Origin of the sequence: Isoptericola sp. NPDC057653 (assembly GCF_042799955.1) — a bacterium.
Classification (GTDB): Bacteria; Actinomycetota; Actinomycetes; order Actinomycetales; family Cellulomonadaceae; genus Isoptericola.
This window is the reverse complement of the sequence record NZ_JBHVHP010000002.1, coordinates 1-57671: the sequence shown is the minus strand read 5'-3', so window position 1 is coordinate 57671 and position 57671 is coordinate 1. Positions and strand designations below refer to the sequence as shown.

The following is a 57671-nucleotide window of genomic DNA, read 5'->3' as shown; positions in this document are numbered from 1 at the left end:
GCGCGACGACGATGCCCCACAGCCCGGGCTGCAGCGCGAGGCTCACCACGGGCAGGAAGAGCAGGACGTCGAAGCTCGCGAGGGTGAGCCGCGCGCCGACCTCGAGCAGGCCGATCGCCAGCATCTGCACCAGCGGGAGCACGTACTGCCAGGCGTGCGGCCACCGGTCCCAGCGCCCGAGGCTGCCCACGAGCTGGACGGCGGCGACCAGCCCCGCGGCCACCGCGAGCGCCGCGGCGGAGCCCCCGACACCGCTGACCTGCAGGATCACGAGGACGACGGCGAACGACACCGTCACGGGCAGCAGCCGCAGGCCCACGGCGTCGGCCGCGAACCAGGTGGTCGTGACGCGGACGTACGACTCGCGGAGCCGGCCCGCCGCACCGTCCGTCATCTGGTGCGCGCCCCGGTGCCCGTGTCCTGGGTGGCGTAGTCCGGCAGTGCCGCCGTGTCGGGCGGCGCCGCCGTGCCGGGGGCCCCGGAGTCCTGCCCGTCCACGGCGGGCCGCGCGCGCACGCTCGTCCCGTGCCCCAGGGCCTCGCTGGCGCGCACCGTCTCGAGGGGTTCCACCTCCCGCGCGGGGCTGAACCGCGCCCAGTACCGGGCGGTGGCCCGGACCACGTCGGGCTGCATGTACTCGCGGTGCGCCTGGGAGACGTACGCGGCCAGCATCCGCAGCTTCGTCTCGACGAACCCGTCGACGTCGACGAACTGGTTCGGGGCGAAGGCGACGGTGGCGGACGGGCTCTGGAAGGACCAGAGGTTGGGCACCTGGCGCGCGGCGATCTGCACGGCGCTGTTCACCGCCCGGTGGTCCTGGTGCCGGTCGTGGACGCTGTGCGTGTACACGCGGTCGGGCGCGACCTCGGCGATGACGTCCTCGATGGCGGTGATCAGGCCGGCGGCCGGGTCGAGGTGCGTGTCCGGGAAGTCCAGGTGCACGAGGCGTGCCCCCACGACCTCGGCCGCGGCGAGGGCCTCGTCGTGCCGCGCCGCGACGAGGCCGCCGACCGCGCCGCCCGACAGCGTGAGGATGACGAGCTCGTCCCCCGACGCCGCGTGGGCGGCGAGGGTCGCTCCCACCCCGATCTCGACGTCGTCCGGGTGGGCGCCGACCGCCAGCACCCGCTGCCGCGCCGACGCGCGCTCCTTGCGGGCCCGCTGCGCGAGGTCGGTGGCCCGCTCCACGACCCGGGACGCCGTCACGGGCTTGACCAGGAACTCGTCGGCGGCCTCGCGCAGCGCCTGGACGGCGTGGTTCACCGTGCCGTAGGCGGTGACGATCATGATCGGCAGGGTGGGGTCGGTCGCCCGCACGTCGGGGATGATCTCGAGCCCCGAGCGCCCCGGCAGCTGGATGTCGCTCACGAGGACGTCGTACGGCGCGGCGCGCAGCATCCGCAGCGCCGCGTCGGCCTCGCCCGCGACGTCCACCTCCATGCCGCCGTAACGTTCCAGCGCGATGCGCAGGAACTCGGCCGCGTCGGGGTCGTCCTCCAGCACGAGGGCCCGGAATCGGTCGTCGGACAAGGCTCCCCCTCCCGGTCCTGGTCTGGTTCGTACCGTACGCGCGGTGCGTCCGGCGCGCGCGAGGACGGAGCGCGCTCCGACCGGTCGCGGGCCTGGTCAGCCGTCCAGGGGCACCCGGGCCGCGCGGGCGGCGGACGCGACGGACAGGCGCGCGCCGAGCTCGTCCGCCGGCAGCTCTCCCCGGGCGCCGGTCGCCGGGTCGGTGACGGCGAGCACGCCGGCGGCGGCCTCGCGCGCGCCCAGGACGGCGAGCAGCGCGTCGCGCCGCCCTCGCGCGAGCCGCACCCGGTTGCCGAGGGACCCGTCCGCCTCCACGCGCACCCGCGCCCCCCGCCGGCGCAGCGCGCGGGCGGCCTCCTCGGCGGGCGCCGGGTCGCCGACCGGCAGCAGGCACACCTGCACCGGGGCCAGCCAGACGGGCAGCCGGCCGGCGTGCTGCTCCAGCAGGAAGGCGACCATCCGTTCCATCGAGCCGACGGTGCCGCGGTGGATCATCACGACGCGCTCGCGCGACCCGTCCACCGCGGTGTATCCCAGGTCGAACCGCTCGGGCTGGTTGAGGTCGAGCTGGACGGTGGCGAGGGTCTCCTCGTGGCCGCGGGCGTCGCGCACCTGGACGTCCAGCTTGGGCCCGTAGAACGCCGCCTCCCCCGGGCCGTCCGCCCAGGGCAGGCCGGTGGGCGCGAGCGCGGCGCGCAGCATGTCCTCGGCCTCCGCCCAGCGGGCGGGCCCGCCCAGCCACCGGCCGGACCCGTCGCTCCGCGAGAGCCGCACGTGGTCGAGGGCGATGCCCAGGACGTCGAGGACGCCGAGGACGGCGTCGAGCGCCGCGCGGACCTCGTCGGCGACCTGGTCCGGGCGGCAGAAGACGTGGGTGTCGTCGAGGTTGATCTGCCGCACGCGCGAGAGCCCGCTGAGCACGCCCGAGCGCTCGGCGCGGAACATCGCCCCCAGCTCGTGGTACCGCACCGGCAGGTCGCGGTGGCTGCGCGGCTCCGCCGCGTAGAGCTGCGCATGGTGCGGGCAGTTGGCGGGCCGCAGCACGAGCGGGTCGTCGCTGCCGTCGTCGAGCGCCGGGAACATGTCGTCGGCGAACTTCGCCCAGTGGCCCGAGCGCTCGAACAGCGACCGCTTGCCCAGCACGGGGGTGCAGACGGGCTCGCAGCCGCCCGCGAGCGCCACGTCCTCGGCGAGCCGCTCCAGCTCGCGGCGGACGACGGCGCCGGCCGGCTGCCACAGCGGCAGTCCCGGCCCGACCAGCGGGCTGGTGGTGAAGATCCCCATCGCGCGGGCGAGGTCGCGGTGGTCGAGGACGGCGGGCTCGGCGTCCTGCGGGCCGGCGTCGCGGGCGAGGCTCTGGTGGTGGTTCATGGCGGTGCTCCTTCGGACGGGGTGCGACGGAGCCGCCCGGGCACGAGAAAGGCCCCGGAGCGAGCTCCGGGGCCTGGGTGCGTGCAGCGTGGTGCAGCGGTCAGTCGGCGCCGGAGGTGTCCGGCGTCGTCGTGACCTGAAGGCTGCGCATGCCCCGACGGTACGGCGCGGCGCGCGGCACGGTCAACGGGGAAACCCCGGCGGGCCCGGTCCGAGGCACGGGGGCGGGACGGGCGCGGGGCCCGCGGCGTCGCCGCAGGCCCCGCCCCTCCCACGTGCCTCGGTCAGGCGAGCCGGGGGCCGGTCAGCTCGCCGCGGCCGCCCACCGCTGGCTCGCCGCGCCGGTGTCGGTGCGCTGCACCACCCTCCCGTCCGGGTCGGCCGTGAGCGCGAGCCCGGAGTTCTTGTTCACGAGCCGGAGCCGCCCGTCCTCGACGCTGACCTGCCAGACCTGGTTGTCCGTGCCGCCGCAGCCGTACTGGCCCACGAGCGCGCCCTGGTCCTTCGAGCTGAAGAAGACGTCCGCGCACTGGCCGCTGCCCGCGTTCCGGACCGTGTAGTCCGACCCGCCGAGGCGGGTGAGGATCCACTTCTGGGTCGGCGCGCTCGACTCCGCCGCGACCGTCAGCTGCGTCGAGTCGTTGCCGGGTGCCGTCAGCCGCTGCCCGCTCGCGAGCGTGAGCGAGTACTGCCCGTCGGCGACGGGCGGCGGGACCACCACCTCGGTGCCCACCGACAGCGCGAAGACGTGCACCGCCGCGTTGGCCGGCAGCGTCACCGCCACGACCTCCTTGTCCGGGTCGATCGGGATCGTGTTCGTGTACAGGCGGTACTGCGTGGTCGGGTACGCCGCCCCGGTGGGGGTGTTCTTCCCGAGGGTGACGACGGCGATCTTCGCCCCGTAGGAGTTCGTCGCGAGGCAGCACCAGTTCGGCATGCCCAGCGTGCTCGCGTCGGTGCTGCCGTCCGCGTAGTGCACGGTGACCCCGCCGGTGGCCGACCCGCTGGTGCCCGTGCCCAGCACCCCGATGACGTTCCCGTCCCCGGAGACCGGGACGGTCTGGCCGGCGCTCCCGACGTTGTCGGGCGTGCCCGGCTCCGACGACGGGAACGTGAAGTCGAACCCGTTCGCGCTCACCGTCGCGCCGGGAGCGACCCCCTTCTCGGCGAGCCGCTCGGCGATGAAGCTGCTCCCGCCGCCGTCGACGTCCCCCTTCTCGGGCTCGGCGAGCGAGGAGATCGCGACGTTGTCGAACGCCGCCGCGAGGTCCGCGTAGGCGACCGTCGTCTGCGCCCGCGCCGAGACCTGGCGCGGCGTCGTGCGCACCCGGTAGTCCGCGGTGCCGCCGATCGTCACCTGGCCGGGCGCGGCGTCCTCCGGCGGGGTGACGCCGAACGTCGCGCTGAACGTCGCACCGTCCTTGAGCGCCTTCGCCGTCGTCGACGACGTCGCGTCCACGGTCCAGCCGTCCGGCGCGGTCAGGGTCGCCCCCGTGACGTCGATCGGCTTGCCCGTGTGGTTGGTGAGGGCCAGCGTCGCCGTGCCGACCGTGCCGGCGAGCGACAGCGACGGCGCGGTGACGGCGACGTCGACGGCGCGCTCGCCGGGGTGCTCCCCACCGACCGCGGACGACCCGGTCACCCGCACGTCGAACGCCGACGCCGTCGACACCGTCGCCGTCTGCACGGTCAGGACGCCGCTCGCCGGGTCGAACACGTAGCCCGGGCCGCGGTCCAGGTCCTCGACGGAGTCGGCGGCCGCGAGCTTCTCGCCGCCCACCCGCACCGTCGCCGGGGCGGTGTCGGTGTGCAGCGCGAACCGGTAGCTGCGCGCGGACGGCTTGCCCGCGTAGTCCCCGGTCAGGGCCCCCACGGTCAGGGCGATCGGGCCCTTGCCCGCCTGCGGCGCCCGCACCGCGAGCCGCTGGGAGGCGTGCGCCCCGTCGGCGTACTCCTGGGTGCGGCCGTCGTCCTCGTAGAGGGTGAACTCCGAGGAGCCCTGCGGGTAGACGTCGACGTCGAGGCGGCCAGCCTTCTTGCCCGCCTCCCAGTCGGCGGTGCCCTCGGGGAACATCGGGACGATCGCCCCGCCGCGCACGAACAGCGGCAGCCGGTCCAGCGGCGCGGGGTAGCCGTCGATCGTCGTCGGGCCCGTGTAGGTGCGCCCGGTCCAGTAGTCGGTCCACGTGCCCTTCGGCAGGTAGATGCCGTCGCGCACCGTGGTGTCCTCGTAGACGGGGGCCACGAGGAAGTCGTCGCCGGCGAGGAACTCGTACTTCACGTCGTCGCCCCAGGTCGTGGGGTCGTCGGGGTAGTCCACGTACAGCGGCCGCGTGGAGCCGAGGCCGGTCGCGTGGGCGTCCGCCTGGTACGTGTAGAGGTAGGGCAGCAGCCGCTCGTGCAGCTGCAGGTAGGAGCGGTTGATCGACGTGTACGGCTCGCCGTACCGGTACGGCTGCTTGTCGCTCGCCGCCCACCCGCTCATCGCGTACGTCATCGGCAGGAACATCTTCCACTGCAGGTCGCGCGTGTAGGTCTGCGCGCTGCCGCCGAAGATGCCGTCCACGTCACCCGTCGTCGCCGCCTGGCCCGACATCGTCGAGCCCGCGTACGTCGGGATCTGCCAGCGGATGTAGTCCCAGCTGCCCGACTGGTCGCCGCTCCACATCGCCCCGCAGCGCTGCGTGCCCGCCCAGCCCTCGATGGTGACGACGGTGGCACGGTCGGCGGAGTTGTCCTCGATGCCCGCGTTGGCCTTCTCGCACGCGGAGAGCGCGAACCGGTAGCCCGGCCCCACCCACGCGACGTCCGTCTTGCGGACGCGGACGCCGCTCGCCACCTCGGTCGGCTGCTCCGTGAGGTCCGCCTGGGTCCACAGCCCCAGCTCCGAGCCGTGCTGCGTGAGCATGTCGTGCGTCTCGGGCAGGTCCTCGTAGCCGCAGCCGTAGCCGTCGTTGACGAGCATCCAGCCCAGCGGCATGTCGTTGTCGGTGTACCCCTGCGCGATCGCCGTCGAGTCGCGCAGCGTCTCGCGCTCCCCGCGGTTGGCGTTGTGGAGGTAGCAGTCCGCGTCCCCGAGCTCCATCGCGTACATCGGCAGCATCGCGGGCCGGCCGGTCAACCGGGTGAGGTCGTCGAGGACCGCGCGCGTGTCGCCCACGAAGTAGTAGGCGTCGAACCGCTGCTCCGCGTGCCGCGTGGCGACCGGCTCGCCGAAGGCGTAGCTGCCCGCGGCGAACGTGTTGCGCAGCACCCCGTACCCGTTGCTGGACAGGTAGAACGGCGACGCGTTCGGGTTGCCGCCGTCGTCCCAGTCGTAGTCCCGGGAGATCTGGATCGTCTCGTCGCGGTGCGAGAACCGTCCGTTCTGCATGCCGCCGCCGAAGAACTGCTCGGTCGCGCCGCGCGACAGCGACTGCGTCGTGCCCGAAGAGTCCCACGACAGCGGCGCGGTCTCCGTCCAGAGCGGTGTTCCGTCGCCGTCCGCGAGCGCCAGCGTCAGCGGCGACCTCGTGACGGTGAGCGTGGCGTCGGCCGTCGCGATGCGGTACGCCGAGGAGGTCTCCGTCAGGGTGGCGCCGGCGTCTCCGTCGAGGTCCCCGACGACGATCCTGGCGGCGGGCGCGTCCGGGTCCGACGGGGTGTCGTTCGCCGGGTCGGTGAACTCCCCGTCCGGCGCGAGCCACACCCGCAGCGCCCCGGCCTCCAGGAAGCTCACCCGCAGCTTCGCCTCGCCCTGCGCGGACGTCTCCGCCGCGAACGTGAACGTGTCGCCGTCCCGCTCCATCCCGGTGACGTCGCCCAGCGTGGTCCCCGCCGCGGCGTCCTCGCCCGCGGCCGACGCCGCCGGGACCGCGAGCGCCAGACCCGGCACGAGCACGAGCGCCGCGAGCGCCGCCACCGTGCCGCGCCGTCGGCGGCGTCCCGTCCCTGTCTCTCTGCTGATCCGTGAACCTGTCTTCGTCGACATGTCGTTCTCCCGTGATCCAGGCACTCCGACGGACGCGCTGCGCCCACTCCCTCGGGGACGCAGTGATCGAAGTTGCTCGGATTCTTCAACAACGCGCGCAATCAAGCAAGGGCAGCGCGGTCCACGGCCTGCCCGGGCGCACCGGGACCGGGAGACGCCATGGCATCCTCGTCCCCATGAGCGAGAGCCTCGCGGTAGAGATCCTGGCCAAGCGGTTCGCCACCACCAGGCTCCGCGAGGGGTACGACCCGTCGGACGTGGACGACCTCCTCGACCAGGTCGTGCGCGCCGTCGAGGGCGGCACCGACGTCGCCGCCCTCGTCGACGGCGCACGGTTCGCCTCCACGACCTTCCGTGAGGGGTACGACATGACCGAGGTCGACGACTACCTCGACGAGATCAAGGAGCGCGTCGCGTCCGCCGGGGAGACGGCGGCGGCCGACGCCGCCCCGAGCGTCGGGGCCGGCGGGCCCGAGCCGCGTCGCGCGCCCTCCTCCGGCACCACGCTCCCCAGCCCGACGCTCCCGGCCGGCACCGGCGGCCTCCTCGACTGGTTCACGCGGCGGCGGCGCGGCTGACCGCTCCGCGCCGCGTCAGGCGCGCCCCCGCACGGGCGGTCAGGCGCGCGCCCCGGCGTGCTCGGGCTCACCGGTGCGGGTGGCGACGCCGTCGTAGCGTCCCTCGACGACGTCGGCGACGCGCACGGCCTCGCCGAGCGTCGCGGACAGGTACACGGCGCGCACGGTGGCGAGCGCGCGCAGCCCGTCGTCGAGGGTCACCCAGGGCGCGCGGCACTCCCGGATCGCGGCGACGACGTCGGCCCACTGGGCGCCGTGCGAGCTGCCGTACTGCGCCACGTGCGACTCCCGCGGATCGAGCGCGCCGCGCGCGGACCCCGCGGGCCCGCCGCCGGCACCCTGGTCGAGCTGGTTCGCCGACCAGGCGCCGCCCTCGGCGTCGCGGGCGTGGAAGTAGGTGAGCTCGTCGGCCTCGACGACCGCCGACCCGTCGGTGCCGTGCACCTGCAGCCGCACCCCGAGGTCGGGGTACACCGTCGTGGACGCGTGGAGCGTCGCGAGGGCGCCCGACGCGAACCGGACGATCGCGACGGCGACGTCCTCCACCTCGATCCGTTCGTGGCCGAGGCGCGCGGTGTAGGCGACGACCTCGACCGGCTCGCCCAGGTACCACAGGAGCAGGTCGAGGGTGTGCACGCCCTGGTTCATGAGCGCGCCGCCGCCGTCGAGCGCCCACGTCCCGCGCCACGCGCCGGAGTCGTAGTACTCCTGCGTGCGGTACCAGTCGACGTTCGCGACGGCGGAGGTCACGCGACCGAGGCGGCCCTCGTCGAGCGCGCGGCGGACGGCCAGCGCCGACGCGTCGTGGCGGTGCTGGGAGATCACGGCCACGACCTGGTCCGGGCGCGCGGCCGCGGCGTCCCGGAGCCTGCGCGCCGGCTCGATCGCGACGTCGAGCGGCTTCTCGACGACCACGTGCGCCCCGGCCTCCAGCGCCTCGCGCGCGAGGTCGGCGTGCTCCCCGCTCGGCGTGCAGACGCTCACGACGTCGACGCCTCCGGCCGCGAGCGCCTCCCCGAGGCGGGCGTGCACCGCCGGCGCCGGGCGGCCCGCCGCGACGAGCTGCTCCGACACCGCCCCGGCGCGGGCGGCGTGCGGGTCGACGAGGGCGACGACGTCGAGGTCGGGGTTCGCGGCGGCGACCTCCGCGTGCAGGCGCCCGATGACGCCGCACCCGACGATGGCGAGGCGCAGCGGTGCGCCGGTGCTGTTGCTCGTGGTCATGCCGGCGATCGTAAGCAACGATCCGGTGCGGTGAACAGGGTCTTGACTAAGTAACACTCATGGTTTTAATGTCACGACGGCCGGCTCGGACCCACCCCCGAGCCCTGACCCGAGGAGTTTCAATGAGGAAACTGTCGCTGCGGCTCGCCGTCGCAGTCGGAACGACCGGAGCGCTCGTCGCGCTGACGGCCTGCTCCAACGGCGGAGGGACCGCCGGGGGCCAGGACGCAGCGCTCGACCCCGAGGCGGACGTCACGATCTCCGTGGGCGACCAGCCCACGGCGGACAAGCCCGAGGAGCGGGCCGCCTTCCAGAAGCGGATCGACGAGTTCGAGGCCGAGAACCCGAACATCACCATCGAGCCCTCCACGGAGGTGTGGGACGCCCAGACCTTCCAGGCCAAGCTCGCCGGGGGCACGCTGCCCACCGTCATGGGCGTGTCCCTCACCTACAGCCACGAGCTCATCCAGGACGGGCAGCTGCCCGACATGACCCCGTACCTCGAAGAGCTCGACATGATCGACGACCTCAACCCGCTCGCGCTCGACAAGGTCAAGGACGACGAGGGGCACATCTACACGATCCCGACCGGCCTGTTCTCGGTGGGCCTGGCCTACAACCGCGACGTCTTCGAGCAGGCGGGCCTCGATCCCGACAAGCCGCCGGCCGACTGGGACGAGGTGCGCGAGGACGCCCGGGCCATCGCCGAGAAGGTGCCCGGGGTCGCCGGCTACGCCCAGATGACGACCAACAACACGGGCGGCTGGATGCTCACCACCATGACCTACAGCAAGGGCGGCGAGGTCCAGGACGTCGGCGGCACGAAGGCCACGATGGGCCAGGCCACCGCGGACTCGCTCCAGGCGCTGCACGACATGCGGTGGGAGGACGACTCGATGGGTCAGGAGTTCCTCTACGACCAGGAGTCGGTCCGCCAGGCGTTCGCCGCCGGGAAGATCGGCATGGTCCTCCAGGCGCCGGACGCCTACGACACCGTCGTGAAGACCTACGGCTTCGACCCCGAGGCCTTCGGCATCACGGCGCTGCCGCAGACCGGCGGCGACCACGGCACCCTCACCGGCGGTTCGCTCAAGCTGTTCAACGTCAAGGCCACGCCCAACCAGCTGCTGGCCGCCGCCAAGTGGGTCAAGTTCTACGACTTCGACAAGTACTACGACGAGGACGTCGCCGTCGAGGACGCGAAGACCAACGCGGCCGACGACAAGCCGGTCGGCCTTCCCGGCCTGCCGCCCGTGTCCCAGGAGGTCTACGACCGGTACCTCGGCTGGATCGAGCCGTACATCAACGTGCCGCTCGACAACTTCTCGGGATACACGGACTCGGGCCTCGAGCTCGTGCCCGAGCCGCCCACCGGCACCCAGCAGACGTACGCCGCCCTCGACCCGGTCGTGCAGAAGGTGCTCACCGACAAGAACGCCGACATCGACGCCACGATCGCCGAGGCGAACAAGGCCGTCGACGGCATCATCGCCCAGGCCGCGCGCTAGCCGAGCGTCGACCGGCCGGGCGCGTCGCACCACGCCCGGCCGGTCCACCCGAAGGGAGGCATCGCCTTGTCCAAGACCCTCGCGGCGCCGGCCGGCGCCGTGCCGCGCGTGCGGCCACGATCCGGCATCACCCGCTGGTACCGGGGCGGCGGGCTGCACGCCGTGCTGTTCGCCGTCCCCGTCGTCCTCGTCTTCGCCTACTTCAGCTGGGGCCCCGTCGTCCAGGGCCTGGTGCTGAGCCTGCAGAAGACCAACCTCATCGCCCCCGCCCAGTGGGTCGGGCTGAGCAACTTCACGTACGTGCTGTCCGACCCCGGGCTGGCGCAGGCCGCCCTCAACACGGCCTACTTCGCGCTGCTCGCCATGGTGATCGGCTTCCCGATCCCGATCTTCCTCGCCGTGATGATCAACGAGCTGCGCAAGCACGACGGCCTGTACAACGCGCTGGCGTACCTGCCCGCCATCGTGCCGCCCGTGGCCGCGATCCTGCTGTGGAAGTTCTTCTTCGACCCGTCGTCCGACGGCATGTTCAACACCATGCTCGGGTGGATCGGGCTGGGCCCGTTCCCGTGGCTGAACTCCGAGGCCATGGCGATGCCCTCGATCGTGCTCTACGCCACCTGGGCGGGCGCCGGCTCGACGGCGATCATCTACATCGCCGCGCTGGCCACCGTGCAGACCGAGCTCTACGAGGCCGCCGAGATCGACGGCGCCGGGATCTGGCGCCGCGTCTGGCACATCACGATCCCCCAGCTGCGCGGCGTCATCCTCGTGATGCTGCTCCTGCAGCTCATCGGCACCTTCCAGATCTTCACGGAGCCGTTCCTGTTCACCGGCGGCGGGCCCAACAACGCCACTCAGACCATCCTGCTGAAGATCTACAACTACGCGTTCGTCAACGGTGACTTCGGCGCCGCGACGGCCCTGAGCGTGCTCCTGGCCGCCTTCCTCGGCCTGCTCTCCGTCGTCTACTACTACGCGACCAAGAGGTGGAGCCAGTCATGAGCGTCGTCGACACCTCTCGGGCCACGACCACCGTGCCCGGGCCTGCGCCCGCGGGCACCGCGCCGGCCCGCTCCCCCCGCCGCCGGAGGCGCGCGCCCGAGGAGCCCAAGACCCGCGGCCTCATCTCCTCCGGCGACCGCAAGCGCCCCAGCGTGCGGTTCTGGCTCACCCTCGTCCAGGGCGTGCTGCTGGTCGGGCTCATCGTCGCCTGCCTCGGCCCCCTGCTGTGGTCGGCGAAGGCGTCCGTCTCCAGCAGCCAGGACATCGTCTCCGACCCGATGGGGATCTGGTTCACCCCGAACGAGTGGGGCAACCTCGCGCTCGCGTGGAAGGGCGCCCAGATCGGGCAGTCCCTCGGCAACACCGTGATCCTCGCGGTGGGCTCGACGATCGCGACGCTCGTCGTCAGCGTGGCGGCCGCGTTCCTGCTCAGCGTGCTGCGCCCGAAGTGGGGCCCCTGGCTCACCGGCGCGATCCTGGCCACGCTGTTCCTGCCCGGCGTCATCTCGCTCGTGCCGCTGTACCTCACCGTGCTCGACATGCCGCTGCTGCACATCCGGCTCCAGGACACGTTCTGGGCCGTGTGGCTCCCGTCGGCCGCGAGCGCCTTCAACGTCATCGTGCTGAAGCGCTTCTTCGACTCGATCCCCCGGGAGTTCCTGGAGGCCGCCAAGATCGACGGCGCGGGCCCGCTGCGGATCCTGTCCATGGTGATCCTGCCGCTGTCCCGCCCCATCATCGGCGTCGTCGCGCTGCTGTCGGTCGTGGGCGCGTGGAAGGAGTTCCTCTGGCCCATGCTGGTGCTGTCCAACCCGGACCTGCAGCCGGTGTCGGTGATGCTGCCGAAGCTGGCCGCCGGGACGGCGCCCCTGTCCGTGCAGATGGCGGCCGTCTTCCTCACGATCATCATCCCCGTCGTGCTGTTCGTGATCTTCCAGAAGCAGTTCCTGCGCGGGGTCGGTACGGCTGGAGGGATCAAGGGATGAGCACGGTCGAAGGCAGCAAGATCCTCGTCACCGGGGCGTCGGGGCGGATCGGCAGCGTCGTCACCCGGCGGCTGCGCGCCGCCGGGGCGTGGGTGACCGCCCTGTCCATCGACGACTCGCCGTCGCTCGAGGCGGACCGGGTGCTGGTCGGCGACACCACGTCGCAGGACGACGTCGCAGCCGCGCTCGACGGCGTGGACACAGTGGTGCACCTCGCCGCCCTCGCGCACCGGGACATCGCCCCGCCCTACGACGTCTACGCGACGAACGTGGTCTCCACGTTCAACGTGCTCGCCCAGGCGGGAGCCCTCGGCATCTCCCGGGCCGTCGTCGCCGGCAGCATCAACGCGTGCGGGCTGCCGCAGAACGTGCACGAGGTGTGGCCGGCGTACGTCCCGTACGACACCCACCTCCCCGTCGACATCGCCGACTGGTACTCGCTGTCCAAGCACCAGGACGAGAGCACCGCCCGGATGGCGTGGCGGCACTGGGGCATCGACGTCGTCACGCTGCGCTTCCCGCACGTGAACTCCGCGGAGGCGCTGCTCGCCCAGTCGCGGCAGCTGACCGACGACCCGCGTGGCGGCCTGCTCGAGGGCTGGTCGTACCTCACCACGGAGGACGCCGCGCGGGCGGTCGAGCTGTCCCTCACCGCGCCCACCACCGGGGCGCACGCGTTCTTCCTCGCGGCGGACCGCACGCTCGCCCCGTACCGGACCGAGGACCTGCTCGACGCCTTCGCGCCCCAGGTCCCCCGGACCCGCCGGCTCGTCGGGCGCGAGGTGCCGATCGACCTCACCCCCGCGCGCGAGCTCATCGGCTTCCGTGCGGAGCACGAGATCGACGTCCCGACGCTCGACCTGCCCGCCCGGCTCCGCCCCGACCCCTCGCCCCACACCTCGCCCAGCAAGGAGCACTGATCGCCGCCATGCCCCTCGACACGCCGTTCGACACGTTCGCCAACCCCTGGCCCCCGCGGGAGGACGTCCGGATCACGTCCGTGCGCGCCATCACGACCGCCCCCGAGGGCACCGCCCTGGTCGTGGTGCGCATCGACACCGACGTGCCCGGCCTGTACGGCCTGGGGTGCGCCACCTTCACGCAGCGTTGGAAGGCGGTGCGCACGTTCGTCGACGAGCACCTGGCGCGGCTGCTCGTGGGCCGGTACCCGGGCGACATCGGGGACCTCACCCGCCTCGCCGCGTACTCGGGCTACTGGCGCGGCGGGCCGGTGACGAACAACGCCATCTCCGGCGTGGACCAGGCCCTGTGGGACATCGCCGGCAAGCGGGCGGGCATGCCGGTGCACGAGTTGCTGGGCGGCAAGGTGCGCGCCGCCGCCGACACGTACATCCACGCTGCCGGCCGTACCTCGGAGGAGGTCGTCGAGCAGGCGCAGGGCTTCGTCGAGGCGGGGTGGCGGCACGTGCGCATCCAGCTCTCGACGCCGGGCGGCGGCGGGTACGGCGCGCCCGCCGTGCCGACCGAGTACCCGGACGCCCCGTACCCGAACGGGTGGAGCGCCCGGGACTACCTGCGGCGGGTCCCGGCCCTGTTCGAGGCGGTGCGCGGCGCCCTGCCCGACCGGGTCGAGCTGCTGCACGACGTGCACTCGCGCCTCACCCCGAAGGACGCCGTCTGGCTGGCACGCGCCGTCGAGCCGTACCGGCCCTACTTCCTCGAGGACGTGCTGCCCCCGGAGCACTGGGACCGGCTGCCCGAGGTCCGGGCCGCCAGCCCCGTGCCGCTCGCGGTCGGCGAGCTCACGACCTCCCTCACCGACGCGGTGCGGCTCGTGCGCGACGGCGGCGTCGACTTCATCCGCTCGCACGTCTCGGACATCGGCGGGCTGACCCCGGCCCGCAAGCTCGCGGACCTCGCCGAGCTGTGCGGGGTGAGGACCGCGTGGCACGGTCCCGGCGACACGTCGCCGATCGGCGCGGCCGCCAACGTGGCCCTCGACGTGACCTCCGCGGCCTTCGGCATCCAGGAGGGCCACCTCTACAATGAGGCGACCCACGAGGTCTTCCCCGGGACGCTGCGGATCCAGGACGGATGGCTGTTCCCGAACGAGGCGCCGGGCTGGGGGATCGACATCGACGAGGACGCGGCGGCCCGCTTTCCTGCGGAGCTCTCCGGGCACGACGCCTGGGCCGCGGGGGTCCGCCGACCCGACGGAGCGTTGGAGGCGCCGTGACCGAGCTGACCGACACCCCGAGGCACCGGCAGGGCGAGGCCCGGCCGTACGCCTCGCGCCGCCCCAGGCCGTGGGGCGACCGGAGCCAGCCCGGTGCCAACCAGTACGACCTCGGGTCGTTCAACGAGGCCACCATCATCGAGACCATCCGGATCGCGGGCACGATCTCGCGCACGGAGATCGCGGAGCAGACCGGGCTCACGCAGCAGTCCGTGTCCCGCATCCTGCGCGGCCTCCTGGAGCGCGGGCTGCTGGCCGAGGGCGCGGCGGAGCGCACCGAGCGCCTGGGCAAGCCGCGCACCCCGGTGCGGCTGCGGGCCGAGGCCGCGCACGCCGCCGGCGTGCTCGTCGACCCGGAGCTGGTGTCGGTCGTGCTGACCGACCTCGACGGCGCGGTGCTCGAGCGGCGCACGGTGCCGCTCGACGCCGAGGTCGCGCCGGAGGCCCTCGTGGAGATCGTCGCGGACGCGGTCGACGCCGTCGTGACCGGCTCCCGGATCGACCCCACGACGTTCCTCGGCGTGGGCGTCGCCGCGCCCGGGCCGATCACCATGGACGGCCAGCTCCTGGACCTCCCGCTGTCGCAGGCCTGGCGCAACGTGCCGCTGCGCGGCATGCTCGCCGAGCGGCTCGGCTGCCCCGTGGTCCTCGAGAAGGACGGCGCCGCGGCGGCGGTCGGGGAGCGGTGGATCGGCCGCACCGAGCGCGCGGGCGACTTCGTCTACCTGTACGTCGGCACCGGCATGGGCTCCGGGCTCGTCCTCAACGGCGAGACCTACCGGGGCGGGAGCGCGAACGCCGGCGAGTTCGGCCAGCTGTGCGCCGTCCGCCTCGGCCTCGTCGACGGGGCCGGCGGGCCGCAGCTCGTGCGCGAGTGCAACCCGACCGTCGCGCTGCCCGAGATCGCGCGCGAGCTCGGGTACGACGGCCCGGCCCGCACGTTCCGGGAGATGTGCGCGGCCGTCGGCGCGGGGGACGCGGCCGCCGTCGCGGCCGCGCAGCAGATCGCGGACGTCATCGCGCTCGGCGCCGTGGCACTCATCGACCTCCTCGACCTGCCCCTGCTCGTGGTCGGCGGGCCCGCCTTCGCGCCCGAGCTCCAGCAGGTCCTCGTGGACACGATCGACCGCGCGGTGAACAGCCTCCCGACGGCGCACCACGCCCGGCACGTCGTCGTCGAACGCTCCCTCGTCCAGGACGAGGCGGGCGCCGTGGGCGCCGCGTCGACGATCTTCCACGCCTCGTTCGCCCCCTCCGTGCGGCGCACGCGGCAGTACTCGATCTCGTGACGGCGGCCGCCGGGACCGGGGGACGCCTGCGGCTGCGCTCCCCCGGCGGCGAGCATGCCGTCGAGGTCGACCCGACCGGGGCGCGGGTCGCGTCCCTGGAGCACACGCCCACCGGCACCGAGCTGCTGCTGCGGCTGCCCTGGGAGGACGAGGACTGGTCGGGCGCGTACCCGTCGTCGAGCTCGAACGAGGAGTGGCACCGCCGCTACGCGGGCGGCTGGCACACGCTCGTGCCGCACGCCGGCGACGCCCGCACCGTCGACGGGGTCGAGCACCCGTTCCACGGGGAGGCCGCCTGGCGGCGCTGGCGGGTGGTGGACCGGGACGCGTGCTCCTGCACCCTCGAGGTCGTGCTGCGCACCGTCCCGCTGACGCTGCGGCGCACGGTGCGCGCCACCCCGGCCGGGGTGGAGGCGGTGCAGCAGGTCGTCAACCACTCGCCGCGGACGGTCGCCTTCACCTGGACCGAGCACCCCACGTTCGGCGGCGCGCTCGCGGGCCCCGGCTCCACCGTGTCGCTGGGCGGCGAGCCCGTCGAGGCCGCGTTCCCGCTGGGCTCCGAGCCGGCCGGCGGCTTCCGGTCGCTGCGCACCCGGGGGCGGGGGGACGCCGAGCTGCGCAACGACGCGGCAGGGATCGTCGTCGTGGTCCGCTGGGACCCCGACCTGTTCCCCTACCTGCACCTGTGGCAGGAGCACCGCGCGACGGCCGGCTTCCCCTGGTACGGCACGGTCGACGCCGTCGCGCTCGAGCCCGCGTGCCGCCCCTACGACGTCGAGGGCGAGGCGCTCGGGCCGCTCGTCCTCGCGGGCGGCGAGACCATGACCGCCCGGTTCGAGATCGCCGCGACCGTGCGGCGTCCCGGCCCGACACCCCCGACCCACCCCCACCACGAGGCGAAGGAGCCCCGGTGACCACGATCGGCGTCCAGACCATGATGCTGCGCGACGAGTTCGCGCGGCACGGCATCTACGAGACCTTCCGCGAGGTCCGCGACATCGGCTACCGCGCCGCGGAGATCTCCGCGGTCGAGATGAGCCCGCAGAACGTCGCCGAGCTCGCGAAGGTCCGCGACGACCTCGGCGTCGAGATCGCCTCCCTCTCGGGCGGCCTCACGGCCCCGCCGGGCACGCCCTCCCTGACCAGCGACCTCGACGCGTTCGTGGCCGACGCGCGGACGCTCGGCGCCGGCATGATCCGCATCGGCATGCTCCCCGCCGCGGCGATGGCGTCGACGGCACGGGTCGAGGAGTTCGCCGACCGGTGCAACGACGTCGCCGCGGAGCTGGCCGAGCACGGCATCCGGCTCTACTACCACAACCACCACGTCGACCTCGCGCGGTACGACGGGCGCCACCTGCTCGACGTCGTCGCCGAGCGCTCGCCGCTGGTGGGCTTCGAGATCGACGTCCACTGGGTGCAGCGCGGCGGGCTGGACCCGGTGCGCACCCTGCGCCGGTACGCGGGTCGCGTGGCGATGGTGCACCTCAAGGACTACCGGATCGGGCACCTCTCCCCCGCCGCGTTCGAGGCGCTGGACGCCGGCGACCAGGGGCCGTGGCAGGACGAGCTGAGGCAGGTCGTGCAGTTCGCCGAGGTGGGCGAGGGCAACCTCGACTTCCCGTCGATCGTCGACACCAGCCTGGACATCGGCGCCGAGTACCTGCTCGTCGAGCAGGACGAGTTCTACGGCCGGACGGCGCTGGAGTGCCTGCGCACCTCCCACGACAACCTCGTCGCGATGGGGTACGGCGACCTGTTCTGAGCCCTGCGCCACCGTCCCCGGGCGCACCGTCGGACGGGCACGACGCTGGCCAAATTAGTAACACCTAGGGTTTTTGTTTCTCTGCCTGGCCACCTGTCACGACGATCAAGGGAGATTCGGATGACGAACGACCACGCACGACCCCAGCACGGAAGCCCCCGGAGCGCCGTGGGTCGCCGTGCCGTCCTCGGCGGGATGGCGGCCACCGCCGGCCTGGCGCTCCTCGGCGCGCCGGCGACGGCCGCGACCCCCGCGGCAGCGCCCGCCCACCCGCCCCGGGCGGGTGCCAGGACACCGTTCACCACGATCGGCGCGGAGACCGGGCGGCTCGGAGGGAACGCCCGCGTGCGCGCCCTCGCGCCGGGCGCGACGGTCGGCAAGGCCGCCACCCTGGAGCTCGAGGCATCGGGCTACGCCCTCGTCGAGCTGCGGGACGAGGGCGACTCCGTCACCGTCACGAACACCACGGGGATCCGCGCCAACACGCTCGTGCTGCGGGCCTCGGTCCCCGACGCCCCCACGGGCGGCGGCATCACCGCGACGCTCAACCTGTACGTGGACGGCACGTTCCGGCAGTCGCTCACCCTGAGCTCCGCGCAGGCGTGGATCTATCGCGACCCCGTCACGACCGCCAAGTCCAAGGACCCGCGGACCGGGTGGCCCCCGCTGCACTTCTACAACGAGTTCCCGTTCTGGGTGGAGGGGGCGCCGATCGCCCCCGGCAGCACCATCACCCTGCGGAAGGACGCCGACAGCACGGCGGACGCCTACCACCTCGACTGCCTCGACCTGGAAGCCGTGGCCGGGCCCCGCCGCCGGCCCGCGGACGCGCTGTCGGTCGTGGACTACGGCGCCGACCCGGACTTCGGTGTCGACTCGACGGTCGCCATCCAGGCCGCCGTGGACGACGCCCGCGCCCAGGGCCGCCCGGTCTGGATCCCCCCGGGCACGTACAAGATCAACAGCCTCGCCCCCGCTCCCCTCGACCTCACGGGGGTGACCGTCCGCGGAGCCGGGATGTGGCACTCCACGATCTACCGTGCCGTCCCGCTGCCGACCCCGGCGAAGTGGCGGTCCAAGGTCGTCGTGGGCTCCGGCACGGTCCTCACCGACCTGCAGATCGACTCCAACGCCGTCTTCAAGCCGCTCGAGGGCGGGGGCGCCGACTACTCGATCAACGCCGAGGGCGCGGAGGGCTGGCTCGTCGAGCGGGTGTGGACACGGCACGGCGAGGCCAACTGGCTCTCGGGCAGCCACGCGACCATCCAGGACTGCCGCACCGCCGACAGCTACGGCGACGGCTTCAACGTCAACAACAGCAACGAGTCGAACCCGAACAAGCGCGGCGCCGACATCACCGTCCGCAACAACTTCGCGCGCGGCACCGGGGACGACGGCTTCGCCGTGTACTCCGACGCCGGGACGGCGGGCACGAGCCCTCAGGTGACGGGCGTGCGGATCGTCCACAACACCGCCGTCGCCGTCTGGTGGGCCAACGGCATCCGGGTCGCGGGCGGCAGCGACCTCGAGGTCGCCCACAACCTCGTCGACAGCGTGTCGTCGAACAACGCGATGGAGATCGGGATCTACGGCGACACCGGCAACCCGCTGGAGTCGGTGCACGTCCACCACAACGTCCTGGTCGGCGGGGGCGGGTGGAACGGCGCCCGGGGCGGGGTACAGATCGGCTCGCCCGGACCGGGGTCCCTGTTCCCCGACGCCCGGAGCACGGTCACGATGACCGACAACGTGCTCCGGGGCTCGCTCGGGCCGGGGGTCGTCGTCGACCGCCACCGCCACCACCTGACCCTGCGCGGGAACGCCATCGAAGGGCCCGCGGGCGACGGTGTCACCGTGCGGAGCGAGGTCGCCGGGGACGCGCGGATCACCCGCAACCGGCTCGACGGGCTCCGTGCCGGCCAGGTCGCCGTACGCAACGACTCCCCGGAGACGTTCGCGGTGGTCCAGGCGCACAACTCCTGGCAGGGCTAGGCCGCCCCCACGACCACCGGGGCCGGCGGCGCGTGCAACGCCGCCGGCACCGGCCGCCCCGGCCGGGACGATGCACCGACCTCGCGCCCACGCGCGGCGCGAGCCCCTGACGAACACGTCTCCGAGACAAAGGTGTTGAGGATGGAACTGCGCAGAAGGACGAGAAGCGCCGCCCGCGGCGCGGCCGCGACGACGGCGGCGCTGACCCTGGTGGCGGGGGTGTCGCTCACCGCGACGCTCACGGCGGCAGCGGGCCCCGCGGCGGGCAGCGCGCCGCGCGCCGTGGTGGCGGCCGCCGCCCCCGCCGTCGACGTCGACCGGTACCCGCTGGGCACCGGCGCCGACCTGGGCGAGAAGGTCACGTCTTACGGAATCACGGCCGCGAGCGCCCCCGTCCCCGGGGCGCAGGAGACCGGCGCGGAGGGCGGCCGTGGCTTCTGGCGCACCGCACCCGCCGCGGGCGCCGAGAAGCTCACGCTCGACGTCGCCGACGAGTTCGTGGACCGCCTCGCGGACCGCCCCGGCTACCTCGTGGTCGACCACCTCGCCGCGGTCGCGCCCGCGGCCACGGCCGACCGTGAGGACGGCTCCCCGGTGGAGCTGGCGGGTGCCACGGAGCCCGACACCGACGAGGACGGCTGGACGACGACCGTCGTCCCGCTGCCGGCCGGCACGCTGCACCCCGGCGGCGCGGCCGAGGTGACGCTCGCCCCGGCGGGCGACGGCGCGCTCACCGTCGCCGCGGTGCGCGTCGTCGTGCGCACCGCGGGCGTCGACCTGGGGCCGACGGTCGCCGAGGACGGCATCTCCGTGCGCGCTGGCGACTCCCCGGACGGCCTCGTCACGGGCACCGCGGACGGGCGCGGCTACTGGCAGACGGACCGCGCCGCCGGCACGAGCTTCGTCTACGCGAACGTCGCCGACTCGCTCCTCGCCGACACCACCGACCGCGTGCTCGTGGACGTCGCGTACCAGGACGCGGGCGGGAGCCTGTTCCTCGAGTACGACTCCCCGGGCGACGAGATCGAGGACAAGTTCAAGGACTCCACGCCGGTCGAGCTCGGCACGTCCGGCGCGTGGACGCACCACGCGTGGCTGCTCGACGACGCGGTCCTCACCAACCGGTCCAACGGCTCCGACTTCCGGGTCTCGGCCGAGCGGTCGTCGCGGGAGGTGCGGATGGACGGCATCGCCGTCACCGCCGTCCCCCGCGAGCTCGACCCGACGGTCGCGCTGCGGCGCCTGGTCGACCGCGCCGACGTCGCGCACTTCGCCGCCCGCGAGGGCGAGCGCGACGGCCAGTACCCGGCCGGGTCGAAGGCGGCCCTCCAGCGGGCGATCGACGCGGCGCGTGCCGTCGTCGACGACGCGGACGCCACCGGCGACGCCGTCGACGCGGCGACCGACGCCCTGGTCGGCGCGCTGGAGTCCTTCCTCGCGGGCGAGCGGACGACCGACCTCGCCCGCGGCGCCGCCGCGAGCGCCGGCACGACCAGCGGCGGCTCCCCCGCCGCCCTGACCGACGGTGACGACGGCACCGCCTGGACGTCCGAGCAGGGCGACGACGCCGCGTGGGCGCAGGTCGACCTGGGCCGCGTCCGCGAGATCGGCGAGATCACCCTGGGCTGGACGGCCGACTACGCGAACGACTACCGCGTCGAGGTCTCGAGCGACGGCGACGGGTTCACCGAGGTCGCCCGGGCGGGCGCGCTCGGCGGCGGACCGCTGCGGACCCGGTTCGCGCCGACCGACGCCCGCTTCGTGCGGGTGTGGCTCGACCGGCTCGCGACGCAGCGCGCCGCGTTCGGCCTCACGGCGTTCGAGGTGCGCGAGTCGCCCGACGTCGAGCTGTCGTCGACGGTGGTCCCGACCAGGTTCCCCACCGAGGACGTGGTCGTGGCCGACGTCGTCGCCACGGACTTCGCCGTCGACCCCCGCGGGAAGGCCGACTCAACCCACGGGATCCAGGAGGCCCTGGACACCTGCCAGGACGCGGGCGGCGGCACGGTCTGGCTCCCCGCCGGCCGGTACCGCGTCACCGACACCATCGAGGTGGGCGCGTACTGCACCCTGCGCGGCGACCGACGCGACCCCGACGACGCGGGCGCCGGCGCGCGCGGCGAGTACGGCACCGTCGTGGTCGCCGACCTGCCCTCGGGCGACGACGGACCGAGCCTGTTCCTCGTCGGCGGCAGCGCCGGCGTCGTCGGGGTGACCACCTGGTACCCCGGCCAGGACGCGGCGGACCCGGTGCCCTACGGGTACACGTTCGAGATCCCGGGCCTCGCGTGGCAGGGCAACCAGAACTACATGATGTCCACGGTCGAGCACGTCACGATGCTCAACTCGTACCGCGGCATCGGGATCTCCACGCGGCGCAACGACCGCGGCGAGGGTCCCGGCGCGCAGGGGCACGAGCTGGCGAACGTGCGCGACGTCTCCGGCACGGTGCTCTTCGAGGGGGCCGCAGGGTACAACGGCGCCGACGTCGGCGTCTGGGAGGACGTGCGGTTCGACAACGCGTACTGGGCCGAGGCGGGCAAGACCTTCGACGCCCCGAGGCGGTCGGTGCTCGACGCCTGGACCCGGGAGCACGGCACCGGCTTCGTGCTGGCGGACCTCGAGTGGGACCAGTTCGTCGACCTGCACGCCGCGGACTACGCGGTGGGCATCAAGATGGTGAAGGGGCCGCGCGCGACGTTCACCGGCGCCTTCGTGGGCGTCGACGTCCGCCGCGCCGGCATCGCCGTCCTCGTCGAGGAGTCCGACGACCGCTGGGGCCTCGGCGTCGCGTCGAGCCGGCTGGAGGGTACGCAGGCCGCGGTCCGCAACCTCTCCCGCGGCTACGTGAAGCTCACGGACGTGGCGACCGCGGGCGGCGTCGAGGGCACGGTGCACGAGCTCGACGGGCCGGGCGACGTGCCGGCCGTCCCCGCCGAGGTCGCAGCGCCGAAGCCGCCGGCCCGCCTCTTCGACGTCACCGCCGCCCCCTACGACGTGCCGCGCACGCCGGGGCGGTTCACGGGCGTCGACGCGACCGCCGCGATCCAGCGCGCGCTGGACGACGCCGGCCTCGCCGGCGGCGGGGTCGTCTACCTGCCGGCCGGCTGGTACACCGTGGCCGGGCACCTCACCGTCCCGGCCCGCGTGGAGCTGCGCGGGGCGTCCTCGGTGCCCCAGCGCGACTCGCTCGTCGAGTCGGCGGGCACCGTCCTCGCGGCCACCGCGGGGCGCGACGCGGCCGACGCCGCGGACGCCCCGGCCCTCGTCACCCTCGCCGGGGAGCGGTCGGGAGTGCGCGGGCTTCGGGTGCTGCACCCCGAGAACAACCCCGCCTCCGCCGACGGCGCCGTGCCCTACCCGTTCGCGGCGCGGGGCGACGCACCCCGCGTGTACGTGGTGAACGTCGGGATGGAGAACGCCTGGAACGCCGTCGACATGACGGCCGACGCCGACCGGTTCCTGGTGCGCCGCGTGGTGGGCCTCTTCCTCGAGAACGGCGTGCGGGTCGGCGCGAACACGGGAGGCACCGTGCAGGGCGTCCTGTCCAACGGGAACGTCGCCACCCGGATGGCCTACGGGATCCCCGGCTGGGTGGAGGCCGCGAACCTGTTCCCGCAGGTCATCGACGGCGTCTCGCGGGAGCGCGAGGTGTTGGTCCGCGCGACCGGCGCGCGGCGCCTGACCGTACGGAACACGTTCGCGTACGGCAGCCGCGACGGGGTCGTCGCCCGCGGCGGCGCGACCGTGACCGCGTTCAACCTCGGCACCGACAACCTCGGGCCCGGCGGGCACACCGCAGACGCCGACGCGTCGAGCCGCGTCCGGGTCGTGAACCTCATGCGGTACAACGGCACGACCTCCCGCGGCCCCGTGGAGATCACCAACCCGATGGCGATCACCATGGCCCAGGTGACGCTCGCGGTGTCCGCGGCGCCGAGCACCGGCGGGTCCGTCCGCGTCGCGGGCAACGAGACCGAGCCCGGGCGCTACGAGAAGGGCAGCCCGGTGCGGCTCCGGGCCGAGCCCGCACGCGCGCACCGGTTCGTCGGGTGGCGCGACGAGTCCGGTCAGGTGGTGAGCGACGAGGCCACCCTCGACCTCGTGCTCGACACCGACCGGTCGCTGACCGCGGAGTTCACGCCCGGGCGACGCACGTCGTGACGCCTGCGCGGGGTGCGGTCGCGTGGCCCTCAGGCCGAGACCGCACCCCGCGCCGGGGCCCCGCTCGTCGCCGGGCGGGCGAGGTCAGCCGTTCGCGCGTGCCATCCGCCGGGCGGCGCGCAGCCCGAACACCGTGGCGGGCCCGATGGTCGACCCCGGACCGGGGTACGTGCGCCCCATGACCGAGGCGGACGTGTTGCCGGCCGCGTACAGGCCGTCGATGACCGTGCCGTCCTCCCGCAGGGCGCGGCCGTCCGCGTCCGTCACGACGCCGCCCTTGGTGCCGAGGTCGCCGATCACGACGCGGTAGGCGACGAACGGGCCCTTCTCGAGGGGGCCCAGGTTCGGGTTGGGGTGGACGAGCGGGTCGCTGTAGTACCGGTCGTAGGCGGAGTTCCCGCGGCCGAAGTCGCCGTCGACGCCCGTGCGGGCGAACCCGTTGAACCGGCGCACGGTGCGCTCGAAGGTCGCCGGGTCCACGCCGATCCGTCCCGCCAGCTCGGCGAGCGTGCCGGCCTTGTGCGCGATGCCCGCCTCCTTCATCGCCCGGACGGCGCGCGGGTCCATCGCGAACGTCTGCAGGTACCGGCGTTGGGCGCGGGCGTCCAGGACGAGCCAGTACGGGCCGTCCTTGTCGTGGGCGAGCATGTGGTGGCCGAGGTCGACGTACGACTCGGACTCGTTCGCGAACCGCTCGCCCTTCGCGTCGACCATGATCGAGTACGGCATCGAGCGCTCCCCCACGATGAACGCCGGGGTGCCGCCGGGCGGCGCCTCGACCGAGGCGCCCCACCACGCGTCGTCCATGAGCTCGAGCGCGGCGCCGGCCTCGCGGGCGATCTCGATCACCTGCCCGACGTTGCCGGGGTTGCCCGACGGGCTGCCGTCGATGCCGTGGTACTTCTGCCGCCAGTCGGGGTTCGACTCGAAGCCGCCGGCCGCGAGCATGACGCCGCGGGACGCGCCGATCGTCACGACCCGCCCGTCGCGGCGCACCCGGACGCCCACCACCCGGCCGTCGTCGACGACGAGGTCCTCCAGCGGCGACGACAGCCACAGCGGCACGTCCCGCTCCACCAGCAGCGCCCGGCCGAACGACGTCATCAGCGCGTTCCCGATCCCGACCAGACGCTTGCCGGTCACGACGCCGCCCAGGGCGCGGAAGACGAACCGCGCGCCGCGGACGAAGCCCGACGGCGTCGACCAGGCGCGGCCGAGCAGCCACACGTCGTCGGTCTTCGCGGGCAGCGGGACCGCCGACCGCAGCGTGCCCCACCAGTGACCGAGCGGCCGGGAGTCCAGCGGCACCACCTCGATCGACCGGCCGATCTTCCCGCCGGGCAGCTCCGGGTAGTAGTCCGGGTAGTCCTTGCCCCGCGCGAAACGCATCCCGTGCCGCTCCGCCGTCGTGACGAGGTCCGCCACCCCGTCGACGAACGCCTCCTTGCGCTCCCGCGAGGTCGAACGGCCCGCCTCGCCGACCGTCTCCTCGAGGTAGGTCAGGGCCTCCTCGCGCGAGTCTCCCGCACCGTCGCGGCCCATGAGCGGGTTCACGGGCAGCCACAGCCCGCCGCCAGACATCGCCGAGCTGCCGCCCCACTTGTCCGTGCCCTCGACGATCAGGACGCTGAGCCCCTCGTCCACGGCACCCAGGGCGGTCGCGAAGCCGGCGGCACCGCTACCCACCACCACGACGTCGTAGGAGTGGTCGAACTGTGGCCGGGACGGTGCGGGCATGACGGCTCCTCTCATCCGGACACCACTGTCCGGTTCGGTGTGCCCCGATACTGCTGCACCGCGGGCCCGGAGTCAACGGCCCGCCCACGGCCGGGACGACGAAGGCCTCGACCTCCCCGGTGGGAGGTCGAGGCCTTCGTGCCGTCCGACGCTGCCCGACACTGTCCGACGCTGTCCGACGCCGTCCGACGCGGTGGTCAGACGTTGAAGCCCAGCATCCGCAGCTGCTCGCGGCCCTCGTCGGTGATCTTCTCCGGGCCCCACGGCGGCATCCAGACCCAGTTGACGCGGAAGCCGTCGACCAAGCCCTCCAGGGCGGTGGCGGACTGGTCCTCGATGACGTCGGTCAGCGGGCAGGCCGCGGACGTGAGCGTCATGTCGATGGTCGCCATGTTGTTCTGGTCCACCTGGATGCCGTAGACGAGGCCCAGGTCGACGACGTTGATGCCCAGCTCGGGGTCGATGACGTCGCGCATGGCCTCCTCGACGTCGGCGGCCGTGGTCGGCGTCGGGGACGCCGCCGGCGGGGCGACCTCGTCGGTCGTGTTCTCGGTCATCGTCTCCTCCGGTTCAGCTCAGCGCGCCGCTGCGCGCCAGCGAGTCCTTGAGCGCCGCCCAGCCGAGCAGCGCGCACTTGATACGGGCGGGGTACTGCGAGACGCCGGTGAACGCGCTGGCGTCCCCGAGCGCGTCGAGCGCCTCCTCGTCGTCCAGCCCCTTGCCCCGCGAGCCCATGAGGTCGTGGAAGACGGCGTCGATGCGGGCGACGTCGGCCAGGTCGTGCCCGGTGACCAGCTCGGTCATCACCGAGGCCGAGGCCTGCGAGATGGAGCAGCCCTGCCCCTCCCAGGACACCCCGGCGACCGTCGACCCGTCGACGTCCACGCGCAGCGTGATCTCGTCGCCGCAGGTCGGGTTGACCTGGTGCGACTCCCCCGACCGGTGGTCGCCGGGCGCGTCCACGAGCCCCCGGCCGTGCGGGCGCTTCGCGTGGTCCAGGATCACCTGCTGGTACATCTGCTCGAGCGAGCTCACTGCTGTCCTCTCCGCCTGCCGTCAGTCCACACCGAAGAACGCGCGCACGCCCGACAATGCTTCCCGGAACGCCGCGATCTCCTCGGTGGTGGTGTACACGGAGGCCGACGCGCGCGCCGTCGCCGCCACGCCGAACCGGCGGTGCAGCGGCTGCGCGCAGTGGTGGCCCACGCGCACGGCGATGCCCTTGTCGTCGAGCACCTGCCCGACGTCGTGCGCGTGCACGCCGTCGACGACGAACGACACGACGGCGAGCCGGTCGCGCGCGTCCGCCGGGCCGACGATCCGCACGCCCGGGATCTCGCCGATCCGCACCAGCTCGGCCGCGAGCTCCTGCTCGTGCCGCGCGACGCGGTCCATGCCCAGCTCGTCCAGCCACTGCGCCGCGACGCCCATGCCGACGGCCTGCGCGACCATCTGGGTGCCCGCCTCGAAGCGCTGCGGCGGCGGGGCGTAGGTGGTCTCGGCCATCGTGACGACCTCGACCATCGACCCGCCCGTGGTGACGGGCGGCATCGCCTCGAGCAGCTCGCGCCGCCCGTACAGGGCGCCGACGCCGGTGGGGCCGAGCATCTTGTGCGCGCTGAAGGCGGCGAGGTCGACGCCGAGGGCGTGCAGGTCGACGGGCAGGTGCGGCACCGACTGGCACGCGTCGAGCACCGTCAGGGCGCCCACGCGGCGCGCGGCCGCCACGAGCTCGGCGACCGGCGCGACCGCCCCGGTCACGTTCGACACGTGCCCGAACGCCACCACGCGGGTGCGGTCGGTGATCACGCCCGCGACGTCCGACAGGTCGACGCGCCCCTCGTCGTCGACGCCGAACCAGCGCAGGACGGCGCCGGTGCGGGCGCACAGCTCCTGCCACGGCACGAGGTTCGCGTGGTGCTCCGCCTCGGTGACGACGATCTCGTCGCCCGGCGCCAGGCGGAACGGCTCGGCGGCCGCTCCCCCGCGCCCGGCCGTCGCGTTCGAGAACGCGTAGGCCACGAGGTTGAGGGCTGCCGTCGCGCCCGGCGTCCAGACGATCTCGCCCTCGTCGGCCCCGACGAACGCGGCCACGGCGGACCGCGCGTCCTCGAACGCCTCGGTCGCCTCCTCGGCGAGCTGGTGCGCGCCGCGGTGCACGGCGGCGTTGCGCTGCTCGTAGAAGTCGACCTCGGCCTCGAGCACCACGTTCGGCTTCTGCGAGGTCGCGGCCGAGTCCAGGTAGACGAGCGGGCGGCCGCCCCGCACCGTGCGCCCGAGCAGCGGGAAGTCCGCGCGCACGGCGGCGAGCTCCGCCGCGGTGAGCGACGGGCGCACGGTGTCGGTGGTGGTCATGCTGTCCTCCTGGTGACGGCTCCTGGTCAAGTCCCCTCGACGAGGAGGTCAGGCCATCGTCGCGCCGGTGCCGACGTACTTGTCGTAGCCGTTCTCCTCGAGCTGCTCGGCGAGCTCGGGGCCGCCCTCCTCGGCGATCTTGCCGTCGACGAAGACGTGCACGAAGTCGGGCTTGATGTAGCGCAGGATGCGCGTGTAGTGCGTGATGAGCAGGACGCCGACGTCGGTGTTCGACTTGGCCCGGTTCACGCCCTCGGACACGACGCGCAGGGCGTCGACGTCGAGGCCGGAGTCGGTCTCGTCGAGGATGGCGAAGTGGGGCTTGAAGAGCTCCATCTGCAGGATCTCGTGGCGCTTCTTCTCGCCGCCGGAGAAGCCCTCGTTGACGGAGCGCTCGGCGAAGGTCGAGTCGATGCGGAGGTTCTCCATCGCACCCTTGACCTCCTTGCCCCACGTGCGCAGGGCGGGCGCCTCGCCGTCGATGGCGGTCTTGGCGGTGCGCAGGAAGTTCGCGACGGACACACCGGGCACCTCGACCGGGTACTGCATGGCGAGGAACAGGCCGGCGCGGGCCCGCTCGTCGACGGTCATCGCGAGGAGGTCCTCGCCGTCGAGCGTCGCGGTGCCCGAGGTCACCGTGTACTTCGGGTGGCCGGCGAGGGCCGAGGCGAGGGTCGACTTGCCGGAGCCGTTCGGGCCCATGATGGCGTGCGTCTCGCCCGAGTTGATGGTCAGGTCGACGCCGCGCAGGATCGGCTTGGCGCCTTCCTTGGTCTCGACGCTGACGTGCAGGTCGCGGATCTCCAGGGTGGGCATGCTTCGTGTCTCCAGGTCTGTGTTGCTGCGAAGAGTGGGGGTTGCCGAGGCGGTCACGACGCGACGGCGAGCGGCTCGTCGACGTCCACGAGGACGCGGTCGCCGTCCACCGTCACCGGGTACACCGGCACAGGCTGCGTGGCGGGGAGCTGCACGGGCTTGCCGGTGCGCAGGTCGAACTGCGAGCCGTGCAGCCAGCACTCGACGAGGCAGCCCTCGACCTCCCCGTCGGACAGGGACACCTGCCCGTGCGAGCAGATGTCGGACAGGGCGTGCCAGCCGCCGTCGGCGTCGCGGACGACGGCGACCGGGACCGGGGCCCCGTCCTCGCCGTCGAGCTCCACGAGCATGGCCTCCTCGGGGGCGAGGTCGTCGGCCATGCAGGCCAGCTGGGAGGTCATCGCGCCGTCACTCCGCGACGCCGGTGATGACGCTCATCGACTTCTCCAGCTCGGCCTCGATCGACGCGAGCAGGCGCTCCTCGACCGACGGGACGCCGATCTGGTCGATCAGCTCCGCGAAGAAGCCGCGCACCACGAGGCGACGGGCGTCGACCTCGGGGATGCCGCGGGCCATGAGGTAGAAGAGCTGCTCGTCGTCGAAGCGGCCGGTCGCCGACGCGTGCCCCGCGCCCTCGATCTCGCCCGTCTCGATCTCCAGGTTCGGCACCGAGTCGGCGCGGGCGCCGTCGGTGAGGACCAGGTTGCGGTTGAGCTCGTACGTGTCGGTGCCCTCGGCCTCGGCCTGGATGAGCACGTCCCCGACCCACACCACGTGCGCGCCGGCACCCTGCAGGGCGCCCTTGTAGGTGACGCGCGACTTGCAGCGCGGCACGGCGTGGTCCACGAACAGGCGGTGCTCCTGGTGCTGGTTCGCGTCCGCGAAGTAGAGGCCGACCATCTCGACCTCGCCGCCCTCGCCCGTGAACGTCGCGTCCGGGGTGATGCGCACGACGTCGCCGCCGAACGTCACCACGACGTGCTTGAGCTTGGCGTCGCGACCGATGCGCGCGCGGTGGCTCGAGGCGTGCACGGCGCCGTCGGCCCAGTCCTGCACGGAGACGACCGTGAGGTGCGCCCCCTCGTCGACGACGATCTCGACCGTCTGGTTGAGGACGGCCTCGCCGCGGTGGTCGATGACGACGACGCCCTCGGCGTGGTGCTCGGCGTGCACCAGCAGGTGCTGCGCCGTCGCGTCCTTGGTCGCGCCCTCGACCCGCACGGAGGTGACGTCGGTGGCGACGGCCTCCGCGGGCAGGGTGATGACGGTCGCCTCGGTCGCGGCGTTCCACGCGGTCACGGCGGTGCGGTCGCCCGGCTTGCCGGTCGTGCCCAGGCGCGGGTCGTCCTTGCCGACGATCTCGACCTTGGCCTCCGGCGTCTCGACGACGCCCGTGAGGACGCCGCCGGCGCCGAGGTCCTCGCCGAACAGCGGCTGGAGCCGCGCGACCGGCGAGAACCGCCACTCCTCCTCGCGCCCGGTGGGCACGGGGATGTCGGCGAGGTCGAACGAGGTCTTGCGCTCCGCGCGAGAGCCCGCCGGGACGACGCCGTGGGAGTGGGCGCCGTCGGCCACGGCGCGGGAGTGATCGGTAGTGATGGCCATCAGCCGACGGACCCTTCCATCTGCAGCTCGATGAGGCGGTTGAGCTCGAGCGCGTACTCCATGGGCAGCTCGCGCGCGATGGGCTCGACGAACCCGCGCACGATCATGGCCATCGCCTCGGTCTCCTCCATGCCTCGGGACATGAGGTAGAACAGCTGGTCCTCGCTCACCCGCGAGACCGTCGCCTCGTGCCCCATGGACACGTCGTCCTCGCGGACGTCGACGTACGGGTAGGTGTCGGACCGGGAGATCTGGTCGACCAGCAGCGCGTCGCACAGCACGGTCGACGCGGAGTGCTTGGCGCCCTCGAGCACCTGCACCAGGCCTCGGTACGACGTGCGGCCGCCGCCACGGGCGACGGACTTCGACACGATCGACGAGGACGTGCGCGGCGCGGCGTGCACCATCTTGCAGCCGGCGTCCTGGTGCTGGCCCTCGCCCGCGAAGGCGATGGACAGCGTCTCGCCGCGGGCGTGCTCGCCGAGCAGGTAGATCGCGGGGTACTTCATCGTGACCTTGGAGCCGATGTTGCCGTCGACCCACTCCATGGTGGCGCCCTCGGCGGCCGTGGCGCGCTTGGTCACCAGGTTGTACACGTTGTTCGACCAGTTCTGGATGGTCGTGTAGCGCACGCGGGCGTTCTTCTTCACGACGATCTCGACGACCGCGGAGTGCAGCGAGTCGCTCGAGTAGATCGGCGCGGTGCAGCCCTCGACGTAGTGCACGTAGGAGCCCTCGTCCGCGATGATCAGCGTCCGCTCGAACTGGCCCATGTTCTCCGTGTTGATGCGGAAGTAGGCCTGCAGCGGGATCTCCACGTGCACGCCGGGCGGCACGTAGACGAAGGAGCCGCCCGACCACACGGCCGAGTTCAGCGCCGCGAACTTGTTGTCGCCCGACGGGATGACGGTGCCGAAGTACTCCTGGAACAGCTCGGGGTGCTCGCGCAGCGCGGTGTCGGTGTCGAGGAAGATGACACCCTGCTTCTCGAGCTCCTCGTTGATCTGGTGGTAGACGACCTCGGACTCGTACTGCGCGGCGACGCCGGCCACGAGGCGCTGCTTCTCCGCCTCGGGGATGCCGAGCTTGTCGTAGGTCTCCTTGATGTCCTCGGGCAGGTCCTCCCAGCTGGCGGCCTGCTTCTCCGTGGAGCGCACGAAGTACTTGATCCGGTCGAAGTCGATCCCGGTGAGGTCGGCGCCCCAGTTCGGCATCGGCTTCTTCCCGAACAGCCGCAGCGCCTTGAGACGGAACTTCGCCATCCACTCGGGCTCGTCCTTCAGCGCCGAGATGTTCTTGACGACGTCCTCGTTCAGACCGCGCTGGGCGGCCTCGCCTGCGGCGTCGCTGTCGCGCCAGCCGAACTGGTACGCGCCGATCGAGTCGATGATCTCGTCATCGGACCGCTTCTCGGTGCCCTGCGCCGAAGCCTGGGCGGCGTCCTGGGTGGGAGCGCTCATCGTGTTCCTTCCTGCGTGCCGCGGATGCGGTGGGCCGGGGTGGGGAGGTTCTGGGGTGAGACCTGCGTGGTGACGGTCGGGACGTTCGTGACGCAGGCGTGCGCGCCGCCCGCGATGGTGGCCAGGCGCTGGACGTGCGTGCCCAGCAGCTCGGAGAAGGCGCGGGCCTCCGCCTCGCACAGCTCGGTGAACTCCTCGGCGACGTGCTGCACGGGGCAGTGGCCCTGGCACAGCTGGACCGTCGGGAGCAGCGGGCCGGACACGGGCCGGACCGATGCCGCGTAGCCGTCGTCCGAGAGCAGGTCCGCGAGCTGGCCCGCGCGGCCCTCGGGGTCGGCGGCGGTGAGGCGCGGCGCGTACCGCGCGACGACGGCGTCGTACCGCTCCGCGGCGAACCGGGCGACGGCCTCGCTGCCGCCGGTCTCGCGCAGGTGGCGCATCACCTGTGCCGCGAGCTCGGAGTAGCCGCCCGCGAGGTCGGACTGCCCGCGCGTGCTCACGACGTACCGGCGCGCCGGCCGGCCGCGGCGACCGGACGACGGGCCGCCGTCGTGCACGGCGATCGTCCCGTCCTCCTCGAGGCAGGCCAGGTGGCGGCGCACCGCCGCGGAGGTCAGGCCCAGGCGGTCGGCGAGCTCGGCCGCGCTGACGGGCCCCTCGCCGGCGACGAGCTCCAGGACGCGACGGCGCGTGGTGCCGTCGGCCTCGGGCGTGGCGTCGAGGGCGCGGGGGGCGACGCGCGCGGGCGTGCGGTCCGTCGTGCTCGTCGGCATGCGCTCATCCCCCTCACGGCTCGTGGGCCACCGGGGGCAGGCCTCAGCTGCAGACCTCGACCACCGGCGACGACGTCGATATAGGGAACATCCTTGTTGCGTAATCCAGGATGTCAAGCAAGGCATGCCTCACCGGGCCCCCTCCTGGGCCGCTGGGAGGGCAGCTGTCGCGAACGTCACTCCCCGGTGACGATGCGCCCCTCGATGACCTCGCCCGGACCGCCGCCGGGACCCTGCCGGCCGAGCTGGCGCAGCTTGATCCCCAGCGCGATCATCACGATGCCGATGATCACCGCGAACACGCCGATCACGATGGACAGCCCCACGATCGCGTCGGCGGGGTTGGCGAAGCACACCACCGCGAGCGCGATGAGCAGCAGCCCGGCCAGGAGGTTCCAGACCCACGACGCCCCGCCGCGGCGGCGCATCGCCGGCACGACGAACAGCTGGAGCAGGCCGAAGATCAGCGCCCAGACGGCCACGAGGATCAGGACGATCCCGAGGAAGACCTTCGGCAGGAGCAGCAGCAGGGCGCCGAAGACCAGCGCGACGATGCCGATGCCGGTGTTCACCGAGCCCGCCGACGACCCCCGGCGGCGCAGCCCGTCGACGAGGCTCACCACGCCGTCGACCAGCACGAACACCCCGAAGACCTGGACGAGCACCGTCGGGGTCTTGTCCGGCAGGAAGATCGCCAGCAGACCGAACAGCAGCGCGAGCACACCGCGGATCACCGGCCAGTACCACAGGCGCCGGGCCAGCGCGGCGACGTCCTGCGGCGGGGTGAACGTGTAGAAGGTCATGGTCGTGCTGCTCCTCCGGTCGCGCCTGACGCCCGTCGCCCGGTCCGGGCGACTCCGTAGAATCTTCCGGTGCCCACCTCGATCGCGCCATCGGGCGCGGACGGCGCCACGCCGTCCGCCCGCCCTGCCGAGGACCGCCGCACCGCGAGCGCCGGTGCCGCCGTCCATGTGCAGGGCCTCGTCAAACGCTACGGCGGGAGGGATGTGGTCGCAGGGCTTGACCTCGTCGCCGACGCCGGCGCGGTGACCGCCGTGCTCGGCCCCAACGGTGCCGGCAAGACCACCACCGTGGAGTGCTGCGAGGGGCTGCGGTCCCCCGACGGCGGCACCGTGCGCGTGCTCGGCCTCGACCCGGTGGCCGACGCCCGCGCCCTGCGCCCCCGCGTGGGCGTCATGCTGCAGGACGGCGGGCTGCCCACCGGTGCCCGCGCGGGCGAGGTGCTGCGGCACGTCGCCGCCATGTACGCGGCCCCGCGCGACGTGGCCGAGCTCGGCGAGCGCCTCGGCATCGGCTCGTTCGCACGGACCACGGTGCGCCGCCTGTCCGGGGGGCAGCGCCAGCGGCTGTCGCTCGCCGCGGCCGTGGTCGGGCGCCCCGAGGTCGTGTTCCTCGACGAGCCGAGCGCGGGCATGGACCCGCAGAGCCGGCACGCCGTGTGGGACCTCGTGCGCGAGCTGCGCGACGAGGGCACCGCCGTCGTCCTCACGACGCACCTCATGGACGAGGCCGAGGACCTGGCGGACCGCGTCCACGTCGTCGACCACGGGCGCGTCATCGCCAGCGGCAGCGTCCCCGAGCTCCTCTCCCCCGACGCGCAGGACGACCGGACGCTGCGGTTCGACGCCGCCCCCGGCCTGGACGTCGCCGCACTCGCCGCCGCGCTCGGCACCGCGCCCGGCACCGCGCCCGGCACCGCGCCCGGCCGTGCGGGCGACCACGGCACCTGGGCGGTCGCCGAGCCGCAGCCCGGCTCCTACGTCGCGACGGGGCCCGCCGGGCCCCGCGCGCTGGCCGCGCTGACCGGCTGGCTCGCCGACCACGACGTCCTCGCGAGCCGGCTCACCGTGGGCCGGCGCACGCTGGAGGACGTCTTCCTCGACCTGACGGGACGGCACCTGCGATGACGACGACCACCCCCGCCCCCTCGGACGCGCCCGCCGCGCTGGCCGCCCCCGCGTGGCGCCGGGTCCTGGCCCAGGCCGGGTTCGAGACGCGCGCCGTGCTGCGCAACGGCGAGCAGCTGCTCGTGACCGTCGTGCTGCCCGTCATGGTGCTGCTCGGCCTGACGCGCACCAGCGTCATCGAGATCGACACGGGCGGCCTCGCGCGGATCGACTTCGTGACGCCGGGCGTGCTGGCGCTCGCCTGCGTGTCCACGGCGTTCACCTCCCAGGCCATCGCCACCGCCTTCGACCGGCGCAACGGCGTGCTCCGCCTCCTGGCCACGACGCCGCTGGGCCGCGGCGGGCTGCTCGCGGGCAAGCTGCTGGGCGTGCTCGCGGTCGAGGTCGTGCAGGTCGTCGTGATCGGGGCCGTCGCGCTGGCGCTCGGCTGGCAGCCGGCCGCGGGCGGGATCCTGGCCGCCGTCGGCGTCGGGCTGCTCGGCACCGCGTGCTTCACGGCGCTCGCGCTGCTCCTGGCGGGCACGCTGCGCGCCGAGGGCGTGCTCGCGCTCGCCAACCTCGTCCTCGTGCTCCTGGTCGTGGGCGGCGGCCTGCTGGTGCCGCCGGAGCAGCTGCCCGGGGCGCTCGCCCACGTCGCGACGTTCCTGCCCTCGGGCGCGCTCGGCGAGGCGATGCGCGGCGCCCTGATCGGCACCGGGGTGCCGGCGCCGGCGGTCGTCGTGCTCGCGGCGTGGACGGCGCTCCTCGCATGGGCCGCGGCCCGCTTCTTCCGCTGGCAGTGACACCGGGCCGCGAGGCGGGCCAAGGTCACACCGCGGGGTGCCCGGAGGCGCCCGGACGGCCGCATCCTGGCGATACCGTGGACCCGTGACCTCGCCGAGCCCCGCAGCGCCCGCCCCCGAGTCGGGCGCCGCCCTGCCGACCGACCGGCACGACCGTCGCGACCCGCTCGCGCGGTTCCGCTCCTGGACCCGCGGCGTGCTGCTCGCGAACGTCATCGGGCAGATCCTCATCATCGGCACCGGCGGCGCCGTGCGGCTCACCGACTCCGGGCTCGGCTGCTCGAGCTGGCCGAACTGCGAGCCCGGCGAGTTCACGCCGGCGTTCCACCAGGCCTCGTCCATCCACCCCTACATCGAGTTCGGGAACCGCACGCTGGCGTTCCTGCTCGCGATCGTCGGGCTCATGGTCCTCGTGCTCGTGGCCACCGACCGCAGCCGGACGCGGTCGTTCCGCGCCCTCGGCGTGGTGCCCCTGGCGGGCGTCGTCGCGCAGGCGGTCATCGGCGGCGTCGTGGTGCTGCTGCACCTGCACCCGGGCTGGGTCTCGCTGCACTTCGGCGTCTCGGCGGCGCTCGTATGGTTCAGCGCCTACCTGCTGCACCGGCACGGCGAGGGCGACGGCGGTCCCGTGCGGGTCGGGGGGCGGGCCGTCTCCGTGGTCGGCACGGTCCTCGGCGTCCTGCTCGTCCCGATCGTCACCCTCGGGGTGCTCGTCACCGGCTCCGGCCCGCACTCCGGCGACACCTCCGTGGGCTACCGCCTCGCCCTCGACCCCCTGACGGTCACCAAGGCGCACTCCGGCTCCGTCTGGCTGTTCACGATCACGCTCGTCGTGCTGCTGGTGCTGCTGCACCGCGCGGCGGCCGGTCCCGGCGTGCCGGCCGCACGGAAGGGCGCGTGGCTGCTGCTCGCCGTCACGATGACCCAGGGGCTCATCGGCTACGTGCAGTACTTCACCGGCCTGCCCGAGCTGCTGGTCGGCATCCACCTGGTGGGCGCGGGCTGCCTCACCTGGGCCACCGCGAACGCCGTCCTGCGCCTGCGCACCCGCTCCTGAGCCGCGCGCGGCCCGGCTCCGGCGGGGCGCCGCGCTACGGTGCTGGCGTGCGCATCGAGGTCGAGGGCCGCCCCGCGACGGCCGAGCAGGTCGCGTCCACCGACGGCCACTTCACCGCCATGCAGGTCCGCGGCGGCGGGGTGCAGGGCCTGGAGCACCACCTGCTCCGGCTGGACGCCGCCCACCGCGAGATCTTCGACGCGCCCCTCGACGGCGACCGGGTCATCGGTCTGGTGCGGCACGCGCTCGACGGCCGTGCGGACGCGTCGGTGCGCGTCGTGCTGCGCGACGCCGAGCACGTCGCCGTCCAGGTCGCCGGCCCCCGCCTCCCGCCCGGCACGCCCCAGCGCCTGCGGGCCGTGCCGTACCTGCGCCCCTTCGCGCACCTCAAGCACCTCGGCGGCTTCGCGCAGGCGCAGTGGGCCCGGCAGGTCCGCCGCGAGGGGTTCGACGACGCCCTGCTGACCGGCCCCGACGGCGCCGTGGCCGAGTCGTCGATCGCGAACGTCGGGTTCCTCGAGGCCGACGGCGGCGTCGTCTGGCCGACCGCGCCGCACCTGCGAGGCACGGGCCTCGCGCTCGTCGAGGCCGCCACGCCCTCCTGGGCCCACCCCGTGCACCTGCGCGACGTGCCCGGCTTCGCAGGGGCCTTCCTCGTCAACTCCATCGGGATCGTCGCCGTCGCGTCCGTCGACGGGACCCCGCTGCCCGACGCCGCGGGACGCGTCGCGGAGATCAGGGCCGCGCTGTCCGCCCTCCCCTGGGACGCCGTCTGACCCTCGCCGGGCCGCGGCGCTGACGGCGCCGCGCGAGGCCGTGACAGCGCCGTGACAGCGGCCTGCGAGCGCCGCCGCGCACGGTGGTGCCATGACCACCACCGCGATCGAGGCCGAGGGCCTCGTCAAGATCTTCGGCGACAACCGCGCCGTGGACGGGGTCGACCTCACGGTCGCCACCGGCACGGTCTACGGGGTGCTCGGCCCGAACGGGGCCGGGAAGACCACCACGATCCGCATGCTGGCGACCCTCCTGCGCCCCGACGCCGGGCGGGCCTCCGTCTTCGGCCACGACGTGGCGCGCGAGCCGTTCGTCGTGCGGCAGCTCATCGGCGTGACGGGGCAGTACGCCTCGGTCGACGAGACGCTCAGCGCCACGGAGAACCTGCTCCTCTTCTGCCGCCTCAACGGGCTCAAGGGCGCCGCCGCGACGCGCCGCACCCGTGACCTGCTCGAGGAGTTCAACCTCACCGACGCCGCCGCGCGCCCCCTGAAGAACTTCTCCGGCGGCATGCGCCGCCGGCTCGACCTCGCGGCCAGCCTCATCGCGCAGCCGCCGCTGCTCTTCCTGGACGAGCCCACCACGGGCCTCGACCCGCGCACGCGCGCCCAGATGTGGGAGACCATCCGCCGCCTCGTCGCGACGGGCTCCACGGTGCTGCTCACCACGCAGTACCTCGACGAGGCCGACCAGCTCGCGGACCGCATCGCGGTCATCGACCGCGGGCGGGTCGTCGCGGAGGGCACCGGCGACGAGCTCAAGTCGTCCGTGGGCGAGCAGTCGCTGCAGCTCACGCTCGTGCGCCCCGAGGACGCCCCCGTCGCCCTCGAGGCCGTACGGGACGTGCTCGGCGTGCCGGCCACGCCGTCGCCCGAGGCCCGTCGTCTCACGGTGCCCGTCGCCGACCCGGCCCGCGTCACCGACCTCCTGGTCCGCCTCCGCGGCGCCGGGATCGACATCGACGGCCTGTCGATGGACAAGCCCACGCTCGACGAGGTGTTCCTGACCCTGACCGGCCACGGCGCGACCGAGGCCGACGCCCCCGAGGAGATCTCCGCATGACCACGCTCACCACCGCCCCCGCGGCGCCGCCGGCGTCGGGCGGGCGCATCGTCCCCGGCGCCGAGCGCACCCTGCGCAACCGCGTCACCGTCGGCCAGGCCGTGTCCGACTCGCTCGCCATGGCCCGGCGCGGCCTCATCAAGATCCGCCGCACGCCCGAGCAGCTCATCGACGTCACGGTGCAGCCGATCATCTTCACGCTGATGTTCACCTACATCTTCGGCGGGGCGATCTCCGGCAGCATCGCGGCCTACCTGCCCGTGATCATCCCGGGCATCCTCGTGCAGACCGTCATCACGGCCTCCGCGGTCACCGGCACCCAGCTGCGCGAGGACATGGACAAGGGCGTGTTCGACCGGTTCCGGTCGCTGCCCATCGCCCGCATCGCGCCCCTCGCCGGCGCCCTGGTCGCGGACCTGGTCCGCTACCTCATCGCCACGACCCTGACGATCGTCATGGGCCTGATCATGGGCTGGCGCCCGGGCGGCGGCGTCGGCGGCGTGCTGCTCGCCGGCCTGCTGGTGATCGTCTGCGCCTGGTCCCTGAGCTGGATCTTCGCGTTCTTCGGCGTCATCGGCCGGTCCGCGTCGTCCGTGCAGGGCATCTCGTTCCTGGTGCTCTTCCCGCTGACGTTCCTGTCCAACGCGTTCGTCCCCGTGGACACGATGCCCGGCTGGCTGCAGGGCTTCGTCAACGTCAACCCGGTGTCGCACCTGGTGACGGCCGTGCGTGACCTCGCCAGCACCGGCAGCGTCACGGGCCAGGTCGGCATCGCGCTGCTCAGCTGCGCCGTCGTCGTGGCGATCTTCGCCCCGCTCGCCGTGCGGAGCTACATGAAGAAGGCCTGACCGGGGCCGCCGGCCCCCGGCTCGGCGTCGTGCTCCTGGGCCGCCTCGTCCGCGAGGCGCCCCAGGAGCACGTCCGCGCGTGGCACCAGGCCGTCGCGGTCGAGCTCGGCCGCCCGGCGCTCCGCGTCCCGCAGGAGGTCGGCGCCGCCCGCCGTGCCGGACACCGCCTCCCGGACGGCTTCCCGGAGCGACGACAGGCGGAGCGCCGGCACGTCCTGCCGCCCGCCGAGGCGGCCCGCGAGGGCCAGCAGCTCCACCCCCGCGGACACGCGCTCACGGGACTCCCCGGCCCCCGCCGGGCCCGCGCCCATACAGCCCCAGTAGGCGACGCCGATCGCCGACATCGCGAGCACCGGGCGGTCGACGAACCCGCGGCCGGCGCCGCGGGCCCCGCGCCCGACCTCGACGATCCGGCGCACGAGCCCGGCGTCGCCGTCCCCTGCCTGCACGCGCCGCACGAGCGCGGCCGAGGCGGCCATGAGGAACCAGGGGGCACCGTCGGGGCCGGGCCGCCCCCCGCCGAGGGCGTCCACGGAGCGCGCGAGGTGCTCGAGGGCGACCGCCCGCTCCCCGCGGAGCCAGGCGAGCTCGCCGCGCCCCAGCTCGAGCACGGTCCACGCCTCGACCGCCTGGGAGCCCTGGGCCTCCGCGGTCGCCGCCGCCATCGCGGTCATCGCCCGCTCGGCGGTCTCGACGTCGCCCAGGGTGAGCGACGCGCACAGCTCGATCCACCACGTCTGGCGCAGCATCTCCCCGGCGCCGAGCGCCCCGACGCCGTCGCGGGCGACCGCGAGCCACCGCAGCGCCGCGGCCGCGTCGCCCTCCTCGGCGACGAACGACGCGACCACCATCGCGGACATCGCCGTGGCGGCCGGGTCACCGACGGCGCGTGCCACCTCGTGCGCGGCGGTGGCGTGCTCCACGGCGCGGGCCAGCTCGCCGTCGTTCTCCTGCAGCTGCGCCTCGAACATGTGGGCGATGAGCGCGGTGTAGCCGTCGTCGGACCCCTGCAGCCGCAGGAGCACCTCGTGGAGCTCCTCCGGCGTGCGCGCCAGCACCACGGCGGACAGCGCCCGGGTGCGGGCGCCCACCGCGCCGCTGGTGCGCAGGAGCCGGCGCAGGCGGCCGAGGGGGCGCGCCGCCTGCCCGGGGACGCCGAAGACCGACGCCCCCGCGATCACCTCGAGCGTGATCGCGGTCGCGTCCGCGTGCTCGTCGGGGACCTCCCAGCCCCGCAGCGACTCCAGCGCCGCGGGCGTGAGCCCGATGACGCGCTCCTCCGCGCCGCGGGAGGCCCAGCTGCCGAGCAGCGCGACGAAGCCGTGGACGACGACGTCCGGGCGCCCGCGCTCGATCGCGCGGCGCACCGCGTACACGAGGTTCTCCTGCTCGCGCCCGAGCTCCGCGACGGCGAGGTGCTGGTCCGGGGACAGCACGCGCGCGGCGCAGCGGCGCGCGACGGCGGTGGCCCAGCCGAGCACGGCGTCCTCGGCCGAGCGCTCCTCGTGCGCGGCCGCCAGCCTCAGCAGCCCGAACTCCCGCACGGTCTCGACCATGCGGTACCGGCTGGCGCCGTCCGCCTCCTCGACCCGCACGAGGGACTGCAGCACGAGGGCGTCGACGTCGTCGTCCACCTGCCAGCCGGGCACGTCGGGCAGGAGGGCGCGGGCCGCCTCCGCCGAGAACCCGTCCGGGAGGACGGCGGCGCGCCGCCACAGCGCCTGCTGGCCCGCGGTGAGCAGGTTCCAGCTCCAGTCGAGCACCGCCTCCAGCGTGCGGTGCCGGTCCGGGACGGAGCGGTCGCGCACCCGCAGCAGGGCGAACCGCTCGTCGAGCCGGGCGTCCACCTCCGCGACGCTCAGGGTGCGCACCCGCGCCGCCGCCAGCTCGATCGCCAGGGGCAGGCCGTCCAGCCGCTCGCACAGGTGCGCGACGGCCGCCCGGTCGAGCAGGGCGTCGGGGCGCACGGCCCGGGCCCGCTCGACGAACAGGCGGACGGCGGGGCCGTCGTCGTCGCCGTCGGGCGCGGAGCCGAGGGGGGCCGGCGCGTACGTCGCCTCCTGGTCCAGGAGCAGCGGGGTCCGGCTCGTGGCGAGCACCCGCAGCCCCGGCGCGACCGCCAGCAGCGCGCCGGCCCATCGCGCCGCGCCCTCCACGACGTGCTCGCAGTTGTCGAGCACGACCAGGGCCTCGGCGTCGCGCAGGCGCGTGGTCACCTGGGTGGCGAGGTCGCCCGCCTGGAGCCGGTCGGCCAGGCGCACGGAGCCGACCCCCGGAGCGACGCCCAGGGCGTCCGCGAGCGCCAGGACCACGTCGTCGTCGCTCCGCACGCCCACGAGCTCGACGACGACCACGACCGGGGTGCGCCCCAGCGTCCGCCGGGCGACCTCCTGCGCGAGCCGGGTCTTGCCGAGCCCGCCCGGGCCGAGGACCGTGACGAGGCGGGAGGCGGTCAGGGCGTCGAGGAGCGCGGCGACGTCCGGCTCGCGACCGAGCAGCGGCGTCGGGTACGTGCGCAGGCCCCGCGCCGTGCCGCCGCCGTGCGCGCCCCCGGCGCCGGGGGCGCCCGCGCCGGTGGCCGGCGCCAGGGGCGGCGAGGGCGCGGCCGCCGGCGCGTCCGCACCGACCGGGCGCGCGACGGGGTGCGCCGGCTCCCCGACCTCCGCGGCGAGCCGCTCGTACAGGGCGACCGTGGCCGGGCCGGGCTCGCTGCCCAGCTCGCGCACCAGCACGGACCGCAGCCGCGTGAAGACCCGCAGCGCCTCGCCCGCACGCCCGAGGCCGCCGAGCGCCGCCATGAGTGCGCGGGCGGCGTCCTCGTCGGTGGGGTCGGCGGCGACGTCGGCGCCGGCGAGCTCGGCCACGAGACCGTGCTCCCCCGCGGCCTCGGCCGCGTCGCGGCGCACGGTGCGCAGCTCGTCGCGGCGACGCCGGGCCACGGCGGCGAGCTCCACGGCGACCGCCGCGAACTCGCCGCCCTCCAGGTCGACGCCGGGCGTGCCCGACCACAGCGCCAGGGCCCCCTCGGCGGTGCGGGCGGCGACGCGCGGGTCGCCGGAGACGAGCTCGCGGCGCGCGGCCGTGAGGCCCTCGCGCGCCAGGTCGAGATCGGTCGTCACGCCCAGGGCGTACCCCGCCTCCGTGGCCCGCACGACGCCCCGCCCCGCCACGGCCCGCAGCCGCGAGACGAGGTTCTGCAGGGCCGCCCGCGGGTCGGCGGGCAGGGACTCCTGCCACAGCCGGTCGACGAGGACGGACGACGAGACGCCGCGCGGACCCGCGAGGGCGAGGAGCACGACCAGCGCGGAGGCACGGGTCCCGCGCGGCGCGCGGTCCTCCGCCCCGGGCCCGGCCACCCGGACCGGGCCCAGCACCCGCACCGCGGGCGCGTCCGCCGGCGCCGACGATCCGTCGGTACCGGGCTCGGGGAGGGAGGCGTCACGCACGCCTGTGGAGCCTACCGGCAGCTCAGGCGCCCGGCCGGGCAGGCCAGGGCGCGTCCGTCGGCCGCAGGGACGACCAGCCGCCCGCGCGGCTCGCCGCGGCGGCCAGGATCCCGACCACCGTCGACGGGTTGTGCAGGCTGCCGTCCAGCGCCCGCGCGACGGCCTCGTCGAGGGGCACCCAGCGCAGCTCCATGCCGGCCTCCTCGCCGGTGCGCACGTGCCGGTCCGTCTCGGCCACCGGCGCGATGCCGCGGGCGAGGAAGATCCGCACCGCCTCGTCGCTGCTGCCCGGCGTCGTCGCGTAGTCGGCGAGCACCGCCCACTGCTCGGCGGTGACGTCGGCCTCCTCGGCCAACTCCCGCGCCGCCGCGTCGACGGCGGGCTCGCCGTCGACGTCGAGCAGGCCGGCCGGCACCTCCCACATGAAGGACCGCACGGGGTGGCGGTACTGGCGCTCCAACAGGACCCGCTCCTGCTCGTCGAGCGCCACGATCGCCACGGCGCCGGGGTGCTCGACGTACTCGCGCGTCACCACGCCGGCGTCCCCGAGGTCGACCTCGTCGCGGACGAGGTCGATGATCCGGCCCCGCTGCAGCACGTCGTGCCGCAGGACGGGGCGGGGCGCGATCTCGTCGGCGAGCGGCGTGCCCGCCGCGTCCGGGGCGTCGCTCACGCCTGGTTGCCCTGGCGCTCGAGGGCCGCCGCGACGAGCCCCTTGAACAGCGGGTGCGAGCGCGTCGGGCGCGACTTGAACTCGGGGTGCGCCTGCGTGCTCACGTAGTACGGGTGCACGTCGGCGGGCAGCTCGACGAACTCGACGAGCTTCTCGTCGGGCGACGTGCCGGAGAACACCAGGCCGGCCTCCTCGAGCTGCGCCCGGTACGCGTTGTTCACCTCGTAGCGGTGGCGGTGGCGCTCCGACACCCGCTCGCTGCCGTAGGCCTTCGCCACGACCGAGCCGGCGCCCAGGTGCGCGTCGTACGCGCCGAGGCGCATGGTGCCGCCCAGGTCGCCCGCGCCGTCGACGATCGCGAGCTGCTCCGCCATCGTCGCGATGACGGGGTGCGTGCTCTGCGGGTCGAACTCGGTGGACGACGCGTCCTCGAGCTCCAGCACGTTGCGCGCGTACTCGATGACCATGGACTGCAGGCCGAGGCAGATGCCCAGGGTCGGCACCAGGTTCTCGCGGGCCCAGCGCAGCGCGCCGACCTTGCCGTCGATGCCGCGCACGCCGAAGCCGCCCGGCACGAGCACGGCGTCGACGCCGTCCAGCGAGTCCTGCGCGCCCTCGGGGGTGCGGCAGTCGTCCGCGGCCACCCAGCGGATCGCGACCTTGGTGTCGTTGTCGAAGCCGCCGGCGCGCAGCGCCTCGGTGACCGACAGGTACGCGTCGGGCAGGTCGATGTACTTGCCGACGAGGGCGATCTCGACGTTGTGCTCCGGCTCGTGCACGCGCTCGAGCAGGCGGGTCCAGCCGTCCCAGTCGACGTCGTGGAACGGCAGGTCGAGGCGGCGCACGACGTACGCGTCGAGGCCCTCGGAGTGGATCACGCGCGGGATGTCGTAGATGCTCGGCGCGTCGGCGCAGTTGATGACGGCCTCGTTGTCGACGTCGCACATGAGGGCGATCTTGCGCTTGATGCCGTCGGGCACCACCCGGTCCGAGCGGAGCACGATGGCGTCCGGCTGGATGCCGATGGAGCGCAGCGCGGCCACCGAGTGCTGGGTCGGCTTCGTCTTGAGCTCGCCGGACGGACCGATGTACGGCACCAGCGAGACGTGCAGGAAGAAGCAGTCGTCGCGGCCCAGCTCGTGCCGCACCTGGCGGGCGGCCTCGAGGAACGGCTGCGACTCGATGTCGCCGACGGTGCCGCCGATCTCGGTGATGATGACGTCGACGTCGGGGCCCGCCTGGTCACGCATGCGGGACTTGATCTCGTCGGTGATGTGCGGGATCACCTGGACGGTGTCGCCGAGGTACTCGCCGCGGCGCTCCTTGGCGATGACGCGCGAGTAGACCTGGCCGGTCGTGACGTTCGACGAGGCGGGCAGCTCGACGTCGAGGAAGCGCTCGTAGTGGCCGATGTCGAGGTCCGTCTCGGCACCGTCCTCGGTGACGAAGACCTCGCCGTGCTGGAACGGGTTCATCGTGCCCGGGTCCACGTTGAGGTACGGGTCGAGCTTCTGCATGGTGACGCGCAGGCCCCGCGAGCGCAGCAGGCGCCCGAGCGAGGAGGCGGTGAGTCCCTTGCCGAGCGACGAGGCCACACCGCCCGTCACGAAGATGTGCCGCGTCTGGTGCGTGGCACCCGTGCGGCTGGAGGAGCGGGGCTGGAGTCTGTTCGCGGTGTCGGCCACGGAACTCCATCCTAACAGTGGGTCGGACGGCGGCACGCGGGTCGCGCGGTGCGTCGCGTCACTCCGTCGCGTCACTCCTCGGTGGCGCCGCGCCCCCGGCCCGCGATCCCCGTGACCGCGGACCTGTCCGCGAGCACGAAGCCGCCCACGACGACCCCTCCCCCGACCAGCGCGGCGAGCAGCCCCACGCCGAGCGCCGGGAGGATCCTGGCGTCCGCCGGGAGCAGCGCGCCCGACACCAGCGACCCCGCCCAGGCGCCGACCGAGGTCGCGACGACGAGCACCGTCAGGGTCCGCGGGATGCCCCGCAGGGCCTCGCGCCCCGCGAACCGGCCCACCGCGGCGAGCAGCCCCGCCCCGGCGACCGTCATGCCCAGCGCCGTGGCCAGGCCGAGCTGGGTGAGCACGCCCACCTGGTCACGGACCCCCGTCGCGGCGGGCAGCGCGAAGGCCGCCCCCGCCACGACCAGCCAGCCGGCCGCGGTCACCACGACCGCGACGCGCTGGCGGTCGATCGCGTACAGGGCGCGCGACAGGTGCAGGATCAGCGCGAAGCCGACGATCCCCGGGGCCATCCACGCGACGGCGTCGCCGAGCCCCGCCACCGACCCGTGCGCGATGCGGGCGAACACCGCCTCGACGGCGTCCGACGCCGCCACGAGCGCCGCGACGCCGAGCCCCGACACCACGAGCAGCGTCCGGGTGGTCGTGGCCAGCAGGCCCCGGAACCGGTCGTGGCGCCCGTGCGCCACGTGCTCCGCGAGCCGCGGGAACGCGCTCGTCGCGAGCGGGAACGCCAGCACGGCGTAGGGCAGCAGGTAGACCTGCTGGGCGAACGTGTACGTCGGGAACGTCTGCAACGGCCCGAACTGCAGCGCCGCTCCCATCACCGCGAGCACGGACAGCTGCTGCGCCACGAGGGCGCCGACGCCGGCCAGCGCCAGGTTGCGGGCGCGGACGCCCTCGCCGCCGGGAAAGCGGAGCGTGGGCCGCAACCGCGTGCCCGTCCGCCGCACGGGCAGCACGAGGGGCAGCGCGAGCACGGCGACGCCCGCCGTCGTGCCCCAGCCCAGCCAGCCGATCGCGGCGGTGGAGAGCGCCTCGACGTCGTCCCGGTTCTCGCCCGTCATGGCGACGAAGACGAGGTACACGACGATGACCGCCACGCTGGACAGCAGCGGCGCGAACGCCTGCCAGAAGAACCGCTTGTGCGCCTGCAGGATGCCGCCGAGCACCACCGCGAGCCCGTACAGCGGCACCTGGAGCGCGAACGTCCGCACGAACGTGGCCGTGACGTCCACGAGCTCCGGGTGCTGGGTCATGAGGAGCCCCGCGATCGGGCCCGCCAGCAGGGCGAGCAGGGCCCCGAGCGGCACCAGGACGGCCAGCGTCCACCCGAGCATCGCCGAGGCCACGCCGGAGGTCTCGCGCGCCGAGCGGCGGGCGATCGGGCCCGCGAGCAGCGGCACCACGGCCCCCGCGAGGGCGCCGCCGGCGGCGACCTCGAAGAGCACGTTGGGCAGCAGGTTCGCCGCGCTGTAGGCGGGGCCCACGCCCTCGGTGCCCACCGCCCACGACAGCACCAGCGACCGGGCGAACCCCACCAGCCGGCTCGCCACCGTCACGACGGTGATCATCACGGCGGCACCCGCGAGCGTCTGGGTCGCCGCCCGCAGCCCGCCCGGCCGCGACGTCATGCGGTCACTCCTCCGAGGGCGCGTCCTGGCGGCGCCCCCACGCGTCGGCGCGGCGCAGCCAGGGGGTCGTCGAGATCACGGCCGAGAAGCTCACGCGCTCGGAGGCGAGCGTCAGCCCCACGACGGAGGCCAGCGCCGCGAGGCGCACGGCGCGCGGGGCGCCGAACGCCCACTGCGCGCCGACCAGCGCGCCGAGCGCGTTGGCGCCGCCGTCGCCGAGCATGTCGCGCTCGTCGAGGTCGCCGGGTGCGGCGACGGCCGCGGCCCCGAGGACGACGCCCGTCGCCGCGCCCGCGCCGCCGCAGGCGACGGGCAGGCTCAGCACGGCCGAGGCCTTGAGGGCGCGCCCGGGGCGCAGGTCGAGCAGGTTGAGGAGGTTGGCCGTGCCGGCGATCAGCGCGCCGTTGACGGCGACGTCCACGAGGTGACCCGCCGCGCCACCACGCCGGCGGGTGCCGACCACGGCACCGGCCAGCGCCGTGGCGCCGATGCCGAGCACCTTGAGCCCACCCGTGGTGAGGCGGCCCTCGGCGAGCGCGCCCAGGTGCCCGCGCAGGCCCTTGACCCGGGTGCTGGTGTCCTCGGCGAGGTCGTCCACGAGGCCGAAGGCGGCGGCACCGGCCGTGGCCACGGCCGCGCCGGCCCGCTCGCGCCCGCCGCCCGCGGCGAGCGTGCCCGCCACGAGCCCCGCGGCCACCGCGGGGCCCTCGAGCATGCTGATCGGCTCGCCCCGGTGGTTGGTGCGGGTCCAGCGGGCGGAGCCGCCCGGGGGGTCCGTCTCGAGCGCGCGACGGGCGAGCGCCGTCCCGGCCGCCGCCACCGCCGCGCCGCGCAGCAGCGCCCCGAGCCTCGTGGCCATCAGCCGTCCGCCTGCGTCTCGCCGTTCTCGACCGCCGGCGGGAGGACGGTCGCGCCGTCCTCGAAGCCGTACTGGTCGACGGTGCCGGCCTCCTGCGCCGCGATCGCGAGCGGCACGACGACCTGCCCGGTCGTCTGCTCGATCCCGCTCACGGTGCTCACCAGGCCGGACAGCGTGTCGTCGGCGCGGACGGTGGCCACGAGGTCGCCGTCCTTCGTCGTCGGCCCCGCGACGACCGACGTGCCGGCCACCTCGGCGGACGTGCCCGCGAGGGCCGCGAGCGCGCCCATGCCGGTCTGCTTCGGGTCGGCGTCCGTCGTCTGGGCGTCCTCGTCGGTCGCCGTGCCGCCGCCCGACAGCAGCAGGATCGCGTCGGCCGGCGCGCTCGGCTCCGCGACCTGCTCCACGAGGCCCACCTGCTGCAGCAGGTGCTGCTGCTCCAGCGCGGCGTCGGAGAAGGTGCCCGCGTCCGGCGCGGCGTCGGTCAGCGCGACCGCGAGCGACGCGGCCAGCAGCTCCGCCGTACCGGAGTCCTCGTCGATGGCGCCGTCGACGGCGTCGGCCGGCAGCTTCGCGCGCAGCCCGTCCGCGACGGTCTCCCGCATGGTCAGCTCGTCCGCGGAGGTCCAGGACGCGGCGAGGCGCTCCTGCGCGACGACGGTGCCGTCGGCCGCCTCGAGCTGGTCGAGCACCGCCTTGCGGCTCGCGTCGCTCACCTCGTCCACCTCGACGATGGCCACGTTCTTGCCCTCGAGCGAGCCCGCGACGAGCTGGTCGCCCGCGCTGTCGATGAACCGCTGCTGCTCCTCGGCCGTCGTGCGTGCCTCGCCGAGGTCCTCCCTCAGCGTGTTGCGCTCGGTGCGCAGCGCGTCGACCTGCTCGGTGAGCTGGTCCCCGAGCGTGCCCTGGAGCGGGCCGGCGCCGAGGATGATCCCCACGGCGAGGGCGAGGAAGACGGAGATCAGCGAGACGAGGTGATACCTGAAGTCGATCACGGTCGGCAGAGGTTCCTTCGATGGGGGTCGGGACGGGCGGGCTGCGGCGGGGTGCGGGAGGGCGTCACCCGCCGAAGAGGCTACCCACCCACGAGACGAGGTCGTCGATCCGGGCACCGATGAGCCCGAAGAGCGTCTGTCCGGCGGCCGTGGACCAGAGCGCCGCGACGACGGCGGCGACGCCCGCGAGGGACAGCAGCGTGAGCTGCAGGTTCGAGATCCGGGTGCGGTACAGGCGGGACACGCCCTTGGCGTCGACCAGCTTGCCGCCCACCCGCAGACGGGTGAGGAACGTGCTGGCCATGCCCGCACGGCCCTTGTCGAGGAACTCCACCAGGGTGGCGTGCGTGCCGACGGCGACGATGAGCTCGGCGCCCTTGTCGTCGGCGAGCAGCATGGCGATGTCCTCGCTCGTGCCGGTCGCGGGGAAGACGACGGGCTCCACGCCCAGCGACTCGACCCGGTCGAGCCCCGGCGCCGTGCCGTCGCGGTAGGCGTGCACCACGATCTCCGCGCCGGACGACAGCGCCCGGTCGGACACCGAGTCCATGTCGCCCACGATCATGTCGGGCTTCCAGCCGGCGTCGATGATCGCGTCGGCACCGCCGTCGACGCCGACCAGCACCGGCCGGTTCTCCGCGATGTAGGACCGCAGCATCGCCAGGTCCTCGCGGTAGTGGTACCCGCGCACCACGATGAGCACGTGGCGGCCGTCGAACTGCGTGCGCACGTCCGGCACGCCGACGCCGTCGAGCAGCAGGTCCCGCTCGCGCCGCAGGTAGGTCATCGTGTTCTCGGCGAAGTGCTCGATCTCGTCCGAGAGGCCCTCGCGCGCGGCGGCCATGTCGGTCTCGACGGTCTCGCGCGTCTGCCGGACCCCGTCGGCCACCGTCGTGCCGTCGACGCGCACGGTGCCGCCGTCGATGACGACCGACGCGCCCTCGGGCAGCGCCATGACGGCCGGGCCCAGGTCGTCGACCAGCGTGATGCCGGCCTCGATCAGGATCCCCGGCCCCGCGTTCGGGTACCGGCCCGACGTCGAGCGCGCGGCGTTCAGCACCGCCGCCGGGCCGACGGACACCAGGGCGTCGGCCGCCACGCGGTCGATGTCGACGTGGTCGATGACCGCCACGTCGCCGGGCTTCAGCCGCTTGGTGAGGTCCTTCGTGCGCGTGCCGACCCGGGCGGGTCCGGTCACGTCGGGGCCGCCGTCGCCGGCGTCAGGGGCGCGCTCGGACTTGCGCAGGATCATTCTCATCGCCCCTATCGTCCCACGGTGGACGACTCGAGAAGCTCGACCGCGTGCTGGCGGGCGGTCGCCGACTCGTCCTGGCCCGACAGCATCCGCGCCAGCTCGCGCACGCGATCGTCGTCCGTGACCTCGCGCACGCCCGTCACGGTGACGCCGCCGTCCGGGTCCCCGTCGCCGGCGGCGCCGCCCCCGGCGCTCGACTTCGTCACCACGAGGTGCGAGTCCGCGAAGGCGGCGACCTGGGCGAGGTGCGTCACGACCACCACCTGCGTGCTGCGAGCGAGGGTCGCCAGCCGGCGACCGACCTCGACCGCGGCGCGGCCGCCCACGCCCGCGTCGACCTCGTCGAAGACGAACGTCGGCAGCGGGGCCGCGGCCCGCACGCCCGACGCCGCCTCGAGGCGGGCCGTGGCGAGCGCCACCTCGACGGCCAGCATCACGCGGGACAGCTCGCCGCCGGACGCGCCCTTGCCGAGCGGGCGGGCCGGTGCGCCGGGATGCGGCTCGAGCAGGAAGGTCACCTGGTCGGCGCCCCACGGCCCGGGCTCGTCGGCCTCCGCGACGTCGACCACGAGCCGGGCGCCCTTCATGGCGAGCCCCGCCAGCTCCGCCGTGACGGCGGCCGCGAGCGCCTCGGCGGCGGTCCCGCGGCCGGCCGTCAGCCGCTCCCCCGCGGCCGCGAGGTCGCCGTCGAGCTCCACCGTGCGCTCGCGCATGGAGGCCAGGCGCTCGCCGCCGTCGTCCAGGTCGAGCAGGCGCAGGCCGGCGTCGCTCGCCCACTGCAGCACGTCGTCGACGGTCTCCCCGTAGCTGCGCGTCAGGGTGGTGAGCTCCGCGAGGCGGGCGTGCGCGGTCTCGAGCCCGGCGGGGTCGGCCTGGAGGTCGTTGACGTAGGCCGACAGGTCGGTCGCGACGTCCGCGAGCAGGTAGCCCGCCTCCGCCAGGCGGGTCGCGTGCGCGCCGAGCGCCGGGTCGTCTCCCGCGACCCCGTCGAGGGCGCGCCGCGCCCGCTCGACCGCCTCCACGGCGCTGCCCGCGGTCTCGACGTCGTCGCCCGCGACGGCGTCGTGCGCCTCTTGCGCGGCGACCCGCAGCTGTTCGGCGTTGCCGAGCCGGCCGACGAGGGCCGTGAGCTCGGCGTCCTCGCCGGGGCGCGGGTCCACCCGCTCGACCTCGGCCAGACCCAGGCGCAGCAGCTCGGCCTCGCGCGCCCGCTCGGCGCCGCGCGCGGTCAGCTCGGCGATCTCGGCCAGCAGGCCGGCGCGCTCGGTCCACGCCCCGCGGTACGCGTCGAGCAGGTCCTGGTGCTCCGGACCGGCGAAGGAGTCCAGGGCCTCGCGCTGCTTCGCGGCGGTGCGCAGCCGCAGCTGGTCGGCCTGCCCGTGCACCGTGACCAGCTCGTCGGCGATCTCGGCGAGCACCGCCTGCGGCACGCCACGTCCGCCCAGGTGCGCGCGCGAGCGGCCCGCGGCCGCGACGGTCCGCAGCACGACGACGGTGCCGTCCTCGTCGACCTCCCCGCCCGCCTCGTCGACGCGCGCCGCCACGGCGGGGTGGGCCGCGACCCGCAGCCGCCCCTCGACGACGGCGCCGTCGGCACCGGGCCGCACCGCGGCGGCGTCGGCCTTGCCGCCCATGAGCAGGCCGAGTCCCGTGAGCACCATGGTCTTGCCGGCCCCGGTCTCGCCGGTGATGACGGTCAGCCCGTCCGCCAGCGGTACCCGGGCGGCGCGGATCACGCCCAGGTTCTCGATCGCGATCTCCTCGAGCACCTACGCCTCCTTCTCGTGCTCGGCCCCGCCCTCGGCCGGAGCGTCCTGCTCCGGGAGGGCGGGCGCCCGGTGGTCCGGCCGGTTCGCCGCCAGCTCCCGCCAGCCGACCACCGGCAGCGAGAACTTCGACACCAGCCGGTCCGTGAACGGGGCCGGCGACAGCCGCGCGAACCGCAGCGGCAGCGCGCCCCGGCGCACCTCGACCCACGACCCGACCGGCAGGTCGACGCGCCGCCGGCCGTCGCAGGTCAGCACCGCGGGCACCGGGCTGCGCTCGAGCACCTTCACCGTGTACGTGGACCGCGGGCCGATGACGAGCGGGCGCGCGAACAGGGCGTGCGCGGACAGCGGCACCAGGAGCACGCCGTCGACCTCGGGCCACATCACGGGCCCGCCCGCCGAGAACGCGTGCGCCGTCGAGCCGGTCGCCGTGGACATCACCACGCCGTCGCAGCCGAACGACGACAGCGGCCGCCCGTCGACGGCGATCCCGACCTCGACCATGCGCTCGCGGCGCGCCTTCTCCACCGTGGCCTCGTTGAGCGCCCAGCCGGTGCGGGGCGTGTCCTCGCCCGGCAGGTGGACCGCGACGTCGACCACCGCGCGCTCCTCGACCTCGTAGTCGCGCGCGGCGAGACGCCGGACGGCGTGCCGCAGGTCGTCGCGCTCGCTCTCGGCGAGGAACCCCACGTGCCCCAGGTTGACGCCGAGCAGCGGGACGCCCGTGCCGTGCGTCAGCTCCGCGGCGCGCAGGATCGTCCCGTCGCCGCCGAGGACCATCACGGCCTCGGAGTCCGTGACGCCCTCGCGCGCGCGGGCGGCGGCCATGTGGTCGCCGAAGGACTCGGCGAGGTCGTCGTCGTGCAGGGCGACCTCGAAGCCCGCCTCGGTGAGCTCGCGCACGGCCTCGGAGAGCGCCGCCACGGCCTCCGGGCGGCCCCCGTGGGTGACGATGAGGACTCGGCGGCTCACTGTGCTCCTCCGATCGGCAGGACGGGTGGGACGGACGGCGGCGCGTCGGGGGCGCCGGGGTGCCAGGCGACGGCGGCCTCCACGGCCGCGGCCGTTGCCGCGGGGCCGGGGCCGCCGGGCCGGGGGCCCGCGCGGTCAGGACCCGCGGCCGGCCGCAACCAGCAGAAGTACTCGCGGTTGCCGCTCGGGCCGGGCAGCGGGCTCGGCACCACCGCGCGCGCCTCGAGGCCGTGCCCGGCCGCGGACCGCACGACGGCGCCCACGGCCTCGGCGTGCAGGCGCCCGTCGCGGACGACTCCCCCGCTGCCCAGGCGCTCCCGACCGACCTCGAACTGCGGCTTGACCAGCAGCAGCACGTGCGACGCGGGGCCGAGGACCGCGGCGAGCGGGCCGAGCACCAGCGTGAGCGAGATGAAGGAGAGGTCGCCGACGACCACGTCCGGGGCCCGCTCGAGGTCCGTCGGGGTGAGGTCGCGCAGGTTGAACCCCTCGACCACCGTGACGCGCGGGTCGGCGCGCAGCGCCGGGACCAGCTGGTCGTGCCCGACGTCGAGCGCCACGACGTGCCGGGCGCCGCGGCGCAGGAGGACGTCGGTGAACCCGCCGGTCGACGCCCCGACGTCGAGGCACCACCCGCCGTCGACGGCGGCCGGCAGCGCGCGGCCGGCAGGGTCCGCGGCGAGCGCGTCCAGGGCGCCGGCCAGCTTGCCGCCGGCGCGAGAGGCGTAGCCCGGGTCGGCCGGGTCCGGGTCGACGGTGACGAGCGCGCTCGCGGGCACCGGTGTCGAGGCCTTGGTGACCGTGTGCCCCTCGAGCCGCACGCGCCCCGCGCCGATCAGCTCGACGGCCTGTCGGCGGGACCGGGCCAGGCCGCGCCGGACGAGCTCCGTGTCCGTACGGGCCTCCGGTGTCACCGCGCCGGTCCCGGGTGAGGGTCGGTGCCGTCCCGCTCCCCCGGCTCCGGCTCGCCGTCCAGGCGTGCGCGCAGGGCGTCATGGACCCGGGCGAACCTCTCCACGTGCTCGCCCACCGGGACCTCGTCGAGGCCGTCCAGGCCCGCGAGCGGTCCGGAGCCTCCCGCCGTCGTGGCTGCGACGTCGGTCGTGCGGGCGCCGTCGCCGGCGGGCTGCCCGGCATCGCGAGGCGGTCCGGGGACGGCGCCTCCGGGCGTCACGGGGTCCTGCGTCATCGTCCCTCCTGCCGCTCGCGCGTCGTGGTCTCGTCGCCGGCACCCTGGCCGGGTCACGCGGACCGCCGGTCCGTGCGCGGCTGATCGTGCGGGACGACGCCGCGGCCCGAGGTCCGGGTCCACGCTACCCGCTGACGTCCACGTCCCGTGCCACGACCCACAGCTCCGACCAGGTCCGTCGCCGGGGCCCGCCGGTCCGGACGCCCGCGGTCCGCTCACCCCGCCCGGGGCCGTCGAGGTGCGGGCGGGCCGCCCGGCGGACCTGCGACGCGAGCGCCGTGTCAGGCCTGCAGCTCCGGCACGGTGGCCGGGTCCACGGCGCTCCCGCGGTCCGCGGCCTCCCACGCGGCGGCGCAGGCCGCGCGGATCACGTCGATGCCACGGGGCCCCGAGCCGTCCAGCTCGAGCCGGGCCCCGGCGACCCGTGCGGCGCGGCCGCCGCACGTCCACCAGCCCTCCGCGCCGCGCTGCGGCGCCGGGTGCGGCTCCAGCAGCGCGCGCAGGTCGCCGCCCAGGTAGTCCGGGCGCAGGCCGGCGTCGGCCAGCACCGCGTCGCGCGCCGTCGACACCCCGGTCAGCACGTGCAGGCCGGGGTACCCGCCGGAGCGCGCGCCCGCGAGGTCCGTGTCGAGCCGGTCGCCGATCACCAGGGGTCGCTCCGCGCCCGCGCGGTCGACGGCGAGGCGGTACATCGTCGGGGACGGCTTCCCCGCGCTGTCCGGCTGCACGCCCGTGGCCGCGACGACGGCGCCCACGAGCGCGCCGTTCCCGGGAGCGAACCCGCGCGCGGTCGGCAGCGAGAGGTCGAGGTTGCTCGCCACGTGCCACGCGCCGCCCGCGACGGCGTACGCCGCCTCGGCCAGGTCCTCCCAGGCCAGCCCGGGCGCATAGCCCTGCGCCACGGCCTCGGGTGCGTCGTCCGCGGAGTCGACGATCGTCAGCCCCGCCCGCTCGACGGCGGTCCGCAGGCCCGCGCCACCGACGACGAGCACACGCGCGCCCGGCGCGAGCCGGGTACGCAGCAGCGCGGCGCACGCCTGCGCCGCCGTCAGGACCTCGTCCGCGGCCGTGGGGATGTCCAGCCCGGTGAGCTGGCCCGCCACCTCCTCGGGCTCGCGCGACGCGTTGTTCGTGACGAACACGAGCCGCAGCCCCGCCCCGCGCGCCGAGGTCAGGCTCGCCGAGGCGTGCGGGATGGGCAGGTGCCCCCGGTAGGCCACGCCGTCGAGGTCGACGAGCGCCAGGTCGTACGCCGAGGTCAGGGGGACGTCGCTGCCGGCGAGCGTCGCCGTCATCCCTTCTCCCCGGACACCTCGTCGTCCGGCGTGGGCGGCGCCGCCTCCGTACCGTCGGCGACCTCCTCGACCGCATCTCCTGCCGCGTCGTCGGTCAGGTCCTCGGCGAGGACCTCCGCCGCGACCTCGTCGACGCCGTCGGGCACCTGGTCGCCCTCGTCCGCGCCGAGCACGTCCGCGTCGAGCCCAGCGGCGTCGAGCGCGGCCACGTCGGCCGCGTCGGCCGCGTCCTCCGCGTCGGCCGCCTCGTCCGCGGACCCGACCTCGTCGTCCCGCTCGCCGACCGTGTCCTCGAGGGCGTCGTCGACGCCGTCCGCGAGCTCGGACTCGCCGTCGCCGTCCTCGTCGTCGAGGACGTCCTCGACGACGTCGTCGGCACTCTCGACGTCGTCCTCGTCCTCGGCGTCCTCGTCATACGTGTCGTAGACGACGACGTCGTCGAGCTCCTCCGCCACGCCGGAGACACGCTCCAGCTCCGCGGGGTCGACACCGGCGAGGAGGGTGGCGGCCTCGTCCGCACGGCCGGCCGCCTCGAGCGCGGCCGCACGGGCCTGCAGCACCCGCAGGCCCAGGTCGCCCTTCCGCTCGGCGGCGGGGATCCGCTCGAGCACGGCCAGCGCGGCGTCGTGCTCCCCCAGGTCGCTGCGGGCGCCGCTCGCCACGATGGCGAGCTCGGTCCGGCCGTCGGCGTCGAGCGTCCGGGCCTCGTCGCTCGTGGCCAGGGCCAGCGCACGCTCGGGTCGCCCGAGCCCCCGCTCGGCGTCGGCCATGAGCGGCAGGTGCTCCGAGGACCCGTTCAGCCGACGCACGGTGCGCAGCTCACGCAGCGCCTCCGCGAACCGCCCCGTGCGGTAGGCCGCGATGCCTGCGGCCTCACGCACCACGTCCACGCGCCCGCCGCGGCGGACCGCGGCCTGAGCGTGCTCGTAGGCCAGCTCGGGGTCGACGTCGAGGAGCCGCCCCGCCATCACCAGGTGCAGGCCGACCCGCTCCGCGTTCTCCTTGGTCAGCCCGCGCAGGCGGCCGCGCACGTCCTTCCCGAGCTGGCCCATCGTCGCGTCCTCGGCGATCTCCGGCTCGACGACCCGAGGGCGGCGCTCCGCCGCGGCGGCCGGGCGGTCGCCCTGCCGCGCCGCGCCGCCGGCCCCGGAGGGACGGCGTCCCTGGCCGGACCCGCCATGACGGCCCCCCGCCGCGGGGCCGCGCGACGTGTCGCCCCGGTAGCCCTGGCGAGCGCCGTCACGAGAGTCGCGTCCGTCCCGTCGGTCGTCCGTGCGCTCGCGGTACTCCGAACGCCCGCGGTGCTCGCCGGACTGCTCGCGCCCCTGGCGCGGGCCCGCGCCGCGTCCGTCCCGCGGCCCCTGGCCGCGGGACCCACGGTCGTCACGACCCGCCCGTGCGCCCCCGGAGGGACGGGTCCCGCCCCCGCGGTGCTCGCGCTCGTCACGGCCACGATCGTCGCGGCCCTCGCCGCGCGGCTGGTACCCGCTGTCCCGGCGGTCCTGACCCTCGCCGGCACGCCCACGAGCGGGACGGTCGTCCCGCGACCAGCCCCCACGGCGGTCCCCGTGGTCGCCCTGCGAACGAGTCCCCGACGGACGGTCGCGCCGGTCGTCGCGAGACCAGCTGTCACGGCGGTCCCTCGAGCCGGACGGCGAACGCCCACCCGGGGCGCCGCCACGGCGGGCGTCGTCCGACCAGCCCTCACGGCGGTCCCTGGAGTCGCCCGCCTGCGCACGTCCGCGGGTCGACCGGTCGCCCCGGTCGCCCCGGTCGCCCCGGTCGTCACGCGACCAGCTCTCGCGGCGGTCCCGGGAGTCGGGCTGCGAGCGGGGACCGGCCGGGCGGTCGCGCCGGTCGTCACGCGACCAGCCGTCGCGCCGGTCGCGGCGGTCGGACGACTGGCCCTCGCCACGGGACGCGCTGTCGCGCCGGGTCGGGTCGCCGTACCGGCCGGAACCGCCAGGTCGCGAACCCGTGCGCTCGCCGTCACGGCGACGGTCGGGCCGTTCCTGTCGGTCGGACCCCGACCAGCGTTCACGTCCCTCGGCGCCGCCCCGCGTGCCGCGGTCAGAGGGCGCGCGGCCCTGGTCCCGGGCGCGGTCGCCCGCGCCGCTGCCGCCGCGCGCCGCGCCCCCGCGTCCGGAGTCGGACGAGCGCGCCCCACGCCCTCCGTCACGCGCAGCCCCGCGAGGGCTCCCGCCACGGGGGGACGACGAGCGACCGCCAGCACCGCCCTTGTTCTCGTCCCGCGGTGAATCGTTCACGCTATTCCTTCCAGACGCCGACACGAGCCGTATTCTCCCACGCCACGCCCCCTCACGAACGGCTCAGAGGCCCCTGCACCGTGTGACAGGTGGCACGCCTCGTCGTGCAGCGAGCGACCTCGCCCACCGCCCCCTCCGGACCGCTGCACGACCCGCACGGCTTCGAACGTCGCACGCCCCTGCACCCCCACCACGACACCACCACGAACGGCGTCGAGCCAGTGCTCCCGCCCCGCCCACGGCCCTGCACCGACGCCATCGACACCGGCTGCACCACACGTGGGGGCGCACCACACGTGGGGGCGCACCACACGTGGGGGCGCACCACACGTGGGGGCGCACCGCGCGCCGGCCGACCGGTCGGGGGACCCTCCAGAAGCTCAGCGGATCGTCCGCGCGAAGCCGCGCGGAGCCGCCGCGCGTGAAGCCTGGGCGCGCGCGAGCGCAAGACGCCGGCCTCGACGGCACGAGCTCCCGCCAGGCCGACCTCGGGCGCCGCGGGCGCAGGCGCCCGAGGCAGCCCCCCGGTCGACGGGCAGGGACATGCAAGGGACCCCACCCGCACGTCGACGTGCTCCCGTCCTGACCGCGTCAGTGACGGTGGCCCCGCCCCCACGGTGGCGTCCTCGACAGGCCCGCCACGTGCTCGTCGTCCTCGGCTCCGGCCCGTGCCCCCGATCGCTGCGATGCAGGCTCTGCCGTGCTCACGTGGTCGTCACGCAGCGTGGCGGAACGCCGCGGCCGCGGATGGTGGTGAGGGGATCCGGGTATGCGAAAGGCCCACCCCCTG

The 57671-nt window shown here is 74.8% G+C and carries 45 protein-coding genes (1 of these 45 running past the window's edge); 17 read left to right on the top strand and 28 right to left on the bottom strand.

Going from position 1 to position 57671, the window contains the following annotated elements; all coding sequences use genetic code 11:
* From ACFU9A_RS11540 to ACFU9A_RS11525, 4 genes are all read right to left on the bottom strand, one after another.
* Window positions 1-394, bottom strand: the start of a protein-coding gene (locus ACFU9A_RS11540; protein WP_430575427.1) for an ATP-binding protein. The gene continues 1382 nt to the left of window position 1, outside the view; the window shows 394 of its 1776 coding nt (coding positions 1-394); its start codon is at window positions 392-394; the stop codon falls past the left edge of the window.
* Complete coding sequence (locus ACFU9A_RS11535) at window positions 391-1530, bottom strand: PIG-L family deacetylase (protein ID WP_430575426.1); 1140 nt, start codon at window positions 1528-1530, stop codon at window positions 391-393. Before ACFU9A_RS11535 ends, ACFU9A_RS11540 begins: the two co-directional genes overlap by 4 nt.
* Window positions 1531-1626: 96 nt before the next feature.
* Window positions 1627-2901: an aminoacyl--tRNA ligase-related protein gene (locus ACFU9A_RS11530; RefSeq protein ID WP_430575425.1), complete on the bottom strand. Its 1275-nt coding sequence runs from the start codon at window positions 2899-2901 to the stop codon at window positions 1627-1629.
* Between the two features lie 304 nt (window positions 2902-3205).
* Window positions 3206-6802 carry a TIM-barrel domain-containing protein gene (locus ACFU9A_RS11525; RefSeq protein ID WP_430575424.1) on the bottom strand — a complete coding sequence of 1199 codons (3597 nt, stop codon included), beginning with the start codon at window positions 6800-6802 and terminating at the stop codon, window positions 3206-3208.
* Window positions 6803-7047: 245 nt separating this feature from the next.
* Between ACFU9A_RS11525 and ACFU9A_RS11520 the strand changes: the two genes are divergently transcribed.
* On the top strand, window positions 7048-7449 hold the full coding sequence (locus ACFU9A_RS11520) for a DivIVA domain-containing protein (RefSeq protein ID WP_430575423.1): 402 nt from the start codon (window positions 7048-7050) through the stop codon (window positions 7447-7449).
* Window positions 7450-7488: 39 nt separating this feature from the next.
* On the opposite strand, the gene ACFU9A_RS11515 is transcribed toward ACFU9A_RS11520, so the two are convergent.
* Window positions 7489-8673: a Gfo/Idh/MocA family protein gene (locus tag ACFU9A_RS11515; RefSeq protein WP_430575422.1), complete on the bottom strand. Its 1185-nt coding sequence runs from the start codon at window positions 8671-8673 to the stop codon at window positions 7489-7491.
* A gap of 122 nt (window positions 8674-8795) precedes the next feature.
* On the opposite strand from ACFU9A_RS11515, the gene ACFU9A_RS11510 reads away from it, so the two are divergent.
* The 10 genes from ACFU9A_RS11510 to ACFU9A_RS11465 all read left to right on the top strand — a co-directional run bounded on the left by ACFU9A_RS11510 (window position 8796) and on the right by ACFU9A_RS11465 (window position 23579).
* Complete coding sequence (locus ACFU9A_RS11510; RefSeq protein ID WP_430575421.1) at window positions 8796-10181, top strand: extracellular solute-binding protein; 1386 nt, start codon at window positions 8796-8798, stop codon at window positions 10179-10181.
* 66 nt (window positions 10182-10247) lie between these two features.
* On the top strand, window positions 10248-11186 hold the full coding sequence (locus ACFU9A_RS11505) for a carbohydrate ABC transporter permease (RefSeq protein ID WP_430575420.1): 939 nt from the start codon (window positions 10248-10250) through the stop codon (window positions 11184-11186).
* The gene (locus tag ACFU9A_RS11500) at window positions 11183-12172 is read left to right on the top strand and encodes a carbohydrate ABC transporter permease (RefSeq protein ID WP_430575419.1); all 990 of its coding nucleotides are present in this window, start codon (window positions 11183-11185) and stop codon (window positions 12170-12172) included. Before ACFU9A_RS11505 ends, ACFU9A_RS11500 begins: the two co-directional genes overlap by 4 nt.
* Entirely contained in the window at window positions 12169-13092 is a 924-nt protein-coding gene (locus tag ACFU9A_RS11495; RefSeq protein ID WP_430575418.1) for an NAD-dependent epimerase/dehydratase family protein, read from the top strand. Before ACFU9A_RS11500 ends, ACFU9A_RS11495 begins: the two co-directional genes overlap by 4 nt.
* Before the next feature lie 8 nt (window positions 13093-13100).
* Window positions 13101-14369: an enolase C-terminal domain-like protein gene (locus ACFU9A_RS11490; protein ID WP_430575417.1), complete on the top strand. Its 1269-nt coding sequence runs from the start codon at window positions 13101-13103 to the stop codon at window positions 14367-14369.
* Window positions 14366-15658, top strand: a complete 1293-nt coding sequence (locus ACFU9A_RS11485; RefSeq protein WP_430575416.1) for an ROK family protein — start codon at window positions 14366-14368, stop codon at window positions 15656-15658. The genes ACFU9A_RS11490 and ACFU9A_RS11485 overlap by 4 nt, the downstream gene beginning before the upstream one ends.
* Window positions 15655-16572, top strand: coding sequence for a hypothetical protein (locus ACFU9A_RS11480; protein ID WP_430575415.1), 918 nt, complete (start codon window positions 15655-15657; stop codon window positions 16570-16572). Before ACFU9A_RS11485 ends, ACFU9A_RS11480 begins: the two co-directional genes overlap by 4 nt.
* Window positions 16569-17423, top strand: a complete 855-nt coding sequence (locus tag ACFU9A_RS11475) for a sugar phosphate isomerase/epimerase family protein (RefSeq protein ID WP_430575414.1) — start codon at window positions 16569-16571, stop codon at window positions 17421-17423. Before ACFU9A_RS11480 ends, ACFU9A_RS11475 begins: the two co-directional genes overlap by 4 nt.
* A 120-nt stretch (window positions 17424-17543) precedes the next feature.
* Window positions 17544-19415, top strand: coding sequence for a glycosyl hydrolase family 28-related protein (locus tag ACFU9A_RS11470; protein ID WP_430575413.1), 1872 nt, complete (start codon window positions 17544-17546; stop codon window positions 19413-19415).
* Between the two features lie 141 nt (window positions 19416-19556).
* Window positions 19557-23579, top strand: coding sequence for a discoidin domain-containing protein (locus ACFU9A_RS11465; RefSeq protein ID WP_430575412.1), 4023 nt, complete (start codon window positions 19557-19559; stop codon window positions 23577-23579).
* 84 nt (window positions 23580-23663) lie between these two features.
* Here ACFU9A_RS11465 and ACFU9A_RS11460 read toward each other — a convergent pair whose 3' ends face one another.
* The 10 genes from ACFU9A_RS11460 to ACFU9A_RS11415 all read right to left on the bottom strand — a co-directional run bounded on the left by ACFU9A_RS11460 (window position 23664) and on the right by ACFU9A_RS11415 (window position 33128).
* Window positions 23664-25316 (bottom strand): FAD-binding protein, encoded by a 1653-nt coding sequence (locus ACFU9A_RS11460; protein ID WP_430575411.1) that lies wholly within the window; start codon window positions 25314-25316, stop codon window positions 23664-23666.
* 197 nt (window positions 25317-25513) lie between these two features.
* Window positions 25514-25873 carry a metal-sulfur cluster assembly factor gene (locus tag ACFU9A_RS11455; protein WP_430575410.1) on the bottom strand — a complete coding sequence of 120 codons (360 nt, stop codon included), beginning with the start codon at window positions 25871-25873 and terminating at the stop codon, window positions 25514-25516.
* A 13-nt stretch (window positions 25874-25886) separates the two neighbouring features.
* Window positions 25887-26351 (bottom strand): Fe-S cluster assembly sulfur transfer protein SufU, encoded by a 465-nt coding sequence (gene sufU, locus ACFU9A_RS11450; protein ID WP_430575409.1) that lies wholly within the window; start codon window positions 26349-26351, stop codon window positions 25887-25889.
* Window positions 26352-26372: 21 nt separating this feature from the next.
* The gene (locus tag ACFU9A_RS11445; RefSeq protein ID WP_430575408.1) at window positions 26373-27671 is read right to left on the bottom strand and encodes a cysteine desulfurase; all 1299 of its coding nucleotides are present in this window, start codon (window positions 27669-27671) and stop codon (window positions 26373-26375) included.
* Between the two features lie 48 nt (window positions 27672-27719).
* A complete protein-coding gene (gene sufC / locus ACFU9A_RS11440) occupies window positions 27720-28487 on the bottom strand; it encodes a Fe-S cluster assembly ATPase SufC (RefSeq protein WP_430575407.1) in 768 nt (255 codons plus the stop codon).
* 53 nt (window positions 28488-28540) lie between these two features.
* Window positions 28541-28888, bottom strand: a complete 348-nt coding sequence (locus tag ACFU9A_RS11435; protein WP_430575406.1) for a non-heme iron oxygenase ferredoxin subunit — start codon at window positions 28886-28888, stop codon at window positions 28541-28543.
* A 7-nt stretch (window positions 28889-28895) separates the two neighbouring features.
* Window positions 28896-30092 carry a Fe-S cluster assembly protein SufD gene (gene sufD / locus ACFU9A_RS11430; RefSeq protein WP_430575405.1) on the bottom strand — a complete coding sequence of 399 codons (1197 nt, stop codon included), beginning with the start codon at window positions 30090-30092 and terminating at the stop codon, window positions 28896-28898.
* A complete protein-coding gene (sufB, locus tag ACFU9A_RS11425) occupies window positions 30092-31552 on the bottom strand; it encodes a Fe-S cluster assembly protein SufB (RefSeq protein WP_430575404.1) in 1461 nt (486 codons plus the stop codon). The genes sufD and sufB overlap by 1 nt, the downstream gene beginning before the upstream one ends.
* Window positions 31549-32325 carry a helix-turn-helix transcriptional regulator gene (locus ACFU9A_RS11420; RefSeq protein WP_430575403.1) on the bottom strand — a complete coding sequence of 259 codons (777 nt, stop codon included), beginning with the start codon at window positions 32323-32325 and terminating at the stop codon, window positions 31549-31551. The genes sufB and ACFU9A_RS11420 overlap by 4 nt, the downstream gene beginning before the upstream one ends.
* Window positions 32326-32501: 176 nt before the next feature.
* Window positions 32502-33128 carry an HdeD family acid-resistance protein gene (locus ACFU9A_RS11415; RefSeq protein ID WP_430575402.1) on the bottom strand — a complete coding sequence of 209 codons (627 nt, stop codon included), beginning with the start codon at window positions 33126-33128 and terminating at the stop codon, window positions 32502-32504.
* 69 nt (window positions 33129-33197) lie between these two features.
* Between ACFU9A_RS11415 and ACFU9A_RS11410 the strand changes: the two genes are divergently transcribed.
* From ACFU9A_RS11410 to ACFU9A_RS11385, 6 genes are all read left to right on the top strand, one after another.
* The gene (locus tag ACFU9A_RS11410) at window positions 33198-34253 is read left to right on the top strand and encodes an ABC transporter ATP-binding protein (RefSeq protein WP_430575401.1); all 1056 of its coding nucleotides are present in this window, start codon (window positions 33198-33200) and stop codon (window positions 34251-34253) included.
* Window positions 34250-35035 carry an ABC transporter permease gene (locus ACFU9A_RS11405; protein WP_430575400.1) on the top strand — a complete coding sequence of 262 codons (786 nt, stop codon included), beginning with the start codon at window positions 34250-34252 and terminating at the stop codon, window positions 35033-35035. The genes ACFU9A_RS11410 and ACFU9A_RS11405 overlap by 4 nt, the downstream gene beginning before the upstream one ends.
* A gap of 85 nt (window positions 35036-35120) precedes the next feature.
* The gene (locus tag ACFU9A_RS11400) at window positions 35121-36092 is read left to right on the top strand and encodes a heme A synthase (RefSeq protein ID WP_430575399.1); all 972 of its coding nucleotides are present in this window, start codon (window positions 35121-35123) and stop codon (window positions 36090-36092) included.
* 47 nt (window positions 36093-36139) lie between these two features.
* The gene (locus tag ACFU9A_RS11395) at window positions 36140-36868 is read left to right on the top strand and encodes an aminotransferase class IV (RefSeq protein ID WP_430575398.1); all 729 of its coding nucleotides are present in this window, start codon (window positions 36140-36142) and stop codon (window positions 36866-36868) included.
* Between the two features lie 91 nt (window positions 36869-36959).
* On the top strand, window positions 36960-37931 hold the full coding sequence (locus tag ACFU9A_RS11390; protein ID WP_430575397.1) for an ATP-binding cassette domain-containing protein: 972 nt from the start codon (window positions 36960-36962) through the stop codon (window positions 37929-37931).
* Complete coding sequence (locus ACFU9A_RS11385; protein ID WP_430575396.1) at window positions 37928-38779, top strand: ABC transporter permease; 852 nt, start codon at window positions 37928-37930, stop codon at window positions 38777-38779. Before ACFU9A_RS11390 ends, ACFU9A_RS11385 begins: the two co-directional genes overlap by 4 nt.
* Here the strand turns inward: ACFU9A_RS11385 and ACFU9A_RS11380 are convergent.
* The 13 genes from ACFU9A_RS11380 to ACFU9A_RS11320 all read right to left on the bottom strand — a co-directional run bounded on the left by ACFU9A_RS11380 (window position 38761) and on the right by ACFU9A_RS11320 (window position 55666).
* Entirely contained in the window at window positions 38761-42225 is a 3465-nt protein-coding gene (locus ACFU9A_RS11380; protein WP_430575395.1) for a BTAD domain-containing putative transcriptional regulator, read from the bottom strand. The two genes, ACFU9A_RS11385 and ACFU9A_RS11380, sit on opposite strands and share 19 nt — an antisense overlap.
* Before the next feature lie 22 nt (window positions 42226-42247).
* Entirely contained in the window at window positions 42248-42898 is a 651-nt protein-coding gene (locus tag ACFU9A_RS11375) for an NUDIX domain-containing protein (RefSeq protein WP_430575394.1), read from the bottom strand.
* Window positions 42895-44583: a CTP synthase gene (locus ACFU9A_RS11370; RefSeq protein ID WP_430575393.1), complete on the bottom strand. Its 1689-nt coding sequence runs from the start codon at window positions 44581-44583 to the stop codon at window positions 42895-42897. Before ACFU9A_RS11370 ends, ACFU9A_RS11375 begins: the two co-directional genes overlap by 4 nt.
* Before the next feature lie 71 nt (window positions 44584-44654).
* Window positions 44655-46280 carry a murein biosynthesis integral membrane protein MurJ gene (murJ, locus tag ACFU9A_RS11365; protein ID WP_430575392.1) on the bottom strand — a complete coding sequence of 542 codons (1626 nt, stop codon included), beginning with the start codon at window positions 46278-46280 and terminating at the stop codon, window positions 44655-44657.
* 4 nt (window positions 46281-46284) lie between these two features.
* Window positions 46285-47139, bottom strand: a complete 855-nt coding sequence (locus ACFU9A_RS11360) for a hypothetical protein (protein WP_430575391.1) — start codon at window positions 47137-47139, stop codon at window positions 46285-46287.
* Complete coding sequence (locus tag ACFU9A_RS11355) at window positions 47139-48134, bottom strand: copper transporter (protein ID WP_430575390.1); 996 nt, start codon at window positions 48132-48134, stop codon at window positions 47139-47141. Before ACFU9A_RS11355 ends, ACFU9A_RS11360 begins: the two co-directional genes overlap by 1 nt.
* 64 nt (window positions 48135-48198) lie before the next feature.
* Window positions 48199-49392: a putative cytokinetic ring protein SteA gene (gene steA / locus ACFU9A_RS11350; RefSeq protein WP_430575389.1), complete on the bottom strand. Its 1194-nt coding sequence runs from the start codon at window positions 49390-49392 to the stop codon at window positions 48199-48201.
* Between the two features lie 5 nt (window positions 49393-49397).
* A complete protein-coding gene (recN, locus tag ACFU9A_RS11345; RefSeq protein WP_430575388.1) occupies window positions 49398-51158 on the bottom strand; it encodes a DNA repair protein RecN in 1761 nt (586 codons plus the stop codon).
* On the bottom strand, window positions 51159-52130 hold the full coding sequence (locus tag ACFU9A_RS11340) for an NAD kinase (RefSeq protein ID WP_430575387.1): 972 nt from the start codon (window positions 52128-52130) through the stop codon (window positions 51159-51161).
* The gene (locus tag ACFU9A_RS11335; RefSeq protein ID WP_430575386.1) at window positions 52127-53044 is read right to left on the bottom strand and encodes a TlyA family RNA methyltransferase; all 918 of its coding nucleotides are present in this window, start codon (window positions 53042-53044) and stop codon (window positions 52127-52129) included. Before ACFU9A_RS11335 ends, ACFU9A_RS11340 begins: the two co-directional genes overlap by 4 nt.
* Entirely contained in the window at window positions 53041-53319 is a 279-nt protein-coding gene (locus tag ACFU9A_RS11330) for a hypothetical protein (protein ID WP_430575385.1), read from the bottom strand. Before ACFU9A_RS11330 ends, ACFU9A_RS11335 begins: the two co-directional genes overlap by 4 nt.
* Window positions 53320-53600: 281 nt before the next feature.
* Window positions 53601-54614 carry an HAD-IIA family hydrolase gene (locus ACFU9A_RS11325; protein WP_430575384.1) on the bottom strand — a complete coding sequence of 338 codons (1014 nt, stop codon included), beginning with the start codon at window positions 54612-54614 and terminating at the stop codon, window positions 53601-53603.
* Window positions 54611-55666, bottom strand: a complete 1056-nt coding sequence (locus ACFU9A_RS11320; protein ID WP_430575383.1) for a hypothetical protein — start codon at window positions 55664-55666, stop codon at window positions 54611-54613. Before ACFU9A_RS11320 ends, ACFU9A_RS11325 begins: the two co-directional genes overlap by 4 nt.
* Window positions 55667-57671 lie beyond the last annotated feature (2005 nt).

Excerpts from the sequence above, each read along its gene's own strand:
- ACFU9A_RS11530 (WP_430575425.1), bottom strand. The coding sequence starts at position 2,901 with ATGAACCACCACCAGAGCCTCGCCCGCGACGCCGGCCCGCAGGACGCC.
- ACFU9A_RS11520 (WP_430575423.1), top strand. The coding sequence starts at position 7,048 with ATGAGCGAGAGCCTCGCGGTAGAGATCCTGGCCAAGCGGTTCGCCACC.
- ACFU9A_RS11515 (WP_430575422.1), bottom strand. The coding sequence starts at position 8,673 with ATGACCACGAGCAACAGCACCGGCGCACCGCTGCGCCTCGCCATCGTC.
- ACFU9A_RS11510 (WP_430575421.1), top strand. The coding sequence starts at position 8,796 with ATGAGGAAACTGTCGCTGCGGCTCGCCGTCGCAGTCGGAACGACCGGA.
- ACFU9A_RS11500 (WP_430575419.1), top strand. The coding sequence starts at position 11,183 with ATGAGCGTCGTCGACACCTCTCGGGCCACGACCACCGTGCCCGGGCCT.
- ACFU9A_RS11495 (WP_430575418.1), top strand. The coding sequence starts at position 12,169 with ATGAGCACGGTCGAAGGCAGCAAGATCCTCGTCACCGGGGCGTCGGGG.
- ACFU9A_RS11490 (WP_430575417.1), top strand. The coding sequence starts at position 13,101 with ATGCCCCTCGACACGCCGTTCGACACGTTCGCCAACCCCTGGCCCCCG.
- ACFU9A_RS11470 (WP_430575413.1), top strand. The coding sequence starts at position 17,544 with ATGACGAACGACCACGCACGACCCCAGCACGGAAGCCCCCGGAGCGCC.
- ACFU9A_RS11465 (WP_430575412.1), top strand. The coding sequence starts at position 19,557 with ATGGAACTGCGCAGAAGGACGAGAAGCGCCGCCCGCGGCGCGGCCGCG.
- ACFU9A_RS11460 (WP_430575411.1), bottom strand. The coding sequence starts at position 25,316 with ATGCCCGCACCGTCCCGGCCACAGTTCGACCACTCCTACGACGTCGTG.
- ACFU9A_RS11455 (WP_430575410.1), bottom strand. The coding sequence starts at position 25,873 with ATGACCGAGAACACGACCGACGAGGTCGCCCCGCCGGCGGCGTCCCCG.
- ACFU9A_RS11445 (WP_430575408.1), bottom strand. The coding sequence starts at position 27,671 with ATGACCACCACCGACACCGTGCGCCCGTCGCTCACCGCGGCGGAGCTC.
- sufC (WP_430575407.1), bottom strand. The coding sequence starts at position 28,487 with ATGCCCACCCTGGAGATCCGCGACCTGCACGTCAGCGTCGAGACCAAG.
- ACFU9A_RS11435 (WP_430575406.1), bottom strand. The coding sequence starts at position 28,888 with ATGACCTCCCAGCTGGCCTGCATGGCCGACGACCTCGCCCCCGAGGAG.
- sufD (WP_430575405.1), bottom strand. The coding sequence starts at position 30,092 with ATGGCCATCACTACCGATCACTCCCGCGCCGTGGCCGACGGCGCCCAC.
- sufB (WP_430575404.1), bottom strand. The coding sequence starts at position 31,552 with ATGAGCGCTCCCACCCAGGACGCCGCCCAGGCTTCGGCGCAGGGCACC.
- ACFU9A_RS11420 (WP_430575403.1), bottom strand. The coding sequence starts at position 32,325 with ATGCCGACGAGCACGACGGACCGCACGCCCGCGCGCGTCGCCCCCCGC.
- ACFU9A_RS11415 (WP_430575402.1), bottom strand. The coding sequence starts at position 33,128 with ATGACCTTCTACACGTTCACCCCGCCGCAGGACGTCGCCGCGCTGGCC.
- ACFU9A_RS11405 (WP_430575400.1), top strand. The coding sequence starts at position 34,250 with ATGACGACGACCACCCCCGCCCCCTCGGACGCGCCCGCCGCGCTGGCC.
- ACFU9A_RS11390 (WP_430575397.1), top strand. The coding sequence starts at position 36,960 with ATGACCACCACCGCGATCGAGGCCGAGGGCCTCGTCAAGATCTTCGGC.
- ACFU9A_RS11385 (WP_430575396.1), top strand. The coding sequence starts at position 37,928 with ATGACCACGCTCACCACCGCCCCCGCGGCGCCGCCGGCGTCGGGCGGG.
- murJ (WP_430575392.1), bottom strand. The coding sequence starts at position 46,280 with ATGACGTCGCGGCCGGGCGGGCTGCGGGCGGCGACCCAGACGCTCGCG.
- ACFU9A_RS11360 (WP_430575391.1), bottom strand. The coding sequence starts at position 47,139 with ATGGCCACGAGGCTCGGGGCGCTGCTGCGCGGCGCGGCGGTGGCGGCG.
- steA (WP_430575389.1), bottom strand. The coding sequence starts at position 49,392 with ATGAGAATGATCCTGCGCAAGTCCGAGCGCGCCCCTGACGCCGGCGAC.
- ACFU9A_RS11330 (WP_430575385.1), bottom strand. The coding sequence starts at position 53,319 with ATGACGCAGGACCCCGTGACGCCCGGAGGCGCCGTCCCCGGACCGCCT.
- ACFU9A_RS11325 (WP_430575384.1), bottom strand. The coding sequence starts at position 54,614 with ATGACGGCGACGCTCGCCGGCAGCGACGTCCCCCTGACCTCGGCGTAC.
- ACFU9A_RS11320 (WP_430575383.1), bottom strand. The coding sequence starts at position 55,666 with ATGGGCCAGCTCGGGAAGGACGTGCGCGGCCGCCTGCGCGGGCTGACC.